The organism is Lysobacter sp. GCM10012299 (assembly GCF_042649405.1).
GTDB lineage: Bacteria > Pseudomonadota > Gammaproteobacteria > Xanthomonadales > Xanthomonadaceae > Lysobacter_J.
The window spans coordinates 1-54,072 of sequence record NZ_JBHRZC010000010.1 but is presented as its reverse complement, the minus strand read 5'-3'; the positions used below and the strand labels follow the sequence as shown (position 1 = coordinate 54,072).

At 68.1% G+C, this 54,072-nt stretch carries 57 protein-coding genes (1 of these 57 only partly in view); 40 read left to right on the top strand and 17 right to left on the bottom strand.

The genetic code is table 11. The features are described 5' to 3' along the window. The 5 genes in view from ACFOPO_RS18115 to ACFOPO_RS18095 are tightly spaced (at most 37 nt apart) and all read left to right on the top strand, a layout consistent with a single transcriptional unit that may run on beyond the window. A protein-coding gene (locus ACFOPO_RS18115; protein WP_386705074.1) for a PepSY-associated TM helix domain-containing protein crosses the window boundary here: on the top strand, positions 1 to 640 show its 3' portion. Its footprint begins 5 nt before the window's first position; 640 of the gene's 645 nt are visible here — the last part of the coding sequence; its start codon lies off the left edge, out of view; the stop codon is at positions 638 to 640. A 28-nt stretch (positions 641 to 668) separates the two neighbouring features. Further along, a complete protein-coding gene (locus tag ACFOPO_RS18110; RefSeq protein ID WP_386705073.1) occupies positions 669 to 1,178 on the top strand; it encodes a DUF2271 domain-containing protein in 510 nt (169 codons plus the stop codon). A 37-nt stretch (positions 1,179 to 1,215) separates the two neighbouring features. Then, the gene (locus ACFOPO_RS18105; protein WP_386705072.1) at positions 1,216 to 2,025 is read left to right on the top strand and encodes a DUF4198 domain-containing protein; all 810 of its coding nucleotides are present in this window, start codon (positions 1,216 to 1,218) and stop codon (positions 2,023 to 2,025) included. Positions 2,026 to 2,031: 6 nt separating this feature from the next. Continuing rightward, positions 2,032 to 3,000 carry an FAD:protein FMN transferase gene (locus ACFOPO_RS18100; RefSeq protein ID WP_386705071.1) on the top strand — a complete coding sequence of 323 codons (969 nt, stop codon included), beginning with the start codon at positions 2,032 to 2,034 and terminating at the stop codon, positions 2,998 to 3,000. Continuing rightward, entirely contained in the window at positions 2,997 to 4,634 is a 1,638-nt protein-coding gene (locus ACFOPO_RS18095; protein WP_386705070.1) for a sulfite reductase subunit alpha, read from the top strand. The genes ACFOPO_RS18100 and ACFOPO_RS18095 overlap by 4 nt, the downstream gene beginning before the upstream one ends. A gap of 1 nt (position 4,635) precedes the next feature. Here ACFOPO_RS18095 and ACFOPO_RS18090 read toward each other — a convergent pair whose 3' ends face one another. Both ACFOPO_RS18090 and ACFOPO_RS18085 read right to left on the bottom strand, forming a co-directional pair. Next, entirely contained in the window at positions 4,636 to 5,247 is a 612-nt protein-coding gene (locus ACFOPO_RS18090; protein WP_386705089.1) for a HutD family protein, read from the bottom strand. 211 nt (positions 5,248 to 5,458) lie between these two features. Further along, complete coding sequence (locus tag ACFOPO_RS18085) at positions 5,459 to 5,842, bottom strand: ComEA family DNA-binding protein (RefSeq protein WP_386705069.1); 384 nt, start codon at positions 5,840 to 5,842, stop codon at positions 5,459 to 5,461. A gap of 261 nt (positions 5,843 to 6,103) precedes the next feature. Between ACFOPO_RS18085 and ACFOPO_RS18080 the strand changes: the two genes are divergently transcribed. Next, the gene (locus ACFOPO_RS18080) at positions 6,104 to 7,594 is read left to right on the top strand and encodes a M20 family metallopeptidase (RefSeq protein ID WP_386705068.1); all 1,491 of its coding nucleotides are present in this window, start codon (positions 6,104 to 6,106) and stop codon (positions 7,592 to 7,594) included. A 133-nt stretch (positions 7,595 to 7,727) separates the two neighbouring features. Beyond that, entirely contained in the window at positions 7,728 to 7,976 is a 249-nt protein-coding gene (locus ACFOPO_RS18075) for a GlsB/YeaQ/YmgE family stress response membrane protein (protein ID WP_386705067.1), read from the top strand. Positions 7,977 to 8,062: 86 nt separating this feature from the next. Here the strand turns inward: ACFOPO_RS18075 and cysN are convergent, their stop codons facing one another. Both cysN and cysD read right to left on the bottom strand, forming a co-directional pair. Then, positions 8,063 to 9,955: a sulfate adenylyltransferase subunit CysN gene (gene cysN, locus ACFOPO_RS18070; RefSeq protein ID WP_386705066.1), complete on the bottom strand. Its 1,893-nt coding sequence runs from the start codon at positions 9,953 to 9,955 to the stop codon at positions 8,063 to 8,065. Next, entirely contained in the window at positions 9,955 to 10,869 is a 915-nt protein-coding gene (cysD, locus tag ACFOPO_RS18065; protein ID WP_386705065.1) for a sulfate adenylyltransferase subunit CysD, read from the bottom strand. The genes cysN and cysD overlap by 1 nt, the downstream gene beginning before the upstream one ends. Before the next feature lie 192 nt (positions 10,870 to 11,061). Between cysD and ACFOPO_RS18060 the strand changes: the two genes are divergently transcribed. Genes ACFOPO_RS18060 through ACFOPO_RS18050 form a run of 3 tightly spaced genes read left to right on the top strand, consistent with a single transcriptional unit; the run spans position 11,062 to position 15,379 of the window. After that, complete coding sequence (locus ACFOPO_RS18060; RefSeq protein WP_386705064.1) at positions 11,062 to 12,909, top strand: assimilatory sulfite reductase (NADPH) flavoprotein subunit; 1,848 nt, start codon at positions 11,062 to 11,064, stop codon at positions 12,907 to 12,909. A gap of 14 nt (positions 12,910 to 12,923) precedes the next feature. Next, on the top strand, positions 12,924 to 14,642 hold the full coding sequence (gene cysI / locus ACFOPO_RS18055; protein WP_386705063.1) for an assimilatory sulfite reductase (NADPH) hemoprotein subunit: 1,719 nt from the start codon (positions 12,924 to 12,926) through the stop codon (positions 14,640 to 14,642). Further along, complete coding sequence (locus ACFOPO_RS18050) at positions 14,639 to 15,379, top strand: phosphoadenylyl-sulfate reductase (protein WP_386705062.1); 741 nt, start codon at positions 14,639 to 14,641, stop codon at positions 15,377 to 15,379. Before cysI ends, ACFOPO_RS18050 begins: the two co-directional genes overlap by 4 nt. 94 nt (positions 15,380 to 15,473) lie before the next feature. Here the strand turns inward: ACFOPO_RS18050 and ACFOPO_RS18045 are convergent, their stop codons facing one another. Beyond that, a complete protein-coding gene (locus tag ACFOPO_RS18045; protein WP_386705061.1) occupies positions 15,474 to 16,457 on the bottom strand; it encodes a LysR family transcriptional regulator in 984 nt (327 codons plus the stop codon). Between the two features lie 188 nt (positions 16,458 to 16,645). Between ACFOPO_RS18045 and cysG the strand changes: the two genes are divergently transcribed. The 4 genes from cysG (at position 16,646) to murU (ending at position 20,897) form a co-directional block, all read left to right on the top strand. Continuing rightward, positions 16,646 to 18,079 (top strand): siroheme synthase CysG, encoded by a 1,434-nt coding sequence (gene cysG, locus ACFOPO_RS18040; protein ID WP_386705060.1) that lies wholly within the window; start codon positions 16,646 to 16,648, stop codon positions 18,077 to 18,079. Between the two features lie 38 nt (positions 18,080 to 18,117). Further along, complete coding sequence (gene cysK / locus ACFOPO_RS18035) at positions 18,118 to 19,101, top strand: cysteine synthase A (protein ID WP_386705059.1); 984 nt, start codon at positions 18,118 to 18,120, stop codon at positions 19,099 to 19,101. 75 nt (positions 19,102 to 19,176) lie between these two features. After that, a complete protein-coding gene (locus tag ACFOPO_RS18030; RefSeq protein ID WP_386705058.1) occupies positions 19,177 to 20,199 on the top strand; it encodes an aminoglycoside phosphotransferase family protein in 1,023 nt (340 codons plus the stop codon). Beyond that, positions 20,196 to 20,897, top strand: coding sequence for an N-acetylmuramate alpha-1-phosphate uridylyltransferase MurU (gene murU, locus ACFOPO_RS18025; RefSeq protein WP_386705057.1), 702 nt, complete (start codon positions 20,196 to 20,198; stop codon positions 20,895 to 20,897). The genes ACFOPO_RS18030 and murU overlap by 4 nt, the downstream gene beginning before the upstream one ends. A gap of 3 nt (positions 20,898 to 20,900) precedes the next feature. Here murU and hda read toward each other — a convergent pair whose 3' ends face one another. From hda to ACFOPO_RS18010, 3 genes are read right to left on the bottom strand one after another with little or no spacing between them, the layout of a single operon-like run. After that, a complete protein-coding gene (hda, locus tag ACFOPO_RS18020) occupies positions 20,901 to 21,602 on the bottom strand; it encodes a DnaA regulatory inactivator Hda (RefSeq protein ID WP_386705056.1) in 702 nt (233 codons plus the stop codon). 31 nt (positions 21,603 to 21,633) lie between these two features. Then, complete coding sequence (locus ACFOPO_RS18015) at positions 21,634 to 22,785, bottom strand: AI-2E family transporter (RefSeq protein WP_386705055.1); 1,152 nt, start codon at positions 22,783 to 22,785, stop codon at positions 21,634 to 21,636. A 26-nt stretch (positions 22,786 to 22,811) separates the two neighbouring features. Continuing rightward, positions 22,812 to 23,912: a DUF2066 domain-containing protein gene (locus ACFOPO_RS18010; RefSeq protein ID WP_386705054.1), complete on the bottom strand. Its 1,101-nt coding sequence runs from the start codon at positions 23,910 to 23,912 to the stop codon at positions 22,812 to 22,814. A gap of 184 nt (positions 23,913 to 24,096) precedes the next feature. Here ACFOPO_RS18010 and purM point away from each other — a divergent pair, with 184 nt between their 5' ends. Genes purM through ACFOPO_RS17985 form a run of 5 tightly spaced genes read left to right on the top strand, consistent with a single transcriptional unit; the run spans position 24,097 to position 27,929 of the window. After that, the gene (gene purM / locus ACFOPO_RS18005; RefSeq protein ID WP_386705053.1) at positions 24,097 to 25,143 is read left to right on the top strand and encodes a phosphoribosylformylglycinamidine cyclo-ligase; all 1,047 of its coding nucleotides are present in this window, start codon (positions 24,097 to 24,099) and stop codon (positions 25,141 to 25,143) included. 25 nt (positions 25,144 to 25,168) lie between these two features. Then, positions 25,169 to 25,798 (top strand): DUF2238 domain-containing protein, encoded by a 630-nt coding sequence (locus ACFOPO_RS18000; protein WP_386705052.1) that lies wholly within the window; start codon positions 25,169 to 25,171, stop codon positions 25,796 to 25,798. Then, positions 25,798 to 26,478, top strand: a complete 681-nt coding sequence (purN, locus tag ACFOPO_RS17995) for a phosphoribosylglycinamide formyltransferase (RefSeq protein ID WP_386705051.1) — start codon at positions 25,798 to 25,800, stop codon at positions 26,476 to 26,478. The genes ACFOPO_RS18000 and purN overlap by 1 nt, the downstream gene beginning before the upstream one ends. 30 nt (positions 26,479 to 26,508) lie before the next feature. After that, positions 26,509 to 27,225 carry a DUF3108 domain-containing protein gene (locus tag ACFOPO_RS17990; protein ID WP_386705050.1) on the top strand — a complete coding sequence of 239 codons (717 nt, stop codon included), beginning with the start codon at positions 26,509 to 26,511 and terminating at the stop codon, positions 27,223 to 27,225. Continuing rightward, positions 27,225 to 27,929 carry a DUF3108 domain-containing protein gene (locus ACFOPO_RS17985; protein ID WP_386705049.1) on the top strand — a complete coding sequence of 235 codons (705 nt, stop codon included), beginning with the start codon at positions 27,225 to 27,227 and terminating at the stop codon, positions 27,927 to 27,929. The genes ACFOPO_RS17990 and ACFOPO_RS17985 overlap by 1 nt, the downstream gene beginning before the upstream one ends. Before the next feature lie 99 nt (positions 27,930 to 28,028). On the opposite strand, the gene ACFOPO_RS17980 is transcribed toward ACFOPO_RS17985, so the two are convergent. The 4 genes from ACFOPO_RS17980 to ACFOPO_RS17965 all read right to left on the bottom strand — a co-directional run bounded on the left by ACFOPO_RS17980 (position 28,029) and on the right by ACFOPO_RS17965 (position 31,207). Further along, on the bottom strand, positions 28,029 to 29,168 hold the full coding sequence (locus ACFOPO_RS17980) for an SDR family oxidoreductase (RefSeq protein ID WP_386705048.1): 1,140 nt from the start codon (positions 29,166 to 29,168) through the stop codon (positions 28,029 to 28,031). A gap of 115 nt (positions 29,169 to 29,283) precedes the next feature. Continuing rightward, positions 29,284 to 29,592, bottom strand: a complete 309-nt coding sequence (locus ACFOPO_RS17975) for an EF-hand domain-containing protein (protein ID WP_386705088.1) — start codon at positions 29,590 to 29,592, stop codon at positions 29,284 to 29,286. A gap of 21 nt (positions 29,593 to 29,613) precedes the next feature. Continuing rightward, on the bottom strand, positions 29,614 to 30,909 hold the full coding sequence (gene murA, locus ACFOPO_RS17970; protein WP_386705047.1) for a UDP-N-acetylglucosamine 1-carboxyvinyltransferase: 1,296 nt from the start codon (positions 30,907 to 30,909) through the stop codon (positions 29,614 to 29,616). A 67-nt stretch (positions 30,910 to 30,976) separates the two neighbouring features. Beyond that, positions 30,977 to 31,207, bottom strand: coding sequence for a BolA family protein (locus tag ACFOPO_RS17965; protein WP_386705046.1), 231 nt, complete (start codon positions 31,205 to 31,207; stop codon positions 30,977 to 30,979). Positions 31,208 to 31,356: 149 nt separating this feature from the next. On the opposite strand from ACFOPO_RS17965, the gene ACFOPO_RS17960 reads away from it, so the two are divergent. From ACFOPO_RS17960 to ACFOPO_RS17885, 16 genes are all read left to right on the top strand, one after another. Then, a complete protein-coding gene (locus ACFOPO_RS17960) occupies positions 31,357 to 32,382 on the top strand; it encodes a KpsF/GutQ family sugar-phosphate isomerase (protein ID WP_386705045.1) in 1,026 nt (341 codons plus the stop codon). Positions 32,383 to 32,388: 6 nt separating this feature from the next. After that, on the top strand, positions 32,389 to 32,970 hold the full coding sequence (locus ACFOPO_RS17955) for a KdsC family phosphatase (RefSeq protein WP_386705044.1): 582 nt from the start codon (positions 32,389 to 32,391) through the stop codon (positions 32,968 to 32,970). After that, positions 32,967 to 33,539, top strand: coding sequence for an LPS export ABC transporter periplasmic protein LptC (gene lptC, locus ACFOPO_RS17950; RefSeq protein ID WP_386705043.1), 573 nt, complete (start codon positions 32,967 to 32,969; stop codon positions 33,537 to 33,539). Before ACFOPO_RS17955 ends, lptC begins: the two co-directional genes overlap by 4 nt. Beyond that, entirely contained in the window at positions 33,520 to 34,062 is a 543-nt protein-coding gene (gene lptA / locus ACFOPO_RS17945) for a lipopolysaccharide transport periplasmic protein LptA (protein ID WP_386705042.1), read from the top strand. Before lptC ends, lptA begins: the two co-directional genes overlap by 20 nt. Next, positions 34,062 to 34,781, top strand: a complete 720-nt coding sequence (gene lptB / locus ACFOPO_RS17940; RefSeq protein ID WP_386705041.1) for an LPS export ABC transporter ATP-binding protein — start codon at positions 34,062 to 34,064, stop codon at positions 34,779 to 34,781. Before lptA ends, lptB begins: the two co-directional genes overlap by 1 nt. Positions 34,782 to 34,888: 107 nt before the next feature. Beyond that, positions 34,889 to 36,310 carry an RNA polymerase factor sigma-54 gene (locus ACFOPO_RS17935; protein WP_386705040.1) on the top strand — a complete coding sequence of 474 codons (1,422 nt, stop codon included), beginning with the start codon at positions 34,889 to 34,891 and terminating at the stop codon, positions 36,308 to 36,310. 203 nt (positions 36,311 to 36,513) lie between these two features. Beyond that, positions 36,514 to 36,840, top strand: a complete 327-nt coding sequence (hpf, locus tag ACFOPO_RS17930) for a ribosome hibernation-promoting factor, HPF/YfiA family (RefSeq protein WP_158734200.1) — start codon at positions 36,514 to 36,516, stop codon at positions 36,838 to 36,840. A 148-nt stretch (positions 36,841 to 36,988) separates the two neighbouring features. Further along, complete coding sequence (gene hprK, locus ACFOPO_RS17925) at positions 36,989 to 37,939, top strand: HPr(Ser) kinase/phosphatase (protein ID WP_386705039.1); 951 nt, start codon at positions 36,989 to 36,991, stop codon at positions 37,937 to 37,939. Between the two features lie 34 nt (positions 37,940 to 37,973). Continuing rightward, entirely contained in the window at positions 37,974 to 38,855 is an 882-nt protein-coding gene (gene rapZ, locus ACFOPO_RS17920; RefSeq protein WP_386705038.1) for an RNase adapter RapZ, read from the top strand. 185 nt (positions 38,856 to 39,040) lie between these two features. Further along, the gene (locus ACFOPO_RS17915) at positions 39,041 to 39,343 is read left to right on the top strand and encodes a hypothetical protein (protein ID WP_386705037.1); all 303 of its coding nucleotides are present in this window, start codon (positions 39,041 to 39,043) and stop codon (positions 39,341 to 39,343) included. A 15-nt stretch (positions 39,344 to 39,358) separates the two neighbouring features. Further along, positions 39,359 to 39,643, top strand: a complete 285-nt coding sequence (locus tag ACFOPO_RS17910) for a hypothetical protein (RefSeq protein ID WP_386705036.1) — start codon at positions 39,359 to 39,361, stop codon at positions 39,641 to 39,643. A 128-nt stretch (positions 39,644 to 39,771) separates the two neighbouring features. Beyond that, positions 39,772 to 40,164, top strand: a complete 393-nt coding sequence (locus tag ACFOPO_RS17905; RefSeq protein WP_200604284.1) for a PTS sugar transporter subunit IIA — start codon at positions 39,772 to 39,774, stop codon at positions 40,162 to 40,164. A 116-nt stretch (positions 40,165 to 40,280) separates the two neighbouring features. Beyond that, on the top strand, positions 40,281 to 40,550 hold the full coding sequence (locus tag ACFOPO_RS17900) for an HPr family phosphocarrier protein (protein ID WP_386705035.1): 270 nt from the start codon (positions 40,281 to 40,283) through the stop codon (positions 40,548 to 40,550). A gap of 28 nt (positions 40,551 to 40,578) precedes the next feature. Beyond that, complete coding sequence (gene ptsP / locus ACFOPO_RS17895) at positions 40,579 to 42,309, top strand: phosphoenolpyruvate--protein phosphotransferase (protein ID WP_386705034.1); 1,731 nt, start codon at positions 40,579 to 40,581, stop codon at positions 42,307 to 42,309. A 148-nt stretch (positions 42,310 to 42,457) separates the two neighbouring features. Beyond that, positions 42,458 to 43,819: a magnesium transporter gene (gene mgtE, locus ACFOPO_RS17890; RefSeq protein ID WP_200604281.1), complete on the top strand. Its 1,362-nt coding sequence runs from the start codon at positions 42,458 to 42,460 to the stop codon at positions 43,817 to 43,819. A 46-nt stretch (positions 43,820 to 43,865) separates the two neighbouring features. Continuing rightward, positions 43,866 to 44,657 (top strand): phospholipase, encoded by a 792-nt coding sequence (locus ACFOPO_RS17885; protein WP_386705033.1) that lies wholly within the window; start codon positions 43,866 to 43,868, stop codon positions 44,655 to 44,657. Between the two features lie 106 nt (positions 44,658 to 44,763). Here the strand turns inward: ACFOPO_RS17885 and ACFOPO_RS17880 are convergent, their stop codons facing one another. The 3 genes from ACFOPO_RS17880 to ACFOPO_RS17870 are packed head-to-tail and all read right to left on the bottom strand — an operon-like array spanning position 44,764 to position 46,756. After that, positions 44,764 to 45,693, bottom strand: coding sequence for an aspartate carbamoyltransferase catalytic subunit (locus ACFOPO_RS17880; RefSeq protein ID WP_386705032.1), 930 nt, complete (start codon positions 45,691 to 45,693; stop codon positions 44,764 to 44,766). Next, entirely contained in the window at positions 45,690 to 46,190 is a 501-nt protein-coding gene (gene ruvX / locus ACFOPO_RS17875) for a Holliday junction resolvase RuvX (protein WP_386705031.1), read from the bottom strand. Before ruvX ends, ACFOPO_RS17880 begins: the two co-directional genes overlap by 4 nt. Beyond that, entirely contained in the window at positions 46,190 to 46,756 is a 567-nt protein-coding gene (locus tag ACFOPO_RS17870; RefSeq protein WP_386705029.1) for a YqgE/AlgH family protein, read from the bottom strand. The genes ruvX and ACFOPO_RS17870 overlap by 1 nt, the downstream gene beginning before the upstream one ends. Positions 46,757 to 46,846: 90 nt before the next feature. Between ACFOPO_RS17870 and ACFOPO_RS17865 the strand changes: the two genes are divergently transcribed. Both ACFOPO_RS17865 and ACFOPO_RS17860 read left to right on the top strand, forming a co-directional pair. Next, entirely contained in the window at positions 46,847 to 48,574 is a 1,728-nt protein-coding gene (locus tag ACFOPO_RS17865; RefSeq protein WP_386705027.1) for a Zn-dependent hydrolase, read from the top strand. 3 nt (positions 48,575 to 48,577) lie between these two features. Then, positions 48,578 to 49,138, top strand: a complete 561-nt coding sequence (locus tag ACFOPO_RS17860; RefSeq protein WP_386705026.1) for a DNA-3-methyladenine glycosylase I — start codon at positions 48,578 to 48,580, stop codon at positions 49,136 to 49,138. 179 nt (positions 49,139 to 49,317) lie between these two features. Here ACFOPO_RS17860 and ACFOPO_RS17855 read toward each other — a convergent pair whose 3' ends face one another. Together ACFOPO_RS17855 and ACFOPO_RS17850 are read right to left on the bottom strand one after the other, a co-directional pair. Further along, positions 49,318 to 50,463, bottom strand: coding sequence for a PilT/PilU family type 4a pilus ATPase (locus tag ACFOPO_RS17855; RefSeq protein ID WP_386705024.1), 1,146 nt, complete (start codon positions 50,461 to 50,463; stop codon positions 49,318 to 49,320). 120 nt (positions 50,464 to 50,583) lie between these two features. Continuing rightward, the gene (locus tag ACFOPO_RS17850; protein WP_386705023.1) at positions 50,584 to 51,621 is read right to left on the bottom strand and encodes a type IV pilus twitching motility protein PilT; all 1,038 of its coding nucleotides are present in this window, start codon (positions 51,619 to 51,621) and stop codon (positions 50,584 to 50,586) included. A 183-nt stretch (positions 51,622 to 51,804) separates the two neighbouring features. Here ACFOPO_RS17850 and ACFOPO_RS17845 point away from each other — a divergent pair, with 183 nt between their 5' ends. Genes ACFOPO_RS17845 through ACFOPO_RS17835 form a run of 3 tightly spaced genes read left to right on the top strand, consistent with a single transcriptional unit; the run spans position 51,805 to position 53,860 of the window. Beyond that, a complete protein-coding gene (locus tag ACFOPO_RS17845) occupies positions 51,805 to 52,461 on the top strand; it encodes a YggS family pyridoxal phosphate-dependent enzyme (RefSeq protein WP_386705087.1) in 657 nt (218 codons plus the stop codon). 54 nt (positions 52,462 to 52,515) lie between these two features. Next, positions 52,516 to 53,367, top strand: a complete 852-nt coding sequence (gene proC / locus ACFOPO_RS17840; protein ID WP_386705022.1) for a pyrroline-5-carboxylate reductase — start codon at positions 52,516 to 52,518, stop codon at positions 53,365 to 53,367. A gap of 19 nt (positions 53,368 to 53,386) precedes the next feature. Further along, positions 53,387 to 53,860 carry a DUF4426 domain-containing protein gene (locus ACFOPO_RS17835; RefSeq protein ID WP_386705020.1) on the top strand — a complete coding sequence of 158 codons (474 nt, stop codon included), beginning with the start codon at positions 53,387 to 53,389 and terminating at the stop codon, positions 53,858 to 53,860. Positions 53,861 to 54,072: the final 212 nt, after the last annotated feature.

Below are 54,072 nucleotides of genomic sequence, written 5' to 3'. Positions count from 1 at the left end.
CGCCTCCTCCGCCACGCCCGACATCGCCGCCCGCCAGCAGCGCCGCGGCTTCTGGCTGCGCACGCTGCACCAGTGGCACTGGATCAGCTCGGCGATCTGCCTGGTGGCGATGCTGCTGTTCTCCATCACCGGCGTCACCCTCAACCACTCCAGCGTCATCGAGGCCAAGCCGCAGACCCTCAACCGCACGGTCGACATGCCGCCTTCGCTGTTGAAGGCGTTGGGCAAGCGCAATGAAGGCAGCGCACCGTTGCCGGGCAGCGTCAGCGACTGGCTCAACGATGTGCTGCCGGTCGCCATCGGCGCGCAGCCGGCGGAGTGGTCGGAACAGGAGGTCTACCTGTCGCTGCCGCGTCCCGGCGGCGATGCCTGGCTGAGCATCGACCGCGCCACCGGCGCAGTCGAATACGAGCGCACGTCGCGCGGCTGGATCGCCTACCTCAACGACCTGCACAAGGGCCGCAACACCGGCGCTGCCTGGCGCTGGTTCATCGACATCTTCGCCATCGCCTGCCTGGTGTTCTGCATCACCGGCCTGTTCCTGCTGCAGATGCACGCGCGCCAGCGCCCGACGACCTGGCCCTGGGTGGTGCTGGGGCTGGTGTTGCCGCTGCTGCTGGCGCTGCTTTTCATCCACTGATCGTCACACCGCCTCCCCCGGAGATCCCATGCGTGTCCAACTGACCATTGCGCTGAGCGGCCTGCTCGCCCTGCCGGCCCATTCGGCCGAGATCAACCTCAACCTGCAGATCCCGCAGCTCAACGTCGCCGAGTACCACCGTCCGTACGTGGCGATCTGGGTGGAAGGCCTGGACCAGAAGGCGGCTGCCAACCTTGCGGTGTGGTACTCGCAGAAGGCGACCAACGAAGGCGCCGGCACCAAATGGTTGCCTGACCTGCGCCAGTGGTGGCGCCGCAGCGGCCGCACGCTGAAGGTGCCGGTCGATGGCGTCACCGGGCCGACTCGACCGGTCGGCAAGCACGAATTGCAGTTCACCGACAGCAACCCCGAGCTGGCCGCGCTGCCGGCCGGCGACTACACGCTGGTGGTGGAGGCCGCACGCGAAGTCGGCGGGCGCGAGCTGCTCAAGATTCCGTTCAAGTGGCGCGGTGCCAGCAATGGCAGCGCACAGGGCAGCAGCGAGCTCGGACTGGTCACGCTGGCCAGCAAGCCGTAACCCGCATCCCCCAATATTGTTCGTCGGAGTGTTCCCCATGAAGCAGACCCTGAAGTTCGCCGCACTCGCATTCGCACTCTCGCTGCCGCTGGCCGCGCAGGCACACAAGGCATGGTTGCAGCCGTCGCAGACCGTGCTCGCCGGCAACAATCCGTGGGTCACCGTCGATGCCGCGGTGTCCAACGACCTGTTCTACTTCAACCATGTGCCGCTGAAGACCGACAACCTCGTCATCACCGCGCCCGACGGCAGCCAGGTCGCCGCGCAGAACAGCGCCACCGGCAAGTACCGCACGGTGTTCGACGTCGAGCTCAAGCAGACCGGCACCTACCGGATCGGCGTGGTCAACGACTACGTGGTCGGCCAGTGGGACGAAGACGGCAAGCCCAAGCGCTGGCGCGGCACCGCCGCCGAGTTCGCAACCGGCGTGCCCAAGGGCGCGAAGAACCTGCAGGTGTCGCAGTCGATCAGCCGCGTAGAGACCTTCGTCACCAACGGCTCGCCCAACGACACCGCGCTCAAGCCCAGCGGCAAGGGCCTGGAGCTGGTGCCGGTCACGCATCCCAACGATCTGTTCGCCGGTGACGAAGCGAAGTTCCGCATGCAGATCGACGGCAAGCCGGCGCCCGGCATCGATGTCGAGATCGTGCGCGGCAACACCCGTTACCGCAACGCGCAGGACGAGATCAAGGTCAAGACCGACGCCAAGGGCGAGTTCACCGTGACCTGGCCGGAAGCGGGCATGTACTGGCTGGAAGCGACCAGCGAGGACAAGAAGACGAGCGTGCCGCAGGCCAGGCAGCGTCGTGTCGGCTACGTCGCCACGCTCGAAGTGCTGCCGCAGTAACCAGACGTGCAAGCTGCAGGCAGCAACCTTGGCGCCGTCGACATCCTCGGCGGCGCGACCATGGGAACGACCTGGTCGGTGAAGCTGGTGACCCAGCGGCATACCGATCTGCACGCGGTGCATTCACGCGTCCAGGCACGCCTGGATGGCGTGGTCGCGCAGATGAGCAACTGGACCGCCCACTCCGACCTGAGCCGGTTCAATAACGCCGCGGCGGGCAGCTGGCACGCGCTGCAGGACGATTTCTGGACGGTGCTGACGTGTGCGCTCGATATCGCACGCAGCAGCGATGGCGCCTACGACCCGACCATCGGCGCCATCGCCGATGCCTGGGGCTTCGGCCCCTCCGGTCGCCATGACATGCCGCGGGCCTTGCCGCCTGAAGTGCTCGCGTCCGTCGGCTGGCGGCGCCTGGTCCTCGACGCGCAGACACGGCGTGCATTGCAGCCGGGTGGCACGCAGCTGGATCTGTGCGCGATCGCCAAGGGCTTCGCCGTCGATGCGGTGGCGATGCAATTGCAGGCCGACGGCATCGACAGCGCGCTGGTCGAAGTCGGCGGTGAGCTGTACGGACGCGGCCGCAAGCCTGACGGCGCGCCGTGGCGAGTGATCGTCGAGGCCTGTGCCGGCGATGAGGACGACAACAGCCCTGCGCGCGTGCTCGATCTCGACGGTCTGGCAGTGGCGACGTCGGGTGATCGCTGGCACCGCGTCGAACGCGACGGCCAGCGCTACAGCCACACCATCGACCCTCGCAGTGGTCGCCCGGCACTGGACGCTCCGGCCGCGGTCACCGTGGCCGCTGCCACCGCCATGCTCGCCGACGGCTGGGCCACGGCGTTGACCGTGATGGGCGCGGCGGACGGTTACGCATTCGCCTGCGAGCACGGGATGGCGGCGCGATTCGTCGTGGCCGGCACCGATGGTGCCGGGGAACGCATGACGCCGGCATTCGCGGAGCTGTTGCAGGCATGACTGCTGCCGTCTCCACGCGCCGGGCATGGCTCGGCAACGCGCTGGCGCTGTCTGGCCTGCTGGTGCTGGCGCTTGCGTTCGGCCACTGGCAGACGGATGCATGGTGGCTGGCATCGCCGCGCCTGGGTAGCTGGTTGCTGGCCGCGCTGGTCGTGCTGGCTTACGTGGGACTCTGTGCGGCGATCGTTTCCGGTGCGAGAACACAGGCTCGATCGGCGTCCCTGGGCGATGAGACCGACGGCGCCGATGCGGTGCTGCTGTCGTGGGCCAGCCAGACAGGATTCGCGCAGCAGCTGGCCGAGCACACCGCCGACGCGCTGCGCACGGCGGGCATGGCGGTGCGTGCGCTGCCGCTGCATCGCGTCGATGCCGACGTGCTGCGCAGCCATCGGCGTGCGCTGTTCATCGCCAGCACCACGGGGGAAGGCGATCCGCCGGACCACGTGCTCGGCTTCACGCGCCACGTGCTCGACCAGTCGCTCACCCTGGAAGGACTGGAATACGCGGTGCTGGCATTGGGCGACCGTGCCTACGACCAGTTCTGCGGCTTCGGCCGTCGCCTCGACCAGTGGTTGCACCATCACGGCGCCACGCCGCTGTTCGATCGCATCGATGTCGACGCCGGCGACGCCGGGGCATTGCGTCATTGGCAGCACCGGCTCGGGCAGCTCAGCGGCCGCGCCGACTTCGCCGACTGGAGTGCACCGGCGTATCAGTCGTGGCGCCTGGCCGAACGTCGCTGGATGAACGTGGGCAGTGTCGGCGGCCCGGCGTATCACGTCGCGCTGGTGCCGCAGGACCCGACCCACCTCGACTGGACCGCCGGCGACATCGCCGAGATCGGCCCGCGCAATCCCGACGATGCCGTCGCGCAATGGCTCGCGGAGTGCGGTCTCGATGGCGATATCGCCGTCAAGATTGGCGATGCGGTCGAGCCGCTGTCGGCGGTGCTGGCACGGTCGCGACTTCCCTTCAGGCGCGATGTATCGGGCCAGGGTGCGCAGACCGTGGCGGATAACCTGCAGCCCTTGCCGCATCGCGAATACTCGATCGCTTCTTTGCCTGGCGATGGCAGCCTGCAGTTGCTGGTCCGGCAGATGCGCCTTCCGGACGGTCACCTCGGCAGTGGCAGCGGCTGGCTGACGGCCCATGCCGCGGCGGGCGAACGCATCGACCTGCGCATCCGCCGCAATACCGCCTTCCATCCGCCGGCCGATGATCGCCCGGTGGTGCTGATTGGCAACGGCACCGGCCTGGCCGGCCTGCGTGCACTGCTGAAGGCACGCGTCGCCGCCGGCCACCATCGCAACTGGCTGCTGTTCGGAGAGCGCCAGGCCGCGCACGATTTCCACTATCGCGACGAGATTGAACGCTGGCATCGGGTAGGACGCCTGCAGCAGCTCGACCTCGCGTTTTCGCGCGATGACCCGACCCGCCGGACCTACGTGCAGCACCTGCTGCGCGAGCGGATCGACCAGCTCCGCACGTGGATTGCGCAGGGCGCTTCGGTCTACGTCTGCGGCAGCCTCGAAGGTATGGCGCCCGACGTCGATGCGGTGCTGCGCGAAGCGGTCGGTCTCGACGTGCTGGAAACCATGGCCGCTTCCGGCAGTTACTGCCGCGACGTGTACTGAGTCAGGCTTCAGGCACCGGTTCGATCCGGATCAGCAGGGCTTCACCGCCACCGTCGAGGACATGCCGCACGCGCTGCGAACCGGCGGCGATGATCGCGGTGTCCTGCGCCGCCAAGGGCGGCAGGCCGGAGTCGTCGGCGAAGCGCGCCTGCCCGGCGATCAGGTGCACGACCCAGGTGCTGTCCGGGTCGGCAAACAACACCATCGGACCGACCAGCGGGCGGTGCCACAGCTCTGCGCGAACGCGGTCGCGGCGCCACATCAGGTTGAAGTCGTGGGTCAGTCCGTCGATGAGCTCGCCGGTTACGACGCGCTCGCCTGCAAAACGCATTCGATCGTGAGGCGGCAGCAGTTCCTTCACTTCGCCATCGCGGAAGCGCAGGCGCAGACCGTTGCCGGCCAGCAGCACCAGTTCGCGGTCGATGCCGGGAAACGCGGAGAACGGGGCATCACGCTCGATCTCGGCGATCGAAAGGCGCCAGTCCCAAGGCTCGCCGGCGACAGGCGCGTGGGCGAGGATCTCGCGCGTCCAGCCCATCTGGTTTCGCCAGCGCTCGCGGCGGTACTCGTTGGCCGGGATTACCCAGGATCGGCTGCTGCGTTCGCGTGCCATCACCAGTGAGGTCGCCTGTGCGGAGTCTCGTTGGCGACAGTCTAGCGGTGGCCGCTCCGACCCGACACGCGCCAGGCGAGGTGCCACCCCGTCGCAGTCCCTTGCAGCGGAGTGGCGTACTTCCTTGTCCAGGGATCTTCCCCTGACTCCCTTCGGGCATCCGTGCCAGTTCGCCTGCCGCCAACAGCCGGTCGTCGGCGGCTGGAGACCTTCAGCGGCTGGCCGTCCTGGCGGGTGCGACAGGTTTGGCGGCCGGCTTTGCGGCGGGCTTGGCGGCGGGCTTCGCCGCGGCCGGCCTGGCTGCTGCCGCCTTCGCGGGAGCGGCGGCGCCGGTGAAGACGATGCGGTCGAGGTTCTTCTCGACGGTCTTGAGGCCGACGCCCTTGACCAGCGCCAGCTGCTCGGCGCTGCGGAAGGGTCCGTTCGCCTTGCGATAGGCCACGATCGCCTCGGCCTTGCCCGGGCCGATGTTGACCATGACGCGATCGATGGTGGCGGCATCGGCGGTGTTGATGTTGACCTTCTCGGCGGCCATGGCAGTGGTTGCGAACAACAAGGACAGCAGCAGCACGAACTTCCTGGCGATTGATTTCATGGTGTGGCTCCTTGGGTTGGGAGCCCAGTCTCGGCGCGGGCTGCAACCCGTCACATCGCCGCGACCGTCACGCCCGGCCCGGCGCAGCCCGCTGCAGGCGGTGGGGAAAGGCCTACCGGCTGCGGCAAACCGGCGCCCCGCCCCGGCTGGCCGCGGCCAAGCGGCCCCATTGCGCATCGGCCCGGCCCCGCAGGAGGCGTAAACTGGCGGTCTTTCCCGCGGCCTTTCCCGCGATCCTTCCCCTGCTTCGAGGCTCCCTCCATGGATACCAGCAAGGTCGACCGTTTCGTCGCCGACAAATGGGATGACGAGATCGTTCCCCAGCTCGTCGAGTACATCCGCATCCCGAACAAGTCGCCGATGTTCGACGCCGACTGGGTCAAGCATGGCTACATGGACGACGCGGTCAAGCTGATGGAGCGCTGGGCCAAGGCGCAGCCGATCCCCGGCATGCAGGTCGAGGTGGTGCGCCTGGAAGGCCGCACGCCGCTGATCTTCATCGACATCCCCGCCAGCAACGGCGGCAGCAACGATGACTGCGTGCTGCTCTACGGCCACCTCGACAAGCAGCCGGAGATGACCGGCTGGGATCCCGAGTTCGGCCCGTGGACGCCGGTCATCAAGGGCGACCGGCTCTATGGCCGCGGTGGCGCCGACGACGGCTATGCGATCTTCGGTTCGCTGACCGCCGTGCTGGCGCTGCAGGAACAGCAGCTGCCGCATTCGCGCTGCGTGATCCTGATCGAAGCCTGCGAAGAATCCGGCAGCTACGACCTGCCCGCCTACGTCGACCATCTCGCCGGCCGCATCGGCAAGCCGTCGCTGGTGGTGTGCCTGGACTCCGGCTGCGGCAACTACGACCAGCTGTGGTGCACGACCTCGCTGCGCGGCCTGGCCGGCGGCAACTTCACCGTCAAGGTGCTCAGCGAAGGCGTCCATTCCGGCGACGCGTCGGGCATCGTGCCGTCCAGCTTCCGCCTGTTGCGCCAGCTTCTCTCGCGGCTGGAGGACGAGAACACCGGCAAGATCCGCATCGAGGACCTGTTCGCCGAAGTGCCTGCCGAGCGCATGGCGCAGGCGCGCGAAGCGGCGAAGGTGCTCGATACGGCGATCTTCGACAAGTTCCCGCTGCTGCCGGGCATGACGCCGATGGCCAGCGACCTGACCGAGCTGGTGCTCAACCGCACCTGGCGGCCGGCGCTGTCGGTGACGGGTGTCGACGGCATGCCGCCGCTGGCGTCGGCCGGCAACGTGCTGCGTCCGCACACCTCGGTGAAGCTGTCGCTGCGCCTGCCGCCGACCCTGGACGGCAAGCGCGCCGGCGAACTGCTCAAGGAAGTCCTGCTGAGCAATCCGCCCAACGGCGCCCAGGTCACCCTCGACCTGGAGAAGTCGTCGAGCGGCTGGAACGCACCGGCACAGTCGCCGTGGCTGACCAAGGCCATCGACGCCTCCAGCCGCGAGTTCTTCGGCCAGCCGGCGATGTACATGGGCGAAGGCGGTTCGATCCCCTTCATGGGCATGCTCGGCGAGAAGTTCCCGGGCGCGCAGTTCATGATCACCGGCGTGCTCGGCCCGCACAGCAACGCGCACGGCCCCAATGAGTTCCTGCACATCCCGATGGGCAAGCGCGTCACCGCCTGCGTCTCGCGCGTGATTGCCGAGCACCACCTGGCCAGCCAGCGCGGCGAGACCACGGGCGTGGCGGCGGTGGCCGGCGGGCAGGAGCGCGGCGACCACGGTTGCTGCTGAGGGCTCGCCCTCCCTCCCCCTCTCCCTGGCCGCTTCGCGGCCTGTCCCTCCCCCGCAAGGGGGGAGGGATTGCGCAGCGGGGTCCGGTGCTAGGATTCGCTCGCGTCACCCAACCACTTCAGGAGGGAGCGATATGGGCAGCATCGTCTATACGATCATCATTGGTGCGGTTATTGGCATCCTGGCGCGCTTCTTCAAGCCCGGTGCCGACCCGATGGGTTGGATCCTCACCATCCTGCTCGGCATCGCCGGCGCCTACATCGGCAGCCTGCTCTATGCCGGCGGCGGCTTCATCGGTTTCCTGATCTCGATCATCTGCGCCGTGGTGCTGCTCTTCATCTACGAGTTCATCCGCAGCAAGACCGCCAAACCGGCGGCCTGATCCGCAAGCCAGACAAAAAACCCCGGCCACCGCCGGGGTTTTTCTTTGCACGTAGCCCGGGTAAGCGCAGCGCACCCGGGGCCAAGTCAGCCCATCAGATAGTCGATGACCGTCTGCGCCAGCCGCTCGGCATCATCGCTGACCGTATCCAGCGTCAGCTCAGCCGCCTCCGGCACCTCATAAGGCGAGTCGATACCGGTGAAGTTGCGCAATTGCCCAGCGCGCGCCTTGGCATAAAGCCCCTTCACGTCGCGCTGCTCCGCCACCGCCAGCGGCGTGTCGATGAAGACTTCGACGAACTCGCCGGGTGCGAACAGTTCGCGCGCCATGCGCCGCTCGGCGCGGAACGGCGAGATGAAACTGACCAGCACGATCAGGCCGGCGTCGGCCATCAGCTTCGCCACTTCGGCGACGCGGCGGATGTTCTCGACCCGGTCCTCGTCGGTGAAGCCCAGATCCTTGTTGAGGCCGTGGCGGACGTTGTCGCCGTCGAGGATGAAGGTGTGGTAGCCCAGCGCGTGCAGGCGCTTGTCGACCAGGTTGGCGATGGTCGACTTGCCCGAGCCGGACAGGCCGGTGAACCACAGCACGCGCGGCTGCTGTCCCTTGATGCGGGCACGCGCGGTCTTGTCGACGTCCAGGTGCTGCCAGTGGATGTTGCCGGCACGGCGCAGGGCGAAGTCGAGCGCGCCGGCGGCGACCGTCGCGTTGCTCTGGCGGTCGATCAGGATGAAACCACCGAGCGTGCGACTGTCGGCATACGACTCGAACGGCACCGGCTGGTCGAGGTAGAGGTTGCAGTAGCCGACCTCGTTGAGCTCCAGGTGCTTGGCCGCCAGCGCTTCCTGCGTGTTGACGTCGATCTTGTGCTTGATCTCGGTGATGCTGGCGCTGACCGTGCGCGTGCCGATCTTCAGCCAGTACGGCCGGCCCGGCAGCAGTGCCTGCTCGCCCATCCACAGCATGTGCGCGGCGAACTGGTCGGAGACCTGCGGCGGTTTGTGCGCATCGGCGATGACGTCGCCGCGGCTGATGTCGAGTTCGTCGCGCAGGGTCAGTGTCACGGCCTGGCCTTCGCCGGCCAGCGCGAGGTCGCCGCCAGCGGTGACGATGCGCTCGACCTTCGAGCGCCGGCCCGAGGGCAGCACCACGATGTCGTCGCCGGGCCGCACCACGCCTGCGGCGACGGTGCCGGCAAAGCCGCGGAAATCCTGGTCCGGACGATTCACGTACTGCACCGGCAGGCGGAATCCGATGTCGGTGCCGTCGCGGCTGACGTCCACGTTTTCCAGGTACTCGAGGACGCTGGGGCCGTCGTACCACGGCGTATTCGGCGAACGCTGGATCAGGTTGTCGCCCTGCAGCGCCGACAGCGGCACCGCCTGCACGTTGCCAATGCCGAGCTGGTCGGCAAGCTCCAGATAACCGGCGACGATCTCGTCGAACACGGCGGCGTCGAAACCGACCAGGTCCATCTTGTTCACCGCCAGCAACACATGGCGGATGCCCAGCAGCGAGGCGATGTAGGTATGCCGGCGCGTCTGCGTCAGCAGGCCCTTGCGCGCGTCGACCAGGACCACGGCGACATCCGCGGTGGACGCGCCCGTGGCCATGTTGCGGGTGTACTGCTCGTGCCCCGGGCAATCGGCGACGATGAACTTGCGCTTGTCGGTGCTGAAGAAGCGGTAGGCCACATCGATCGTGATGCCCTGCTCGCGCTCGGCCGAGAGGCCATCGAGCAGGAGGGCGTAATCGATCTCGCCGTTGCGGGTGCCATGGCGACGGCTGTCGGATTCCAGCGTCGACAGCTGGTCGTCGAACAGCGCGCGGCTTTCATGCAGCAGTCGCCCGATCAGCGTGCTCTTGCCGTCGTCGACGCTGCCGCAGGTGATGAAACGCAGCAGGCCCTTGTTTTCGTGGCGTTGCAGGTAGGCAGCGACTTCGACGGCGGCGGAGTCGGGGTGGGTCGGAGTACCCATCAGAAATACCCCTCCTGCTTCTTCTTCTCCATCGACGCCGACGGGTCATGGTCGATCACCCGGCCCTGGCGCTCGGACGTCGTGGCCACCAGCATCTCGGCGATGATCTTCTCCAGCGTGTCGGCCTGCGAGTCGATCGCGCCGGTAAGCGGATAGCAGCCCAGGGTGCGGAAGCGCACTTGGCGCAGCTGCGCCGATTCGCCTTCGCGCAACGGCAGGCGCTCGTCATCGACGAGGATCCAGGCGCCGTCGCGTTCGACCACCGGACGCTCCGCGGCGAAGTACAGCGAAGGCACCGGGATCTGCTCGCGGTAGATGTACAGCCAGATATCGAGCTCGGTCCAGTTGGACAGCGGGAACACGCGCACCGACTCGCCCTTGTGGATGCGGGTGTTGTACAGGCTCCACAGTTCCGGTCGCTGGCTTTTCGGATCCCAGCGATGCTGTGCGCTGCGGAACGAGAAGATGCGTTCCTTGGCGCGTGATTTCTCTTCATCCCGACGGGCGCCGCCGATGGCGGCATCGAAGCCATGCTGGTCCAGCGCCTGCTTGAGCGCCTGCGTCTTCATCACGTCGGTGTGGACGGTGGCACCGTGGCTGATCGGGCCAATGCCCTGCGCAACGCCTTCGGGATTGGTGTGCACGCGCAGCTCGACGCCGGTCTCGGCGGCGCGACGGTCGCGGAAGGCGATCATCTCGCGGAACTTCCAGCCGGTGTCGACGTGCAGCAGCGGGATCGGTGGCCTGCGCGCCGGTGCGAACGCCTTGAGCAGCAGGTGCAGCAGCACCGAACTGTCCTTGCCGATCGAGTACAGCATCACCGGGTTGCGGAACTCGGCCGCCACCTCGCGCAGGATGTGGATGCTCTCGGCTTCGAGGCGATCGAGGTGGCTCAGGTCGACAGGCAGGGTCATCGTCAGCAAGTCAGTGGCGGGCGTCAGGGCCGGCAGCTACCGGCTCAGGACGGTCGCGGCTATCTGACCACATTGTAGGAGCGGCATGCGCCCGCCCCGGAAATAAGCCCCCGGCATGAGCGCATTACCCAACGTCCTTTCATATGGACGACGGCGGGGCCTAGCCTGCAATGGTCCCCGCCGCCCAGTCCCATGCCGATGTCGGCTTCTGCCAGCCCGTTTGCCAATACCTCCCTCGGTTCTCCCCTTCCCGAGGATCGGCTGGCGGCGCTTGCCCACGTCACCGAAGGACTCGATGCAAACGGCCTGTGGTGGCTGTCGGGCTACGCCGCCGGACTGGCCAGTCGCTCCGCCGGGACGGCGGCGACGATTGCCCTGCCGATCGCGGAAGCCCAGGCGGCGGGGCGCCTGACCGTCGTCTACGGCAGCCAGACCGGCAACGCCAAGCGACTCGCCGAACAGCTGGCCCGGCAGTCCGAGGCCGCCGGCCTCGCCGTCCGCCTGCTGCGCGCGGATGCCTACCCGACCCGCGAACTGAAGGACGAGCGCACTCTCTACCTGGTGGTCAGCACACAGGGCGACGGCGACCCGCCGGACGATGCCCGCGCCCTGGTCGAGTTCATCGCCGGCAAGCGTGCTCCGCAGCTCAAGCAGCTGCGTTATGCCGTGCTGGCCCTGGGCGATTCGAGCTACCCGCAGTTCTGCGCGATCGGCCAGAAGCTCGACGAGCGCCTGGCCGAACTGGGCGCAACCCGGCTGCTGCCGCGCGGCGATGCCGATCTCGACATCGAGACCGTCGCCACGCCGTGGCTGTCGCAGGCGCTGGCCAAGGCCAGGGACGCGCTGAAGCCCGCCGCTCCGCTGGCGACAGTGACGCCGCTGCGGCCGCTGCCCGCCACGCCCGCGCATGGCCGCGATGCCCCGTTCGCTGCCGAACTGCTGCTCAACCAGCGCCTGGTGAGCCGTGCCAGCAGCGTCGGCCGTCCCGGTCCGGACAAGGACGTGCGCCACATCGAGCTGTCCCTCGAGGGCTCCGGTCTGCACTACGAGCCGGGTGATGCGCTGGGCCTGTGGCCGTCGAACCCGCCCGCGCTGGTCGAACAGGTGCTTTCGACGCTGCAGCTCGATGGTGACGAAGACGTCAGCCACGGCGGCCAGACCCTGCCCTTGCGGCAATGGCTCGGCAGCAAGCGCGAACTGACCCGGCTGACCCGCCCGTTCGTCGCCAGCCTCGCCGCACAGGCGCGCAGCGACGAGCTCAACGGCCTGCTCGCACCGGGCCAGCAGGCCCACCTGTCGCAGTTGCTCAACGAGCAGCAGGTGATCGACCTGCTGTCGCAGCACCGCGCTGACTGGAGCGGCGAGGAACTGGTCGCTGCCCTGCGTGCGCTGACGCCGCGCCTGTACTCGATCGCCTCCAGCCAGAAGCATGTCGGCGACGAAGTCCATCTCACCGTCGCCCACGTCGAGTACGACAACGGCCGAGGCACGCGCTGGGGCGCCGCATCGCACCAGCTCGCCGACAGTGCCGAAGGCGACCGCCTGCCGGTCTTCATCGAACACAACGAGCGCTTCCGCCTGCCCGCCGATGCCTCGCGCGACGTGATCATGATCGGCCCCGGCACCGGGGTCGCGCCGTTCCGCGGCTTCCTGCAGGAACGTGCTGCCATCGCCGCCACCGGCCGCCACTGGCTGCTGTTCGGCAACCCGCATTTCCGCACCGACTTCCTCTACCAGGTCGAGTGGCAGCAGGCCCTCAAGGATGGCCGCCTGCAGCGCCTCGACCTGGCCTTCTCGCGCGACCAGTCGCACAAGGTCTACGTCCAGCACCGCCTGCGCGAGCAGGGCCGCGAACTGTTCGCCTGGCTCGAAGGCGGCGCGCACGTCTACGTGTGTGGCGACGCCACGCGCATGGCCCGTGACGTCCACGCCGCGCTGCTCGATGCCATCGCCGAACACGGCGGAAAGTCTGCCGAAGACGCCAACGACTACCTCAACGACCTGCAGCAGCAGGGCCGCTACGCAAGAGACGTGTACTGAGAAGGCATGCCCTGATGAGCAACCATTCCGTCGAGGACATCAAGCACGAAAGCGCGCGCCTGCGCGGCTCGCTGCTGGCGTCGCTCGCCAACCCGGTCACCGGCGCGCTTGCCGAGGACGACCAGACGCTGATCAAGTACCACGGCAGCTACCAGCAGGACGATCGCGACATCCGCGAGGAGCGGCGTGTCGCCAGGCTCGAGCCGGCCTACAGCTTCATGATCCGCACGCGCACGCCCGGTGGCGTGGTGACCCCGGCGCAATGGCTCGGCCTGGACGCGATCGCCACGCGTTTCGCCGAGCGCGGCCTGCGCATCACCACGCGCCAGGCGTTCCAGTTCCACGGCGTGATCAAGACCGAGCTGAAGCCGACCATGCAGGCGATCAACGCCGCGCTGATCGACACCCTCGCCGCCTGCGGCGACGTCAACCGCAATGTTGCCGTCGCCGCGAATCCGTTGCTGTCGCAGGCGCATGCCAGCGTGCATGCGCAGGCGGCCGCGCTGTCGGAACACCTGCTGCCCAACACCCGCGCCTACTACGAGATCTGGCTCGACGAGGAGCGCGTCGCCGGTAGCGGCAGCGAGGAGGAACCCGTCTACGGGCCGACCTACCTGCCGCGCAAGTTCAAGATCGGTTTCGCGATTCCGCCCTATAACGATGTCGACGTGTTCGCCCAGGACCTGGGCTTCATCGCCATCCTCGACGACGACGGCGCCCTGACCGGATACAACGTCAGCGTCGGCGGCGGCATGGGCGCGACCCACGGCGATCCGGAAACCTACCCGCGCCTGGGCGACGTCATCGGCTTCGTCACGCCCGACCAGGTCATCGCGGTCGGCGAAGCCGTCGTCACCGCGCAGCGCGACCATGGCAACCGCCAGCTGCGCAAGCGCGCACGCCTGAAGTACACCATCGACGACCACGGCCTGGACTGGTTCAAGGCCGAGGTCGAACGGCGCGCCGGGTTCACGCTGCAACCTGCCCGTGCGTTTTCTTTCATCCACAACGGCGACCGGTTCGGCTGGATCGACGGCGAAGACGGCCGCGCGCACCTGACCCTGCGGATCGTCGCCGGCCGAATCTGGGACCAGGACGGCGTCGCCCACCTCAGCGGCCTGCGCGAGATCGCGCGCGTGCTGGACGAAGCCGACGTGCAGGCGCAGTTCCGCCTCACCCCCAACCAGAACCTGGTGATCGCCGGCGTGCCCGCGGCGCTGCGCGCTCGCATCGACGCACTTGCCACGCAGTACGGCCTGGACGGCTACCGCACCGCCAGTCCGCTGCAGCGCAATGCCCTCGCCTGCGTCGCGTTGCCGACCTGCGGGCTGGCGATGGCCGAGGCCGAGCGCTACCTGCCCGAGCTGACCGGCAAGGTGCAGTCCCTGCTCGACGGACACGGCCTGCACGACGCGCCGATCCACCTGCGCATCAGCGGCTGCCCCAACGGCTGCTCGCGCCCGTACCTGGGCGAGATCGCCCTGGTCGGCAAGGCGCCGGGCCGCTACAACCTGATGCTTGGCGCCGACCATCGCGGCCAGCGACTGAACACCCTGTACCGGGAAAACATCGCCGAGGCGCAGATCCTCGCCGAACTCGATCCACTTTTTGCGCGCTATGCCGGACAGCGCGAAGCCGACGAAGGCTTCGGCGACTTCCTCGTCCGCACGGCCGTGATTGCACCACCCAGGCCCCCGATCGATTTGCAACTGCGTAGCGAGAATGCTGCATGAGCACGCCTCCTGATCCCATCACCGCCGCCGAGTCGCCGCAGGCACTGGCGGAACTCAACCACTGGCTGGGCCAGCACAGCGCGCAGGAGCGTGTTGCCTGGGCGCTGGAGAACACGGCCGGAACGCATGCGCTGTCGTCGAGTTTCGGCGCGCAGGCAGCGGTGTCGCTGCACCTGGCGACGCAGCAGCAGCCGGATATGCCGGTGATCCTGATCGACACCGGGTATCTGTTCCCCGAGACCTACCGTTTCGTCGACCTGCTCAGTGAGCGGCTCGGCCTGAACCTGAAGGTGTATAGGCCGCAGATCGGCATCGCCTGGATGGAGGCGCGACTGGGCAAGCTCTGGGAGAACGGCCTCGACGGCATCGAGCGTTACAACCGCATGCGCAAGGTCGAGCCGATGCAGCGCGCGTTGAACGAGCTGGGCGTGCGCACCTGGATCGCCGGCCTGCGTCGCAGCCAGGCGCGCACGCGCGCGAACATCGAGTTCCTCGAACTGCGCGACGGTCGCTGGAAGCTGCATCCGATCGCCGACTGGGGCGATCGCGAGGTCTGGCAGTACCTGCAACAGCACGACCTGCCCTATCACCCGTTGTGGCACCAGGGTTACGTGTCGATCGGCGACATCCACACCACGAGACCGCTGGAGGCCGGGATGAACGAGGAAGACACGCGTTTTTTCGGCCTGAAGCGTGAGTGCGGGCTGCATTTCGACAGCGAGCCGAATGCGGCTTGAGCCCCCTCACGTCATTCCCGCGAAGGCGGGAATCCAGGGACGACTGCAGGATCAAGATGGGTCCCGGCGTTCGCCGGGACCACGGTGACGACGCTCAGGTCGTGATCGGCTGACTAAGTTCTCGCCACGCGGGGGCCTGCGGCCAGCGCGGTTCGAGGTTGCCTTCCAGCACGCGCCGCAGGTCGCGACGATCCAGTTGCGGCGCGATGCCATGCATCAGCGCCAGCGCGTATTCGCGCAGCACGCGTGCGCGCGGGATCACGGCCCAGGTGATGCACTCGGGCAATGCGTCCGGCGCAGGCAACGCCTTGAGGTCGGTGTCGCGTACGCCCACCGCCATCTCCGCCAGCACGCCGACGCCCAGGCCGGCGCGCACATAGGTCTTGATCAGGTCGGCATCGCGCGCGGTCATGGCCAGCTGCGGCTCCAGGCCGGCAGCGGCAAACGTGCGGTGCAGCGACGATTCGGGCTTGGTGGAGGACTCGTAACTGATCAACGGATGCGCGGCCAGCTCCGCCAGCGTCGGCGCGCGATCGAGCTTGGCCAGCGGATGCGTGAGCGGCACCAGCACCACGCGGCGCCAGCGGAACAGCGGTACCGCAACGCCGCCCTCCGGCTCGCCGCCGGCCGTGCTGATCACGGCCAGGTCGGCTTCGCCGCGGGCCAGCTGCTCGAGCACTTCGCCATCGGCCGCCGCCTGCAGGTGCACGCTGACCTGCGGGAACTCGCGCTTCACCGCGGCGATGACTTCGGGAAGCACGAAACGCGCCTGGGTGTGCGTGGTCGCCAGCACCAGGCGGCCGCTGTGCTGGCCACGCTCGTTGGCGGCATAGGCGCGGATGTTGCTGGCTTCCTCGAGGATGCGGCGCGCGTGCATCAGCACGCGCTCGCCGGCCGGCGCGATCGCCTCAAGGCTCCGGCCCTTGCGCGTGAACAGCTGGAAGCCGAGCTCGTCCTCCAGTTGCTTGAGCTGCTTGGACAGGCCCGGCTGGGTCGCATGCACGCGCTCGGCCGCCAGGGTGATGTTGAGCCCGGAGTCGGCAATGGCAACGAGGTAGCGCAGCTGGGTCAGGGTCATGGCGGAGCGACTATATATCGCTCGATGCGAATGGAGGGATGGAAAGAAATTACCCCGGCGCGGACCCGCTGTCCAGCACCGCGGCCATCATTCCGAAACGGCATACCGCCAGACGGCGGCGTCATTTCCGCCGGTGCGGGGGCGTGGGTAGGTTCACGGTATCGCCGCTCCATCCCTCGATCGACACCATGGCCAGCCCACTGTTTCCCGTTTTCGCCGACCTGCGCGGCCGTGACGTGCTGGTCGTCGGCGGCGGTACGGTGGCCCAGCGCAAGGCCGAGGCCCTGCTCGAGGCGGGGGCACGGGTCCGTCTCGGCGCCCCGTCGCTGAACCGGCCCCTCGCCCGGCACGTCGCCGAGGGCCGGATCGAGCATCTGGACGGTGCCTTCGATGCGCACTGGCTCGACGGCGCCTGGCTGGCCATCGCCGCGACCGATGACGATGCGGTCAACCAGGCGGTCGCTGCGGCGGGCGAAGCGCGGCGCATCTGGGTCAACGTGGTCGACGACGCGCAGGCATCGAGCGTGCAGATTCCCGCGCGGATCGAACGTGGCCTGCTGCAGGTGGCGATCTCCAGCGGCGGCGGCGCGCCGATGCTCGCCCGCCACCTGCGCGAGAAACTGGAATCGGAACTCGACGAATCCCTGGGCGCGCTGGCGGAGCTGCTGGAGCGCGAGCGCCCTCGCATCCGCGCGCGATTCCCGGACATCGGCCAGCGTCGTCGCTTCTTCGAGCGCCTGCTTGCCGGTCCACTGCCGGCCTTGCTGCGCCAGCGACGCAAGCTGGCCGCCGAACGCGAGTTCAGCGCCGCACTGGCAGGCAGCAACGAAGCAGTGAGCGACACCATCCGCGGCTCGGTCGCGCTGGTCGGCGCCGGCCCGGGCGATCCTGGCCTGCTGACCCTGCGCGCGTTGCGCGTGCTCAACGAGGCCGACGTGATCCTCCACGACCGCCTCGTCAGCAAGGACGTGCTGCAACTGGTGCGCCGCGATGCACTGCGGATCGAGGTCGGCAAGCAGGCCGGTAACCACCACACCACGCAGCAGCAGATCCACGCGCTGATGCTCGAGCACGCGCGCGCCGGCAAACGCGTAGTGCGGCTCAAGGGCGGTGATCCGTTCGTGTTCGGACGCGGCGGCGAAGAGCTCGAGGTGCTGCGCGCCGACGGCATCGCCTTCGAAGTCGTGCCGGGCATCACCGCCGCACTGGCGTGCGCGGCCTACGCCGGCGTGCCGCTCACCCATCGCGACCATGCGCAATCGGTGCGCCTGGTCACCGCGCACTGCAAGGACTCGCTCGACACGCTCGACTGGCAATCGCTGGCGCTCGAACGGCAGACGCTGGCGGTGTACATGGGCGTGGCCGGACTGGATGGTCTGCGCGATCGGCTGATCGCACACGGTCGCGCAGCGTCGACGCCGTTCGCGCTGATCGAGAACGGCTCGCGGCCGGAGCAGCGCGTGGTTGTCGGCACGCTGGCCGACCTGGCCGAGCGGGCGCGGGAGCACGACGTGCAATCGCCGGCACTGCTGATCATCGGCGAGGTCGCCGCGCTCGCCGGCACGCTGCACTGGTTCGGCGAGCCACCGCTCGGTGGCACGGCGCTGGCACTGGCGGCATAGCGCAACGCGCCCCACCCCCCTTTCCCTGGAGCAAACCCATGGCCCTGTACGACAGCATCCTCGACACCATCGGCAGCACGCCGATCGTCCGCCTCCACCGCATCGCTCCGGCGCACGTCACCCTGTACGCCAAGGTCGAATCGTTCAATCCCGGCGGCTCGGTGAAGGATCGCCTGGCGCTGGCGATCGTCCTCGACGCGGAGCGCAAGGGCCTGCTCAAACCGGGGCAGACCATAGTCGAGGCTACGTCCGGCAACACCGGCATCGCGCTGGCGATGGTCGCGGCCGCGCGCGGTTATCCGTTCGTGGCAGTGATGACCGAGACGTTCTCGGTCGAACGCCGCAAGCTGATGCGCGCCTACGGCGCCAAGGTAATCCTTACGCCGGCCGCGGAGCGCGGCAGCGGCATGGTGCGCAAGGCTGCCGAACTGGCCGAGAAGCACGGCTGGTTCCTCGCCCGCCAGTTCGAGAATGAAGCCAACCCGGCCTACCACCGCAGCACCACCGGTCCGGAGATCCTGCGCGACTTCGCCGGCAAGCGGCTGGACTACTTCGTCAGTGGCTGGGGCACCGGCGGCACGATTACGGGGGCCGGCGAAGTGCTCAAGCTGGCGCGACCGGAGCTGAAGATCATCGCCAGCGAACCAGCGGGCGCGGCCCTGCTGTCCGGCAACACATGGCAGCCGCACAAGATCCAGGGCTGGACGCCGGACTTCCTGCCGGCCGTGCTCAGCCGCACCATCGCAGACGAAGTGCTGCCGGTCGACGACGTGCTGGCGCGTGACACCTCCAGGCGCCTGGCCGCGGAGGAAGGCGTGTTCGTCGGCATCTCCGCCGGCGCGACCGTGGCCGCGGCGCTGAAGGTGGCCGAGCGCGCGCCGGAGGGCTCGGTGCTGCTGGCGGTGCTGCCCGACACGGGCGAGCGCTATCTGTCGACGTTCCTGTTCGAGGGTGTGGCAGAGGGTTCGGACGACGAGTGGCTGGAGACGCTGGAAGGCAAGAAGGAGGCCGTGGCGGCCTGAAGCACCGCCCGCATTCCCCCGCGCGCACAGGCCCGTTAGGCTGTGCGCATGCGGCGCCTGCCGCCCGGAGAATGCATGTCCGTAGTACCTGGTTCATCCGATAGCGGTTCATCCGACCGCGAATCCTCGCGCCTGGCTTGGGCGCGCGCCGCGAGCGGCGACCCCGACCTGCTGCTGCAACGCGCCTCGGTCGACGCCGGTTTCCGCAGCTATTGGCGCGCCACCACGGCCACCGGCACGCGCATCGTCATGGATTCGCCGCCGGATCTCGAAGACGTGCGCCCGTGGCTGCGCATGCGCAACCTGCTCGAAGGCGGCGGCGTGCGCGTGCCGCAGGTGCTGGTCGAAGACGTCGACGCGGGCTTCCTGCTGATGGAAGACCTCGGCGGCCCCACCCTCGCCAAGGTCATCGACGACGACAACGCCGACGCGCATTTCGCGGCCGCGATCACGCAACTGCTCAAGCTGCAGGCGATCGCGCCGCCAGCGGGCATGGGCGAGTTCGGCGAGGCCCTGCTGCAGCGCGACGCCGGTTTGTTCGAGGAGTGGTTCCTGCGTCGCCACCTCGGCATCGAGCTCGACTGCGGCGACGCCGAACGCCTGCAGCTGGTGCAGCGCCGGCTGATGGACAACGCGCTGTCGCAGGCACGCGTGCTTACCCACCGCGACTTCATGCCGCGCAACCTGATGCCCGTGACCGATGGCCCGGCCGTGCTCGACTTCCAGGATTGCGTCAGCGGCCCGGTCGCGTACGACGCGGTCAGCCTGTTCAAGGATGCCTTCCTGAGCTGGCCGCTCGAACGCGTCGACGGATGGCTCGCCCAGTACCACGCGCGTGCACTCGCCGCCGGCGTGCCGGTGCCGTTGCTGGAACAGTTCCGCCGCGACGCCGACTGGCTCGGCATCCAGCGCCACCTCAAGATCCTCGGCATCTTCGCCCGCCTGCACCATCGCGATGGCAAGTCGCACTACATCGAGGACGCACCGCGCTTCATCACCTATCTCGACGAGGTGTTGCCGCGCTATCCGGAGCTGTCCGCGCTCGGCGACCTGCTCGATTCGCACATCCGTAGTGCGATGGCGAGGGTGCGCGCATGAAGGCACTGATCTTCGCTGCCGGCCTGGGCGAGCGCATGCGCCCGCTGACCAACCACACGCCCAAGCCGTTGCTGGTCGCCGGCGGCAAGCCGTTGATCGCCTGGCATCTGGAGAAGCTCGCCGCGATGGGCGTGCGCGATGTCGTCATCAACACCAGCTGGCTCGCCGACCAGTTTCCGAAGGTGCTGGGCGACGGTGCCGACTGGGGACTGCGCCTGCAGTACTCCTACGAAGGCTCCACGCCGCTGGAAACCGGCGGCGGCATGCTGCATGCGCTGCCGTTGCTGGGCGACCAGCCCTTCCTGCTGGTCAACGGCGACATCTGGACCGATTTCGATTTCGCCCGCCTGCCGCGCGAACCGGCGGGACTGGCGCACCTGGTGATGGTCGACCGACCGGGCCATGCCACCAACGGCGACTTCGCGCTCGACGACGGCGGCCACGTCCGCGCCGGGGGCGACAACCTGCTGACGTATGCGGGCCTGGGCCTCTATCGGCCGCAGATGCTGGCGAACTGGCGCGAGGCCGTGGCAACCGAGCCTGGCGTCAACGAACAACCGCCGCGCTTCCGCCTGGCGCCGATCCTCAAGAAGCGGATGCCCGACGGCCTGATCACGGGTGAACATCACCGCGGGCGCTGGACCGACGTGGGCACGCCGGAGCGGTTGGCTACTCTGGATGCGCAGTTGCGCGGCTAGGCCTCAGCTTCCCAGCGTCTGCCGCAGGAACGGCACCGTGATCCGCCGCTGCGCTGCCAGCGAGGCGCGGTCGAGGCGATCGAGCAGGGCGGTCAGTCCGCCCAGGTCGCGACCGACGCGCTTGAGCAGCCAGTCCAGCGCCGCTTCTTCCAGCACCAGTCCGCGCCGCTGCGCACGCTGGCGCAACACTTCGCGACGGCCCTCGTCGTCCAACGGCGACAGCGTGATCCGCGTGCACTGGCCCAGGCGCGAACGCAGGTCCGGAAGGCCCAGCCCGATCGCATCGGGAATGTCACGGGCGGCGTAAACCAGCGCCACGCCGGCAGCGCGCGCGCGGTTGTGCGCATCGAACAGCGCGACCTCGTCCTCGCGGTTGCCGGCGATGACATCCAGGCCGTCGATCGCGATCAGGTCGTTGCCCTCGAGCGCTTCGAGTGCGTCGCGCAAGCGCCCGGCAGCGGCCAGCAGCGGCAGGTAGGCGGCACGGCGTCCCGCCGCTTCCGTGGCCGCGCAGGTCGCCAGCAACAAGTGGGTCTTGCCGACGCCCGAGGCACCGGCGAGGTAGACATTGTCCGTGCGCACGGCAGCGGCGCCCGTCGCCAGCGCGAGCAACTGCTCCACGGTTCCGGCGGGAGCATGGACAAACGTATCAAGGCGCTGGTCGGGCGGATAACGCAACGCCAGCGGCAACTGCGGGACGCTCACTGCTGTGCACTCACTGCTGTGCTCTCACAACTCACTCTTGCCTGTCGTCCAACGGTGGTGCCAGGTGCGGATCCGTCAGCGCGTCCGCCGGCGAATCCGGCGCGCCCACATACAACCGGCTGTGCCTGTACCGCTCCTGCGCATAGCGCAGCAGCACGTTGACCACCGCCGCCACCGGCAGCGCCAGCAGCATGCCGAGGAATCCGAACAGCTGGCCGCCGGCCAGCACGGCGAAGATCACCGCCACCGGATGCAGGCCGATGCGGTCGCCGACGAACTTCGGCGTCAGCACATAGCTTTCGATGACCTGGCCCACGCCGAACACCGCCAGCACGCCGGCGACATGCTGCCAGTCGCCGTACTGCACCAGCGCCGCGATGACGCCCAGGATGATGCCGCTCGCCGGGCCCAGGTAAGGCACGAAGGTCAGCAGGCCGGCGATCAGGCCGATCAGGATGCCCAGGTCCAGACCCACCGCCCACAGGCCCAGGCCGTACATCACGCCCAGCACCAGCATCACCAGCAACTGGCCGCGCAGGAACGCGCCGAGCACGTCGCTCGATTCGCGCGCCAGGCGCTCGACCGTGGGCAGGTGCTTGCGCGGGATCAGCGATGCGACGCGCTCGACCAGCAAGTCCCAGTCGCGCAGGAAGAAGAAGGCGATCACCGGCAGCAGCGCGATGTTGGCGACCATCGCCAGCACCGCCGAACCCGAACGCGACAGGTAACCCAGCATCGTCGTTGCGATGCCGCCGGCCTGGTCCCAGTTTTCACGGACCAGCTGCGCGAAGTGGCTGAAGTCGAGCGAATCGGTGATCTCGAAGCCGGTGCGGCGCTCGACCCAGGGCAGCGCCGTCATCATCAGCCACTCGCGGTACTTGGGCAGCGACGAGATCAGCGTGGTGATCTGGCGCTCGAGCAAGGGCACCAGCACCAGCATTCCGGCCAGCACGACCAGCGCCATCATCGTGAACACCAGCGCGACAGCGGTGTTGCGCGAGCGACCGGCACGCTCGATCCGGTCAACCAGTGGATCACCCAGCCAGGCCAGGATCAGCGCGAAAGCGAACGGCGACAGGATCGGCGCCAGCAGCCACACGACCCAGCACACGCCCAGGCCGAGCGCAGTCCATTGCAGCCTGCGCAGGAACAGCGCGATCTCGTCCAGTGATTGCGTCTGCATGGGGTTCCCAGTGGTTACCGCAGTGGTTACCGCAGCCGGTAGACCGGCGGCTGTCCTTCGAGGCCTTCCAACACCTCGATCACGTCATCGCGCGCCAGCATCCGGTTGAAGCCCGGCAGGCCGCTGACCAGTTCCAGGTCGTATTCCAGTCCCAGCGGCGTCGCCCGCGTCGGCGTCAGGCGGCGCACCACCGACAGCTTCTGCAGGTAACCGGCGAGGCGGATGAAGTCGTCGCTGCTGTCGATGCCGGTGAACGTCACGCGGTAGCTGCCGGGCTGGCCGCTGGTCGCGCGCTTGGCGTAGCGCTTCATCAGCGCATCGGCGGCGCCGTCGGCGCCGTTGGCCATCAGCTGGCGCGGGTCGGTGCCGGTCTGCGACCAGTTCGACAGCACCTTGCCACCGTCGACGAAGGTCCAGTCGGCTTTCCAGCCGGCGGTGGTGTCGCGGTAAAGCTTGCCGATCAGCTGCATCGGCGGGCTGTAGCGGGCCGAAGCGCGCGCGACCGCGGCGCTGTCACCGCGCCAGATCGCGCCCACGGCCGCCTGCTCGGCGGCATTGCCGGTGGGCAGGCCGAGCTTGTAGCCACGCTCGGTGGCGCGGTTCAGGGCCGGCCGGGCCGCATTCACCTGCGGCAGGCCGACCAGGCGCGGGCCGCTGCCGTCGTCGATCGCCAGCCACAGCACCGGCTTGGGCCGCGGCTGCGGCCAGACCGGGATGCCCAGGGTGGCGGCGAGCTCGTTGACCGCCTCTTCGTCGTACTTGATCACCAGGGTGGTGCGGAAGCTCGGCGCGCCGGTCGGGCCCAGGCCCTCGTCCTGGCGGTAGTCGTAGCTGTCGACGTAGGTCTTGGCCTGGCGCAGCTCCTGGCCGACGCCCGGCCGCGAGGCCGCGCCGCGATCGCCGGAGAGCTTGCCCAGCACGGAGGCGAGCCCGCGGGCAAAGGCCGAATTGCGCTCACCCTCGCCCTGGCCGTTGACCTGCACTTCGGTGGCATAGATGCCCTCGGCACGGGCGACGTCGCCTTCCACGCGCTGCGCGGCGGCGCTGAAGCTGGCAAGCAGCAGGGCCAGCAACAGCGTGACTGCGAGGCCAGGGCCCCTCGAGGGAACATTCGTATGGATCGTCATGCCGCCCAGCATGCCTGTTGCGCCGCTCGCAGAGCGTGTTTCCGTGCCAATTACCCGAACCATCGCTATCCCTGGTGGTGCGTATTGAGCCGAAATGGTGCCGCAGTGGCGTCTTGGCGTCCATTCGAAGGCGTCACGGCTGGTAAAATCGCCGCTTCATATCCCGCGACCGCCGAGGCCGCCCGTGTCCAGCACTCCCCCCAGCCCCACCACGCTCACCTACCGCGATGCCGGCGTCGACATCGACGCGGGCAACGAGGTCGTCGAACGCATCAAGCCGCTGGTCAAGCGCAGCTTCCGTCCCGAGGTGATGGGTGGCCTGGGTGGCTTCGGCGCCCTGTTCGACCTGTCGGGCAAGTACAAGGAGCCGGTGCTGGTCTCGGGCACCGACGGCGTCGGCACCAAGCTCAAGCTGGCCCAGCAGCTGAACCGCCACGACACCATCGGCATCGACCTGGTCGGCATGTGCGTCAACGACGTGCTGGTGCAGGGTGCGGAACCGCTGTTCTTCCTCGACTACTTCGCCACCGGCAAGCTCGATGTCGACACCACCGTGGCCGTGGTCGGCGGCATCGCCAAGGGCTGCGAGATGTCCGGCTGCGCGCTGATCGGCGGCGAAACGGCGGAGATGCCCGACATGTACCCGCCGGGCGAATACGACCTGGCCGGCTTTTGCGTCGCCGCGGTCGAGAAGTCGAAGCTGCTCGATGGCGCCAAGGTGCGCCAGGGCGACGTGCTGCTCGGCATTGCGTCGAGTGGTCCGCATTCCAACGGCTACTCGCTGGTGCGGAAGATCTATGACCGCGCCGGCCGTCCGGCCGACCTCGATGTCGGCGGCGTCAAGCTGATCGACGCGCTGATGGCGCCGACCGCGCTTTATGTGAAGCCGATCCTGGAACTGCTCGGCAAGCACGACCTGCATGCCATGGCGCACATCACCGGCGGCGGCCTGACCGAGAACATCATCCGCGTGATCCCCGACGGCCTGGGCCTACAGATCGAGGCCTCCAGCATCGTCCTGCCGCCGGTGTTCGACTGGCTGCAGCGCGAAGGCGCCGTGCCCAACGACGACATGTGGCGCACGTTCAACTGCGGCGTCGGTTTCGTACTGGTGGTCGCCCCGGGCGACGTCGCCGCGGTCAGCGCCGACCTCGACCGCCTCGGCCTGGGCCACCGCGCCATCGGCGAAGTGGTCAAGGCCGGAGACGGCGAACGCGTGCACATCGGCTGATCGCCTGACCAGGCCTCCGGACACCATGCAGCCTGAGAAGCGGATCGCACTCGGCCTGACCGTGGCCGTGTTCCTGGCCACGTGGATCGCACCGATCTGGCCGGTGGAGCAGGCACTGCACAGCAGCCTGACCGTGGTCGGGCTGTGCTGGCTTTGGCGCCATGACCAGCGCTGGCCGATGCGCACGATCGATTTCGCGCTGATCTGCGGCTTCATCGCGGTGCACTGCGTGGCCGCGCGCTGGCTCTACTCCAACCTGCCGTACGACGAATGGGTGCGGGCACTGACCGGCTGGTCGCCGCAGCAGGCGTTCGGCTGGCAACGCAACCATGCCGACCGCCTCATCCACTTGATGTTCGGCGTGTGCTTCACACCGGGCCTGCGCGAGCACATGCAGCAGCGCTGGCCGCGTTTGTCGCCGCGACAGGCCTTCGCGCTCGCGCTGATGCTGATCATGTGCGCCAGCCTGGTCTACGAATGGCTGGAATGGGGCATCGCCCTGACCATGTCGCCCGAAGCCGCCGAGGCCTACAACGGCCAGCAGGGCGACCTGTGGGATGCGCACGCCGACATGCTGCTGGCGACACTGGGCGCACTGCTTGCATGGCCGCGTCGCGTCGAAGCGTCTTGCGCCGCTGCGGCGGAGGCCGCCTGATGGCCGCCCGCATCGCGGTGCTGGCCTCGGGCCGGGGCAGCAACCTGCAGGCCATCATCGATGCGATCTCGAGCGGCGAGCTGCCGGCCGAGGTGGTCGGCGTGTTCTCCGACAAACCGGCGGCGACGGCCTTGGCGCGCGTCGCGCCCGGGCTTCGCTGGAGCGCCGATGCCCGCGCGTATCCGTCGCGCGAGGCTTTCGATGCCGACCTCGCTGACGCAGTCGCGGCTTGCCAGCCGGACTGGGTGGTCTGCGCCGGCTACATGCGCATCCTCGGCGACGCCTTCGTCAATCGCTTCCGCGGCCGCCTGCTCAACATCCACCCGTCGTTGTTGCCGCACTACCCGGGCCTGCGCACGCATGCGCGCGCCATCGCCGACGGCCGGCGCGAACACGGCGCCAGCGTCCATTTCGTGATCCCGGAGCTCGATGCCGGCAGCGTGGTCGCACAGGCCGTGGTGCCGGTCCTGGCGGGCGATGACGCCGAGACCCTGTCGGCGCGCGTGCTGGCGGTGGAGCACCCGCTGCTGGTGGCGGTGCTGCGCCTGGCCGCTTCCGGCCGCCTGGCTGAACACGGGACAACCATCCAGCTCGACGGTCATCCGCTGTTTACGGCACTGCGCTTAGATTCCGCCGGTGTTTTGCATGCCCCCGATGGCCCGCCATCTGTGCCAGTCTGACGCCACTGCGCGTCCCCCTGCCAAGGTTCGATGAAGCCGATCTTTAGTGTCCTGACCCTCTTCGCGTGCACTGCGGTTTCCGCCCCGGCGCTGGCGCTGGAGTCGTTCGTCGCCAACTACCAGGTGTTCAATGCCGGCAAGGCGCTGGGCGAAGCGACGATGCAGGTGGTGCCGGGCGACACCAGCGGGCGCTGGCGCATCGACCTGGACATGCGCGGCACGCGTGGCCTGATGGGCCTTGCCGGCGTCAACGCGCAGCAGAGCACGGTGTTCGACACCGTCGGCGACAACTACCGCCCGCTCAGCCAGAGCACCGTGCGCAAGGCCCTGTTCCTCGGCAAGAAGATCAGCGGCACCTACGACTGGGCCAACCATTCGGCGCGCTGGACCGGCGACGTCAAGAAGACCCGCCAGGCGCCCGTGCCGTTGCGCGATGGCGACATGAGCGGACTGCTGATCAACCTGGCCATCATCCGCGATGCACAACCGGGACGCGAACTCGCCTACCGGTTCGTCGACAACGGCCGCGCCCGCGACCAGCGCTACGCCGTCGCCAACGACCTGGAAAGCGTCGCCGTCGATGGCATGAGCTTCAACGCGATGCGCGTGCAGCGCGTGCAGGCCGGCAACGAGGAAACCGTGGTGTGGGTGGTCGATGGCGTGCCCACGCCGGTGCGCATCCTGCAACGCGAAAATGGCGAAGACACTTTCGACCTGCGCCTGGTCGACTACAAAGGAGCCCAGTGATGGCTGCCAGACTGACCACCACCCTGCCCCGCCCGCGCTTGCACGGCATGTTCGCTGCCGCGCTGCTGATGGTTGCGAGCGCTCCGGCGCTGGCGATCAAACCCTTCACCGCCGACTACCAGGCCAGCTACATGGGCGTGGTGGGTGCCGGCCGCATGACGCTGGCCGCCGACGGCGCCAACCGCTGGAAGTACACGCTGTCCGTCACCGCGCCGCTGGCCGACCTGCGCCAGACCACGGTGTTCGAGGACAAGGGCGGGCAGTGGCGTCCGCTGTCGGGCATCGACAGCAGCAAGGTGCTGGCCAAGAGCAAGACCAAGAACGCCGTCTATGACTGGAACAGCGGCGTCGCCAGCTGGAGCGGCGACGTCAAGCCCGAGCGCGCTGGTCCGGTCAAGCTGCAGAGCGGCGACCTGGATGCACTGCTGATCAACCTCGCGGTCGTTCGCGACCTTGCCGCCGGCAAGCCGATGAACTACCGGATGGTCGAGGACGGTCGCGTCAAGCAGCTCAACTACACCGTCGCCGGCAAGGAAGAAATCACGGTCGGCGGCAAGCCGATGCAGGCGACCAAGGTCAGCGCCACCAATGGCGAGAAGCAGACCATCGCCTGGATCGTCGACGGCATGCCGGTGCCGGCACGCATCCTGCAGCGCGACAAGGGCCAGGACGCGATCGACCTGCGCGTGCAATCGGTGAAGTAACCGCGTAGCCCAGAGTAGCCCGGGTAAGCGCAGCGCACCCGGGTCACACACGCGTCAAACCCCGGGTGCGCTTCGCTTACCCGGGCTACGTTTTGGTGGTCAGGCCTTGGCGTGCCATGCCTTCAGCAGCGCGGCTTCCTGCTCGCGCGTGATGCCCGCGCGCAGCGTTGCCTGGCGCTCTGCCGGCTGGCTGCGGAACCACGCCAGCAAGTCGGTCACCGTGGTATCGAGCGGGCGATAGGTGAGCCCGGCGGCAATGGCGCGCGCGTTGCTGACCGCACCATAGCCGGCATATGGACCGCTCTTCGACGACACCCAGATCGGCAGCTCGACTTTCTGTTCGTCGAGGAATTCCGGCGACACGTGCGTGTAGGTCGGCTTTTTGCCGGTGACGCGCTCGCAACCCTTGAGCATCGCGCTCATGCTCAACGGCTTGGCCGGGCCCACCGCATTGAACGTGCCCAGCGTGCCCGCCTCCGCCAGGCGGATCATCCACTCGCCCAGATCGCGGCCATCGATGATCTGCACCGGGTCGGAACCATCGCCAGGCACCAGCATTTCGCCTCCCTGGGCGACGCGATGCGGCCAATAGGTAAAACGATCAGTCTCGTCGCGCGGGCCGACGATGTAGCCGGGACGCACGATGGTGACGCGCTCGCCAAACTGCTTGTGCGCCTCGGCCTCGCTCAATGCCTTGAGCGGCCCGTACAGGTGCTCGATGTCCGCGCGCAGCGACTCCTGCGTCTCTGCCATCGCGTCCTTGCCCTCGTACACGGCCAGCGGCGCATCCTCGCTGATGCCCGGCTTGCTGCCGTCGGCGTAGACCGAGATCGTGGAGATGAAGAGGTACTGCCCGACGTTGCCCTTGAGCACGTTGCCGGCATCGCGCACCCAGAACGGCAGGCTGGTCGGGTTGTCGATGCAGACATCCCACTTGCGCCCCTGCAGTGACTTCAGGTCGCCGGTGTTGCGGTCGCCGAACAGCTGCTCGACATCACCCGGCCATTCCGGCGAAGGTCGCTTGCCGCGATTGAACAAGGTCACCTTGTGCCCGCGCGCCAGCGCGTAGTTGACCTGGAACGGCCCGGTGAAGCCGGTACCGCCGAGGATCAGGATGTTGAGCGGCTTGGCCGCACGCTCGATGGGTTTGGACGACTTGGCCCACGCCCACTGCGGCAGCGCGGCCGAGGCCGCGGCGAGGGCACCGAACTTGAGCAGGTCACGACGGGTGGTGGTCATGCAGGGATTCCTGGCGAGTCGGCCGGAATTCTTAGCACATCCGAATCGGAATGCATGTGCGATGCGGCAGGGGTCCCGGCAGGTGCCGGAACCCGACAACGCCCGGGCGCCCGGCTCAGGGCTTCGGCGCGGCCTGCATCGTCGTGCGGCAGTCCACGCGCAGCGTTTCGGTCGATCCGCGCCACGAATAGGCGCGGCATTCGCGCTGGCCTTCGCGGGTGATCTCCACTTTCACCGCATAGAGCGACTGCAGCATCTCGGTCATCGTGACCTGGCCGTCGTTGTCCCAGTCCATCTGCTTGCGTTCGAGCCCGCGGGTCGCGGCTGCGCCGGTGAAGTGCAGCCAGGCCACGACGGCCAGCAGCACCAGCACCAGGCCCAGCAGCACCTTGCGACGGGTCGAGAACTTTCCGCGGGCGATGATCATCGACGCTTCAGCCCGGCATCAACCGGCGATGCGGCGGATGCCGGCGCCCAGGCCCGAGAGCTTCTCTTCGAGGTTCTCGTAGCCGCGGTCGAGGTGGTAGATGCGGTCGATGGTGGTGCTGCCTTCGGCCACCAGCCCGGCCAGTACCAGCGACGCCGATGCACGCAGGTCGGTCGCCATGACCGGCGCACCGCTGAGGCGCTCTACGCCGCGGATGATCGCGGTATGCCCTTCGACGCGGATGTCGGCGCCCAGGCGCTGCAGCTCCGAGACGTGCATGAAGCGGTTCTCGAAGATGGTCTCGTTGATCACGCCGACGCCATCGGCGATGCAGTTCATCGCCATGAACTGCGCCTGCATGTCGGTCGGGAATGCCGGGTGCGGCGCGGTGGTCAGGTCGACCGCGCGCGGACGCTTGCCCTGCATGTCCAGGGTGATGCGGTCGCCATCGACTTCGATGTGCGCGCCGGCCTGCTTGAGCTTGTCGATGACGGCATCGAGAGTGTCCGGGCGCGCGCGGCGCACGGTGACGCGGCCACCGGTCATTGCCGCGGCGACCAGGAACGTGCCGGTCTCGATGCGATCGGGCAGCACGTCGTGGCTGCCGCCGTGCAGGCGTTCGACGCCATGGACGACGATGCGACCGCTGCCGGCGTGCTCGATGTTCGCGCCCAGCGCGTTGAGGCAATCGGCGAGGTCGACGACCTCCGGCTCCATCGCGGCGTTCTCGAGCACGCTGGTGCCTTCGGCGAGCGCGGCCGCCATCAGCACGTTCTCGGTACCGGTGACGCTGACCACGTCGAAGACGAAGCGCGCACCCTTCAGGCGGCCGTTGCGGTGGGCCTTGATGTAGCCGTTCTCGACGGTGATCTCCGCACCCAGCGCCTGCAGGCCCTTGATGTGCTGGTCGACCGGTCGCGAACCGATCGCGCAGCCACCGGGCAGCGAAACCTCCGCGGCGCCGAACTTCGCCAGCAGCGGGCCCAGCACCAGGATCGAGGCGCGCATGGTCTTGACCAGTTCGTACGGCGCGACGTGGCTGTGCACGGTGGTCGGATCGACCACGATGCCGCGGCCGCGACCGGGCTTGCCGTTGACGCTGATGGTGCCTTCGTCGACGGTGATGCCGGCGCCGAGCTCACCCAGCAGCTTGGCCGTGGTCACCACGTCGTGCAGGTGCGGCACGTTGCTGATCGAAACCGGGCCGTCGGCCAGAAGCGTCGCGCACAGGATCGGCAGCACCGCATTCTTGGCGCCGGAGATCTGCACCTCGCCGTTCAGCGCGGCGCCGCCTTCTACTACGATCTTCTGCATGGGTCGGATTCTGGATTCTGGGATTGGATGGAATATCGGGGTGGCAGCCGGGTGACGGTCGGAGCCGTCAGCCGGCTTCTTCAGGCGTCAGCGTCTTCAGCGCCAGGGCGTGGATCTCGCCGCCCATGCGATCGCCCAAGGTCGAATAGACCAGGCGATGGCGGGCCAGCGGCAACTTGCCGCGGAACGCCTCGGCCACCACGGTGGCTTCGAAATGGACGCCGTCGTCACCGCGCACATCGGCGCGCGCGCCCGGCAGGCCCTGTTCGATCAGCTGGCGGATGGTCTCGGGATTCACGTATGCAGGGCCTCGGAAGTGCATGCGGCCGGCGGCAGCGGGGCTGCGCGCGGTCTCGCGGTGGGCGGGAGCCCGGGCTTGACGGGCTTTTGGCGGATGAACCGCATAGAATTGATGGATTAGCCTAGCGGAAAGGCCCCCGGTCCGAAATGGCAAGCGTCCCCAGCCCTGCCCAGCCCCACCCTGCCCAGCCCTACGCCGACGACCCGGCGCAGCTGGCCGCCAGCGGCCGCCGCGTGTTCGAGATCGAGGCGCAGGCGCTGGCCGCCGTGGCCGAGCGCATCGACGGCGACTTCAGTGCCGCCTGCAAGCTGATCCTCGCCTCCAGCGGCCGCGTGGTCTGCACCGGCATGGGCAAGTCCGGCCACATCGCCCGCAAGATCGCCGCGACCCTGGCCTCGACCGGCACGCCCGCCTTCTACGTCCACCCGGGCGAGGCCGGCCACGGCGACCTGGGCATGATCACCGACGTCGACGTCGTGCTGGCGCTGTCCTACTCGGGTGAGAGCGACGAGGTGCTGATGCTGCTGCCGGTGCTCAAGCGCCAGGGCAACAAGCTGATCACCATGACCGGACGCCCCAACTCCTCGCTGGCGCGCGAGGCCGACGTGCACCTGGACGTCAGCGTGCCGGCCGAGGCCTGCCCGCTGGCGCTGGCGCCGACCTCCAGCACCACCGCCTCGCTCGCGCTGGGCGACGCGCTGGCGGTGGCACTGCTGGACGCGCGCGGCTTCACCGCCGACGACTTCGCCCGCTCGCACCCGGCCGGCGCGCTCGGCCGGCGCCTGCTGCTGCATATCTCCGACATCATGCACGCCGGCGACGACGTGCCGCGGATCAGCGCCGATGCCAGCGTCAGCGAGGCGCTGATCGAGATGACCCGCAAGCGCCTGGGCATGACCGCCGTCGTCGATGACGACGGTCGCCTGATCGGCCTCTACACCGACGGCGACCTGCGTCGCACGCTCGACGATCCCGGTGTCGACCTCCGCCACACCCGCATCGCCGAAGTGATGACGCGCTCGCCCAAGACCATCGGTTCCGATTCGCTCGCGGTCGAGGCGGCGCAGCTGATGGAGGCGCACAAGATCAGCGGCCTGCTCGTGGTCGACGACGACCGCAACGTGGTCGGCGCGCTCAACATTCATGACCTGTTGCGCGCGCGGGTGGTCTAAAGCCACATGACCTACAGCCACCTCAACGACTACCCGGCCGACATCCGCGAACGCGCGGCGCGCATCCGCCTGGCCTGCTTCGACGTGGACGGCACGCTGACCGACGGCCGCCTGTTCTTCGACAGCGAGGGTCGCGAGCTCAAGGCGTTCCATGTCCACGACGGCCAGGGCCTGGTGCTGCTGCGCAAGTCCGGGATCACGGTGGCCTTCGTCACGGCCCGTGCCAGCGAAGTGGCACAACGTCGTGCCGCCGACCTCGGCATCGCCGAGGTGCACACCGCCGTCGCCGACAAACTCGCCTGCGTGCGCGACATCGCCGCGCGCATGGGCATCACCATGGACGAAGTGTCGTTCATGGGCGACGACCTGCCGGACCTGCGGGTCATGCTGCAGACCGGCCTCGCCGTCGCCCCGGCCAATGCCCATCCCTGGGTCGCCGGTCGCGTCCATTGGCGCACCAGCCTGCGCGCCGGCCATGGCGCGGCGCGCGAACTGTGCGACCTGCTGCTGGCCGCGCAAGGCCACGCCGAAACCCTGCTTTCCCAGGTCAGCCAGGTGGAAGGCGTGCGCGTAGAGGGCAATGCATGACCCGGCGTGGCGTGGCGATCTTCGTGTTGCTGCTGATCGGCGCGGTGCTGAGCACCTGGGCCCTGTGGTCGCAGCGCGACCACGACACGGTGGCGGGCGGCGGGTCCGATCGGCCCGATTACACCCTGCACGATTTCGAACTGACGGTACTCGACGTGCAGGGCAAGGAAGCGTTTACGCTGATCGCACCGAAGATGGAGCGCGATCCGAAGGTCAAGACGCTGGACATCGCCACGCCGCTGTTCGTCATTCCGCCCAAGGCCGGCAGCAAGGCGACCCCATGGGAAGTGCGCTCGCAGACCGGCTGGGTCAGCGAGAAGGGCGAAGAAGTGCGACTGCGCGGCGGCGTCAAGGCCCAGAGCACCAATGCCGACGGCAAGCCAGTCAGCATCGTGACTGACCACCTGAACGTCTTCCCCGACGGCAAGCGCGCCACGTCCACGGCAGCGGTAACGGTCACCCAGCCGGGCTTTATACTGAACGGCCAAGGGCTGGAAGCCGATCTAGATGCCAAGCGCATCCTCCTCAAATCCAACGTCAAGGCCCGCTATGACCGCAGTGTTCGCTAGCCTGCAGGCGCTGAATGTCCCGGCCGCCGCGCTGGCGGCTGCGCTCGCGACCCTGCTGGCACTGGCTCCGCCCAGCGCGCAGGCCCGTACCAGCGACCGCAACAAGCCCATGGACATCGACGCTGGCAGCAGCGACTACTCGATGGACGACAGCCGCCCGACCACGCTCAGCGGCGGGGTGATCATCACCCAGGGCACGCTCGATATCCGCTCCAGCCAGGCCGTCATCCACTCCAGCGGCGGCGACCCCGTCCGCGCGGTGCTGACCGGCTCGCCGGTCACGCTCAAGCAGGAGCTGGACGACGGCAAGGCCATGGACGCGAAGGCCAACAAGGTCGATTACGACCTCAAGTCCGAGATCGTGGTGTTCACCGGCGGCGTCAACATCCAGCAGCCCAGCGGCTCCATCGCCGGCGAACGCGTGGTCTACAACATGAAGACCGGCCAGGTGCAGGGCGGCGGCCAGGATGCCGGCCGGGTCAAGATCCGGATCATGCCCAAGAACGCGCAGGGAGGCGGCTGATGCTGGTCGCCCAGGGGTTGCGCAAGGCCTATCGTTCCCGCGAGGTCGTCAAGGATTTCGCTCTTACCCTGGATGCCGGCGAAGTCGTCGGCCTGCTCGGCCCCAACGGCGCCGGCAAGACCACCTGCTTCTACATGATCGTCGGCCTGGTCCCGGCCGATGCCGGGCAGATCGTGCTCGACGGCAAGGACATCACCTCCGAGCCCATGTATGCGCGCGCCAAGTACGGCGTCGGCTACCTGCCGCAGGAGCCGTCGGTGTTCCGCAAGCTCAGCGTGGCCGACAACATCCGCCTCGTCCTGGAACTGCGCGAGGACCTCGACAAGGCCGGGCGCGAGCGCGAGCTGGCCAGCCTGCTGGACGAACTGCAGGTCAACCACGTCGCCGACCAGATCGGCGCCAGCCTCTCCGGCGGCGAGCGCCGACGCGTCGAGATCGCCCGCGCGCTCGCGGCCAAGCCGCGGCTGATGCTGCTTGACGAGCCCTTCGCCGGCGTCGACCCGATCTCGGTCGGCGAGATCCAGCGAATCGTGCGCCACCTCAAGAATCGCGGCATCGGCGTGCTCATCACCGACCACAACGTTCGCGAGACCTTGGGTATTTGCGATCGGGCGTATATTCTCAACGAAGGTGGCGTGCTCGCGCAGGGAGCACCCGACGCGCTGCTTGCAAATCCCGACGTCCGACGCGTTTATCTGGGTGAAACCTTCCGACTGTGATGTCCTGTCTGTGATGTCCGGTCATTGAAGGATGTGGTGCGCGGAACGCGCATCGCGACGAACGCGGCACGGCCGTCGACCTCCCCCGGTCGCGTTAGTCTCAGACAATGAAGCCCCGCCTCCAAGCCGCACTCGGACAACAGCTGGTGATGACACCGCAGCTGCGTCAGGCGATCCGCCTGCTGCAGTTGTCGGCAGTCGAGCTTGAAGCTGAACTGGCGGCGGCAGTGGAAAGCAATCCGCTGCTCGACTGGACCGAAGTCGCGATCAGCGTCACCAATGGCAACGGCGCAAGCGATTCGTCGTCGCATGAAGACTCCCCCACCGAGCACCTGCCGCCCGAAGCCGAATGGGGCAGCAACGATGGCGAGCCGTGGTACGAGCGCATCGGCCCGGCCGACAGCGATGACGACGCGCCGGTCGCCGAGCAGGTCGCCGAATCCGACACGCTGCACGACCACCTGTTGTGGCAGCTGCACCTGAGCCCGCTGTCGCCGCGCGACCGCCTGATCGGCGTGGCCCTGATCGAGGCCATCGACGACGACGGTTACCTGCGCGAACCGCTGGACTCCATCGCCGCCTCGCTGGCGCCGTCGGTCGAGGCCAGCGAAGAAGAAATCACCACCGTGCTGCACCAGGTTCAGCAGTTCGACCCGGTCGGCGTCGGCGCCCGCAGCCTGGGCGAATGCCTGCGGCTGCAGCTGGCGCAGTTCGCCAGCGAGACGCCGGGCAAGGCACTGGCCCATCAGCTGGCCAATGGCCCGCTGGAGCGGCTGCCCAAGGTCGGCGTCGCCGGCCTGGCCAGCGAAATGCGCCTGGACCTGGGTGAAGTCGAAACCGCCGTGCACCTGCTGCGCTCGCTCGACCCGCGCCCCGGCGCGCAGATCGGCGCGATCGCCAGCGACACCTACATCGCCCCGGACCTGGTCATCTGGCGCCAGCACGGCCTGTGGCGGGTTGCGCTGGCCGACGGCATGCGCCCGCGCATCGCGATCCATCGCGGCTACGAAAGCATGGTCCGCCACGCCAGCGGCACCGACGCGAGCTACCTGCGTGGCCACCTGCAGGAAGCGCGCTGGCTGCTCAAGAGCCTGGAAGCGCGCGGCGAGACGCTGATCAAGGTCGCGCGCTGCCTGCTCAAGCAACAGGCGGCGTTCCTCGAATTCGGCGACAGCGCGCTGCGGCCGCTGACGCTGCGCGAGGTCGCGGGCGAAGTCGGCCTGCACGAATCCACCGTTTCGCGCGCGATCGCCCGCAAGTACGCACGCACGCCGCGCGGCACCATTCCGCTGCGCGCGTTCTTCGCCTCGGGCATCGACACCGGCGCCGGCGGCGAGGCCTCCAGCACGGCCATCCAGGCCATGATCCGCCGCCTGATCGAAGCCGAGAACCCGCGCAAGCCGTTGTCGGATGCGCGCCTGGCCGAAACGCTCAAGGCAACAGGCGTGCCAGTGGCGCGGCGCACGGTCGCCAAGTACCGCGAAGCCATGAGCATCCCCTCCTCGCAGGATCGTGTGCGCATGGGCTGAAGCTGGCCCGAGCGGGTCGGCTGAACCGAGGCGCACGCGTTAAAACGCCGTGCACGTTGCAGCACGGTTTACGCTTTCGGCCAAAAACATCGACGGATCAAGGCCTTCCGGGCCACATTGGCCAAACTGTGGACGCCGGCCACTTGCACATCGCACCGGTCGTGCCATCCTGTCTTCCCGTTGCGACGTAAAGGAGGTCTCCGATGCGTATCGAAACCTACGGCCAGCAGATCGAAGTCACACCGGCACTGCGTGACTACGTCGAAAGCAAGCTGGCCCGACTGGAACGGCATTGCGAACAGGCTTTCGACGTCCGCACACAGCTCAGCCTCGACAAACCCAATCATCGCGCCAAGGCCACGGTCAACATCGCCGGCCGCACCCTCCACGCCGACGCCGCTGCCATCGACATGTACGCAGCGATCGACCTGCTATCCGACAAGCTCGACCGGCTGCTGAAGGAACACCGCAGCAAGGTCGTGGACCACCACCGCGGCGAAAGCGCTGCACGCAGCGACAGCTTCGGCTGACACCCTTCCTACTCCATGCCCCTGGACGAATCGTTGAGCGCGGCCGCGGTCGCGCACGCAGTCGAGCACACCTGGTCCAGCACTCCTGTCCGCGCGGGCGCACGGCGCCCGCCGGGCAGCACGCCCGATTTCCGCGCCTGAGGCCCGCATGAGCACCAGCATCAGCGCAGGGGAACTGTTCGACCAGCAACGCGATCGACTCAGCCTGCGCTGGCTTGCCGGCCAGGGGGGCGACCGGCGCGTGCTCGAAGCGGTCAACACCGTGGCACGCCGGCCATCGCTCGCCGGCTATCTCAACGCGATCTATCCGAACAAGGTGCAGATCCTCGGCACCGAGGAACTGGCCTGGCTCGACGCGCTCGACTCGCGCCTGCGCTGGGAGACGATCGAGAAGATCATCCAGTTCCGTCCACTCGCGCTGGTCATCAGCAAGGACCAGGCCTGCCCGGAGGACCTGCGCATCGCAGCGCAGGAAAGCCAGACGCCGCTGTGGGTCTCGCCGCGTCGTGGCCACGAACTGCTCAACCACCTGCAGTACCACCTTGCGCGCACGCTTGCGCCACGGGTGACGCTGCACGGCGTCTTCATGGAGATCTACTCCATCGGCGTGCTGATCACCGGCGAATCGGGCTCGGGCAAGAGCGAGCTGGCGCTGGAACTGGTCACGCGCGGCCATCGCCTGGTCGCCGACGACGCGCCGGAATTCACCCAGATCGCACCGGACGTGCTCGACGGCACCTGCCCGGAAATGCTGCAGGACCTGCTCGAAGTACGCGGCCTGGGCGTGCTCAACATCCGCCAGATGTTCGGCGACACCGCGGTCAAGAACAACAAGTACCTGCGACTGATCGTGCACCTGGCCAAGCCGATGACCGAGCCCAAGCCCATGGGCATCGAGCGCCTCACCGGCGACAGCGGCGTGCGTCGCGTGCTCGACCTCGACGTGCCGATGATCACCCTGCCCGTCATGCCCGGCCGCAACCTGGCCGTGCTGACCGAAGCGGCGACGCGGCTGCACAGCCTGCGCATGAAGGGGCTCGATCCGGCGGCGGCGTTCATCGCACGCCACAGCAATTTCCTCGAACGCGGCGATTCGTGACGCCGCGCCACACCATACAAAGACCACCCAACCCATGAGCGAAACACCCACCCCCTCCCTGGTCATCGTCAGCGGCATGTCCGGATCGGGCAAGTCAGTGGCGCTGCGGACCTTCGAGGACATGGGCTACTTCTGCGTCGACAACCTGCCGGCCGACCTGCTGCCGCAGTTCGTCGCCAGCGTGCAGCGCGCCGACGACGGCGCACCGGCCAAGCTCGCCGTCAGCATCGACGTGCGCAACCGCCACAGCGACCTGAGCAACATCCCCGAATGGTTGTCGGCGGTGGGCGCGCTCGGGCTCGATCCGAAGCTGGTGTTCTTCGACGCCAGCGACTCGACCGTGCTCAAGCGCTATGCCGACACGCGTCGTCGCCATCCGCTGAGCCACCTGGGGCTGTCGCTGGCCGACGCGATTTCGCTGGAACGCCAGGTGCTCAAGCCGTTGCGCTCGATCGCCGATGCGGTGGTCGACACCAGCGAACTCAACGTACACCAGCTGCGCCGGCAGGTGATCACCGAGTTCTGCATCGGTGGCGATACCGGCATGTCGCTGTTGTTCGAATCGTTCGCCTATCGCCGCGGCGTTCCGGCCGATGCCGATTTCGTGTTCGATGCGCGGGCGCTGCCCAATCCGCACTGGGATCCGGTACTGCGTCCTCTGTCCGGGCGCGATGCCTCGATCCGCGCCTATCTGGAAGCGCAGCCGGACGTGAACCTGTTCGCCAACCAGATCAGCCAGTTCCTCGACACCTGGCTGCCGCGGCTGCATGTCGACAGCGCGCGCAGCTACGCGACCATCGCGTTCGGTTGCACCGGCGGCCGCCATCGCTCGGTCTACCTGGCGGAACGCCTCGCCGAACATGCGCGCGCACAGGGTTGGGAAGAAGTTGCGGTGCACCACCGCGAACTGGACTGACGCGGCCTTGCGGCCGATTGCCGTGAATCCTTCCTGACTTCGCGTCGCTGCGGGCTTTCGCATCACGAAATATTTGCAGCTTGCTTGCATCTGGCTTGCGTGCATGCGGTTAGGGTTGGGGTGCGTTGCAAGGCAGCGCTCCTCCACCACGGAGAATGCCCATGCGAACCCAGTCCGTTCGAACCATGTCCGTGCGAAGCCGCGCGCTTCCACTGGTCCTTCTCGCCGTGCTCGCCGCGCCGGCGGCGCTTGCCCAGCGCACCGAACCGCCGACGACGACGCCACCGCCCGACAAGCCCATGGACACGACGCCGAAGATGATGAGCTTCCGCGACATGGACGTGAATGCCGACGGCAAGGTCAGCAAGGACGAAGCAGCCGTCGATGCCAGGCTGACCAGCCAGTTCGCCAAGGCCGATCGCGATGGCGACGGTCAGCTTTCCGAAACCGAATACGCCGCCAGCCAGGGTGGCGCAAGCCAGTACTGACCAAGGAGGCAATCCATGAGATCGACCCTCTCCCATCGCTCCTACCCGATCGCTGCCGCCCTCGCCCTGGCGCTCACGTCCGCGCTGGCCCTGGGTGGCTGCCAGAAGACCGAGACCACCACGCCCGTGCCCGTGGAGACACCGCCCCCGGCCGAGCCGCCGCCGCCGGATACGTACACGCCGCCGGCCGACACCACCCCGCCGGCGACGACGACACCGGAGTCAGGCGCGCCCACGCCACCGCCGGTGGAAGGCCAGGAGACGCCTCCGAAGGACGACACCACCCCGCCGTCGAAGTGATGCCCCCTCACCGATGGCGCCCACGCGGTCGCTCAGGCGATCGCCCACCGCGGCCCGCAGCGATGCGGGCCGCTTCTTTTGCTGGCGAGCGCTTCCGGCCCGTCACCCGCCTCTGCTAACTTGGCGACATGGCCGTCGGCATCCTCCTGATCACCCATGAAGGCATAGGCAACGCGCTGATCGCGGTGGCCGGGCGGCTCATGCGTCCGTTGCCGCTGCGGACCGAGGCACTGGAGGTCCCGTTCGACGGCGACCCCGACGCCCTGCTGCCACTGGCGAGCGCCGCATTGCGCCGCGTCGATGGCGGCGAAGGCGTGCTGGTGCTGACCGATCTTTACGGCGCCACGCCGAGCAACCTCGCCGCCAAGGTCGCCCGCCTGGGCACACCGGTCCGGCGCGTGTCGGCACTGAGCCTGCCGATGCTGCTGCGGGTAATGAACTACGCCGACCTGACCCTGGACGAGCTGCCGGCCGTGGCCGCCGCCGGTGCGCGCAACGGCGTGATCGTGGATGAAGCATAGGACGCCATCTTGAGCAGTACCCAGGAGCAGTACGAAATGGAATGGCTTCGGCAGAGCAAGCGTGACCTGGCCCGGCGGGATCGTAACGGGCGCGTGACCGGATCGAGGAATCGGCGATGATCGAACACGAACTGACCGTCACCAATCGCCTCGGCCTGCATGCGCGCGCGACCGCCAAGCTGGTGCAGGCGCTGTCGGGCTTCCGCAGCAGCGCCACGCTTACCGCCAAGGGCCGCGAGGTCAACGCCAAGAGCATCATGGGGGTGATGCTGCTTGCTGCCGGCCAGGGCACCCAGGTCAAGCTGCGGGTCGAAGGCGAAGACGAAGCCAGTGCCGCGCAGGCGGTGGTTTCGTTGTTCGAGCGCCGCTTCGACGAAGACAGCTGACGCCCCGTCGCACCACCGGAGTAAAGGAATGAGGCAGGAGTTCAACGGACACGGTGCATCGCGCGGAAGCGCCCTCGGCCGCGCCCGTGTCCGCCTGCCGCACGTGCTCGAGGTGCTCGAGGAGCACATCCCGGCCAAGGCGGTCGAAGCCGAAGTCGCGCGCCTGCATGCCGCCATCGCCACCGTCCGCGGCGAGATGTTCGCGCTGCGCGAGCGCCTGCATGGCGCACTGGCGCACGAGGTCGGCGAGTTCCTCGACCTGCACAGCCTGCTGCTCGACGACCCGGAACTGCTCAACGGCCTCGACGAGCTGATCCGCACCGGCCGCTACTCCGCCGACTACGCGCTGCGCCTGCAGCGCGACCGCATCGCCTCGGTCTTCCAGGCCATGGATGATGCCTACTTCCGCAGCCGCGTCGACGACATCGACCAGGTCATCGGCCGCGTCCATGCCGCCCTGCATCGCCACGACAACGGCATCTCCGGTGTCGCCGGCGAAATCCTGGTCACCGACAACGTCGCCCCGGCCGAGCTCGTCCAGCTGCAGGCGCAGGGGGTGATGGCCATCATCACCACCAGCGGCAGCGTGCTCTCGCACAGCGCGATCCTGGCGCGCAGCCTGCACCTGCCCTATGTGGTCGGCGCGGCGCAGGCGCTGCAGAAGATCAACGACGGCGACGTGCTCGCCGTCGACGGCGCCACCGGGCGCGTGGTGCTGGAGCCCGACGCCAACGACCTGCGCTCGCATCGCGGCCGCGTGCGCGAACTTGCGCGCGAACGCAAGCAACTGCATCGCCTGCGCCGCGAGCCCACGCGCACCCTCGACGGCGTCGACATCAAGCTGTTCGCCAATGCCGAGTCGCGTGACGACGTGGCCGAGGCGCACGCGCTGGGCGCCGCCGGCGTCGGCCTGTACCGCACCGAGTTCCTGTTCCTGCAGCGTAACGAACTGCCGGACGAGGAAGAGCAGTTCCGCGTCTACCGCGATGTCGTGCTCGGCATGACCGGACGCACGGTGACCATCCGCACCCTCGACCTGGGCGCCGACAAGGCCGACCGCACCGGGCTGGCCCTGCGCGACGAACCCAACCCGGCACTGGGGCTGCGTGGCGTGCGGCTGTCGCTGGCGCGTTCGGGCCTGCTCGAGTCGCAGTTGCGTGCACTGGTGCGCGCGTCCGGTTACGGCCCGCTGCGCATCCTGCTGCCGATGATCAGTTGCCGCGAGGAAGTGCGCGCGGTCCGCAGCCTGCTCAAGCGCGTGACCACGCAGCTGCGCGAGGAAGGCCACGAAGTCGCCGAGCAGGTGCCCCTGGGCGCGATGATCGAAGTGCCCGCTGCGGCCATCGCACTGCCGACCTTCATCGGCTCGGTCGATTTCCTGTCGATCGGCACCAACGACCTCGTCCAGTACCTGCTTGCCGCCGACCGCAACAACGAGGCGCTGACCAACCTCTACACGCCGCTGCATCCGGCGGTGATCCGCCTGATCCGCGACGTCATCCGCCTCGGCGAGAAGCGCGGCAAGCCGGTGGCGGTCTGCGGCGAGATGGCCGGCGATCCGCATTTCGCGCCGATGCTGCTGGCGCTGGGCCTCACCGAGTTCAGCCTGCATCCGGCGACGCTGCTGGAACTGCGCCGCACGATCCGCCACTGCAGCCTGGCCCAGCTGAAGGCCAATGCAGCGTCGCTGCTGCGCGCGCGCGATCGTTCGGCCATCGAAGAGTGGATCCACGGCAACGCCCCTTCGCATCGGCCCTGACGTCCTTCGATCACATCCTTCCACCTGGCCTTGCCGATGACACGGCCCGCTCGGGCTGTGCTTTATCGCCTTCAGGGGCGATAATGCGCGCCATGAACACCTAGCCCTGTCGCGCCATCGTGGTGCGATGCGCCACCGGAAGCCCCGCATGGCCGAAGCCGTCCGCCACGACAAGACCGCGCGCCAGCTGCGCCTGCTTTCCGATGCGCTCGACAGCGGTCGTCTGGGTCCGGTGCGCCGGCTGGTCAACACCCTCTCCCCCGCCGAGATCGGCAACCTGCTCGAATCGCTGCCGCCGGCCAAGCGCACGATCGTGTGGGGCCTGGTCGATGCCGAGGACGACGGCGAGGTGCTGGTCCACGTCGGCGATGAAGTGCGCGAGAGCCTGCTGGCGGAGATGGACCCGGACGAGATCATCGCCGCGGCCTCCGAGCTGGAAATCGACGACCTTGCCGACCTGGTCGAAGACCTGCCCGACACGGTCATCGACGAAGTCCTCAAGTCGATGGACCGCGAAAACCGCGAGCGGCTCGAGCAGGTGCTGTCGTACCCGGAGGACACCGCCGGCCGCCTGATGAACCCCGACGTGGTGACGGTGCGAACCGACACCACCGTCGACGTCGTGCTGCGTTACCTGCGCCTGCGCGGCGAGCTGCCCGAGCACACCGACCACCTGTACGTGGTCAGCCGCCGCCACCAGTACCTGGGCCGCCTCGCGCTGGCCGCGCTGCTGACGCACGACCCGGGCACGCCGATCAACAAGCTGATCGACGACGAGCAGGCCGCCATCGACGTCGAGGAATCGGCGAACGAGGTCGCGCGCAAGTTCTCCGACCATGACTGGCTCAGCGCGCCGGTGGTCGACGAGAACAACATCCTGCTCGGCCGCATCACCATCGACGACGTCGTCGACATCATCCGCAACCAGGCCGAACACCAGGCCCTGAGCGCGGCCGGCCTGGACGAGGACGAAGACCTCTTCAGCCCGGTCTGGCGCGCGATGCGGCGGCGCCTGATCTGGCTGTCGATCAACCTGGGCACGGCATTCCTGGCCGCCAGCGTGGTCGGCGAATTCGCCGACACCATCGACAAGCTGGTGGCGCTGGCGGTGCTGATGCCGATCGTCGCCGGCATGGGCGGCAACGCCGGCACGCAGGTGCTGGCGCTGATGGTGCGCGGCCTGGCCCTGGGCCAGGTCGGCGCGGCCAACGTGCGCACGCTGCTGTGGAAGGAAGCGCGCGTGGCACTGCTCAACGGCTTGGTGCTGGGCACGCTGCTGGCGCTGATCGTGCTGCTGTGGTTCCACAGTGTCGGGCTTTCGATCGTGATCGGCATCGCCCTCACGCTCAACCTGCTGTTCGCGGCGGTGGCGGGCGTGCTGGTGCCGGTGACGCTGCGACGCGCGGGATTCGATCCGGCGCTGGCCAGCGGCATCTTCCTGACCACCGTCACCGACGTCATGGGCTTCTTCACTTTCCTCGGCCTGGCGACACTCATCCTGCTGCGGTAGCGTTCGCGGCGGCATTCCCTGCTCCGCTTTCTCCGGAGGCTTGTCGATGTCGAACGTTTCCCGCGTGCTCGTCCTGCTGCTCCTGGCCATGACGGCCGCGTGCGTGCACCGGCCGGCGCGTGAAGCCAGCGGCCGTTTCGTCGAGCGCGAACTGCAGATCGACGGCGCCACGCATCGCTACCAGGTGTTCGTCCCGTCGGCACAGGCCGGTGGCCGCCATCCGCCGGTGCTCCTGTTCCTGCACGGCTCCGGTGAGCGCGGCAACGACAACCAGAAACAGGTGCAGGTCGGCCTCGGCCCGTACCTGCGCAAGCACCTGGTGGATTTCCCGGCCATCGTGGTGTTCCCGCAATCGCCTGAGGGTCAGTCCTGGGACGGTGCCAACGCGCGCATGGCCCTGGCCGCGCTCGATGCGAGCCTTCGCGAGTTCGACGGCGACCCGCACCGCATCGTCCTGACCGGACTGTCGCGTGGCGGCTACGGCGCTTACGAACTGGCGTTGATGCAGCCGCTGCGATTCGCCGCGCTGGTACCGGTCTGCGGCGGCATCACGCAACCGCCGGGCGTGCCCGAGCATCTTCAGGTCGAGGGCGTGGCGCAGGCGCCGGACCCGTTCGCGGCGGCGGCGCAGCGATTGCAGCATCTGCCGATGTGGCTGTTCCACGGCGCCAACGACGAGGCGGTCACGCCGGACCAGTCACGGCACATGGCCGAAGCGCTGCGCCGCGTTGGCGCGGATGTGCGCTACAGCGAAATGGCCGGCGTGGGGCATGACGTGTGGGATCCGGCGTATGCGATGCCGGAGCTTTGGACTTGGATTTGGGCCCAGAGGCGCTGAGTCCTTCGACTTCGGCGCTTTGCGCCTACGCTCAGGACGAACGGTTCACTTCCTCCGGACACCGTTCGTCCTGAGCGTAGCGCAGCGAAGTCGAAGGAAGGATGCCCTAGCCGCGCAGCAGCGCTTCCAGCACCGCCATCCGCACCGCCACGCCGTTGCCGACCTGGCGCAGGATCAGCGACTGCGGGCCATCCGCTACTTCGTCGGTGATCTCGACGCCGCGATTGATCGGGCCCGGATGCATCACCACCGCGTCGCCCGCAGCGCGCTTGAGGCGGCTGGCAGTCAAGCCGAAATCGCGGTGGTAGTCGTCGAGCGAAGCGATCAGGCCTTCTTCCATGCGCTCGCGTTGCAGGCGCAGCATCATCACCGCGTCGACACCTTCGAGCGCGGCATCGAGGTCGTGCGAGACATTGCAGCCCTGCAGCGTGCCGTCGTCCGGCAGCAGCGGGGCCGGTCCGCATACGCGGATGTCACCGGTGCCGAGCGTGCGCAGTGCCTGCAGGTCCGAACGGGCGACGCGCGAATGCTTGACGTCGCCGACGACCAGCACCTTCAGCTTCGAGAAGTCGGCGCCCTTGGCCTGGCGCAGCGTCAGCATGTCGAGCAGGCCCTGGGTCGGGTGCGCGCTGCGGCCGTCGCCGGCGTTGACCAGCACGGTGCCGTCGTTGACGTGCGCGGACAGCCCGGCCACCGCGCCATCGTCCTGGTGGCGCACGACGAAGCCGCGCACGCCCATGGCCTCGAGGTTCTTGAGGGTGTCGAGCGCGGTTTCGCCCTTGCGCGTCGACGACGTCGAGGCGTCGAAGTTGAGCACGTCCGCACCCAGGCGCTGCGCGGCGAGCGTGAAGCTCATGCGCGTGCGCGTGGAGGGTTCGAAGAACAGCGTGCACACGGCGATGCCATCGAGCGCGCGGCGGTCGTAGTGGCCTTCGGCAAAGGCCTGCGATCGAACCAGCAGCGCATCGAGCACGCCGCGTTCGAGGTCTTGCAGGGTCAGCAGGTGGCGCGGCAGGTGCGTGTGCGGTGCGTTCATGGATTGGAATGGGGAAGTTCGGAAAGATCGAGGGCGTCGTCCGGTGCGGCCAGCCAGCGCTCGATGATGACCGCCGCCGCCACCGCATCCAGCGCCTCGGCATCGCGGCGGCGCTTGCGGCCCTCGGCACGGTCGGAGGCGAAGCGTTGCGCGGCCTCGATCGAACTCATGCGCTCGTCGACCAGCACCACCGGCAGCCCGTAGCGTGCGTGCAGTTCGCGGGCGAAAGCATGGGCGCGAATGCGGATCGGCTGGTCGCCACCGTCCAGGCTCATCGGGTCGCCGACGATCAGGCCATCGGGGCGCCATTCGGTGCGCAGCCTGTCTATGGCGGTCCAGTCGGGGCCATGGCCGTGCACGTCGATCACTGCCAGGGCGCGTGCGCCGTGGCCGAAGGCGCTGGCGACGGCCACGCCAATCCGGCGTGCACCGACGTCAAAGCCGAGCACGGTGCCGTCGCGCCGGATCGGTGACGCCTTGTCCGCGGTGCCCGCCATCAGGCGTGCCCGGAGTAATCGGCCAGGTAGGCGAAATCGACGCCGATGCGCCCGGCTGCGGCCTGCCAGCGCGCGTCCAGCGGCAGTTCGAACAGCAGCTCGGGATCGGCCGGTGCGGTCAGCCAGTCGTTCTCGGTCAGTTCCTGCTCGAGCTGCCCGGAGCCCCAGCCGGCGCAGCCCAGCGCCACGATGGCGTTGTCGGGGCCGTCGCCCCGCGCCATGGCTTCGAGGATGTCGCGCGAGGTGGTCAGGAACAGCCGCTCGGTGATCGCCAGCGTGGAGTCCCACTGCGAGCCGCCGTCGTGCAGGACGAAGCCGCGCTCGGGATGGACCGGGCCGCCGGCAAGGACGATCTGCGACAGCAGGGAGGGATCGCCGCCTTCCAGGCCCATCTGGCCGAAGACTTCGCCCAGCGTGTACTCGGACGGGCGATTGACGACCAGCCCCATCGCACCGTCGGAATCGTGCTGGCAGATCAGGGCGACGCTGCGGGCGAAGTTGGAGTCGGCCAAGGCCGGCAACGCGATCAGCAGCTGGTTGGCAAGTGGCGTGGGAGTCACTGACATGGCCAACATTCTAGCCCGCGTTGCGCGATGCGTGCCGCACCGTCGCGGGCGTAGGATGGCGACTTTCCCTGTCCACGCCGTGCCGCCGCCATGACAGCTTCGAATCCGACCGCTCCGCACTCCACCCGCCTGCGCGTCCTCGCCGTGGCCTGCCTGGCCGGGCTCGCCCTGGCCGCCTGCAAGCCCCAGGCCCCGCAGGAGCCGGCCAAACCGGCCGCGCAGGCTGCACCGGCGGCCGCCGCCTCCGGTTACGCCGCTGCCCACGCCGGCGATTACGCGGTGGTGCCGCTCAAGGCCGACCTGTCCGGCTTCGACGATTCCGGCAAACGCATGATCGCCAAGCTCGTCCAGGCCAGCAAAGTCATGAACGACATCTACTGGAAGCAGTCCTGGGACGGCGACCGCGCCGCCCTGCTCGCGCGCGCCCCGGATGCGGGCACGCGCGAACTGGTCGAGGTCAACTTCGGCCCCTGGGACCGCCTCAACGAAGACACGCCGATCATCGATGGCGTCGGCCCGCGCCCGCCCGGCGGCCCGTTCTATCCGGCGGACATGACCAAGGCGGAGTTCGAAGCGGCCACGCTGCCCGACAAGACCTCCAACTACACGCTGCTGCGCCGCGTTGACGGCAAGCTCGTCACGGTGCCCTACCACGAGGCCTACAAGGCCGACCTCGAGCGTGCCGCCGCACTGCTGCGCGAGGCCGCCACGCTGAGCGCGGACAAGTCCTTCGCCGATTACCTGACCAGCCGCGCCAAGGCCCTGCTCGACGACGACTTCCGTCCCAGCGACATGGCATGGATGGACATGAAGACCAACCCGGTCGACATCGTGATCGGCCCGATCGAGACCTACGAGGACCAGCTGTTCGGCTACAAGGCCGCCTACGAGGGCCTGGTGCTGGTCAAGGACGTGGAGTGGAGCAAGAAGCTCGCCCGCTTCGCCAGCTTCCTGCCGACCCTGCAGAAGGGCCTGCCGGTGGACGACAAGTACAAGGCCGAAGTGCCCGGCTCGGCGGCGGACCTCAACGCCTACCAGGTCGTCTACTACGGCGGCAACGCCAACGTCGGCGCCAAGACCATCGCCATCAACCTGCCCAACGACGAGGAAGTGCAGCTGGCCAAGGGCACCCGTCGCCTGCAGCTGGAGAACGTGATGAAGGCGAAGTTCGACGCCATCCTCACCCCGATCGCGAAGGAACTCATCGCCTCCGACCAGCTCAAGCACGTCACCTTCGATGCGTTCTTCGAGGACGTGATGTTCCATGAGGTCGCGCACGGCCTGGGCATCAAGAAGACGCTCGACGGCAAGGGCACGGTCGACGAGGCGCTGAAGGAATACTCGTCCAGTTTCGAGGAAGGCAAGGCCGACATCCTCGGCCTGTACATGATCGATGCGCTCAGCCGCAAGGGCGAACTGGAAGAGAGCAAGCTCATGGACGGCTACGTGACTTTCCTCGCCGGAATCCTGCGCTCGGTGCGCTTCGGCGCCAGCGACGCGCACGGCAAGGCGAACATGGTTCGCTTCAACTTCTTCGCCGAGCAGGGTGCCTTCAGCCGCGATCCGGACGGCCGTTATCGCGTCGACTTCGAGAAGATGCGCGCGGCGATGAACGCGCTCAGCGCCAAGCTGCTCAAGGTGCAGGGCGATGGTGACTACGCCGAGGCCAAGCGCATGACCGAGACGCTGGGCATGATCAAGCCGGAACTGGCGGGCGACCTTGCGCGACTGAAGGACGCGAAGATCCCGGTGGACATTCGCTTCGAGCAGGGCGTGGGCGTGCTGGGGCTGGAGCAGTTCGCAGCGGGCAAGCCGTAAGCGATGTCCGGCTACTGCGACTACGCGCCGGGCCACCCGCTGCATGGGCCTTACCACGACCACGAATACGGCTTCCCGCAGCGCGACGATGCCGTGCTGTTCGAACGCCTGGTGCTGGAAATCAACCAGGCCGGGCTGAGCTGGGAAACCATGCTGCGCAAGCGCGAGGGTTTCCGCAGCGCCTATGACGGCTTCGACGTGGACAAGGTGGCCGCCTACGGCGAGGCCGATCGTGCGCGCCTGCTCGAGGATGCGGGGATCATCCGCAACCGGCTGAAAGTCGATGCGGCGATCCACAACGCCAAGGTCATCCAGGAGCTGCGCGCTGCACATGGCAGCTTCGCGCAGTGGCTGGACGCAAACATGTCCATGGACGGCAAGCGTCGCGACAAGGCCGACTGGGTGAAGCTGTTCAAGAAGACCTTCCGCTTCACCGGTGGCGAGATCACCGGCGAGTTCCTGATGAGCCTGGGCTACCTGAAGGGTGCACACCGCGACAGTTGCCCGGTGCAGGCGAAGATCATCAAGCTCAAGCCACCGCTGGACCCGCCCTGGCGCCGGTAGCCCGGGTAAGCAACGCGCACCCGGGAGTCCGCCAGCCACCCGGGTGCGCTTCGCTTACCCGGGCTACGCACCACCCTCCCCGTAGCCCGGGTAAGCGAAGCGCACCCGGGATGGATAGCCGGCCTGCAACAAAAAAGCCGGGCAATGCCCGGCTTTTTCGTGCGACACCATCGCGGCGATCAGCGCACTTCCGCGACCTCGATGCCGTCCATGCCTGCCGCCAGCGTCCGGGCGTCGCCGCCCTGGGCCAGCTTGATGCGCAGGCGCACTTCGTTCTGCGAGTCGGCGTAACGCAGGGCGTCCTCGTAGCTGATCTCGCCGGCCTGGTACAGCTCGAACAGGCTCTGGTCGAAGGTCTTCATGCCCAGCTGCACGGACTCCTTCATCACTTCCTTGATCTTGTGGATCTCGCCGTCGCGGATGTAGTCCTGCACCAGCGGCGTGCCGAGCAGGATTTCCATCGCCACGCGCCGACCCTTGCCGTCCGGCGTCGGGATCAGCTGCTGCGCGACCACGCCCTTGAGGTTGAGCGACAGGTCCATCAGCAACTGCTGGCGGCGGTCTTCCGGGAAGAAGTTGATGATGCGGTCCATCGCCTGGTTGGCGTTGTTGGCGTGCAGCGTGCACAGCACCAGGTGGCCGGTTTCGGCGAAGGCGATCGCGTGGTCCATGCCCTCGCGGGTACGCACCTCGCCGATCATGATCACGTCCGGCGCCTGGCGCAGTGTGTTCTTCAGCGCCGCATCCCAGCTGTCGGTGTCGATGCCGACTTCGCGCTGCGTGATGATGCAGCCCTCGTGCTTGTGCACGAACTCGATCGGATCCTCGATGGTGATGATGTGGCCGGTCGAGTTGAGGTTGCGGTAGCCGATCATGGCCGCCAGCGAGGTCGACTTACCGGTACCGGTCGCACCGACGAAGATGATGATGCCGCGCTTGGTCATCGCCAGCGTCTTGATCACCGGCGGCAGGTTGAGCTCCTCCACCGTCGGGATCTTGGTCTCGATCCGGCGCAGCACCATGCCGACCTGGTTGCGCTGGTAGAAGCAGCTGACGCGGAAGCGGCCGACGCCGGCCACGCCGATGGCGAAGTTGCACTCGTGGGACTTTTCGAACTCCTCGCGCTGCTGCGGCGTCATCACGTTGAGGACGAGGTCGCGGCTTTGCTGGGGCGTCAGCGGGTTCTGGGTGATCGGCGAGATCTTGCCGTGGACCTTCATCGACGGCGGCATGCCGGCGGTGATGAACAGGTCCGACGCCTTCTGGTGCGCCATCAGCTTGAGGAACGAGGTGAAATCGATGCTGCCGCCGGTAGTGCTGCTCATGCTTACTCCAGTGCCGACGGCCTCCCCGGCTCGTGCGGCGTGTGACTGACAAGACTGCCCTCACCCTGGCCGCCTGCGGCGGCCTGTCCCCCTCCCGCGAACGGGAGAGGGGTATGGCTTTTATTCGAAAAGACGCTTGTCCTTGGCGTACTCGCGCGCCTGCGGACGCAGGATCAGGCCGCGCTTGACCAGGTCCTGGAGGTGCTGGTCGAGCGTCATCATTCCGTACTGCTGGCCGGTCTGGATCGACGAGTACATCTGCGCGACCTTGTCCTCGCGGATCAGGTTACGGATCGCCGGGATGCCGACCATGATTTCCCAGGCCGCGGTACGACCGCCGCCAACCTTCTTCAGCAGCGCCTGCGAGATCACCGCGCGCAGCGACTCCGACAGCATCGAGCGCACCATCGGCTTTTCGCCGGCGGGGAACACGTCGATGATTCGGTCGACGGTCTTGGCCGCCGAGGAGGTGTGCAGGGTGCCGAACACCAGGTGGCCGGTTTCCGCGGCGGTCAGCGCCAGGCGGATGGTTTCCAGGTCGCGCAACTCGCCGACGAGGATGTAGTCGGGGTCTTCACGAAGGGCCGAGCGCAGCGCCTCGTTGAAGCCGTGCGTGTCGCGGTGCACCTCGCGCTGGTTGATCAGGCACTTCTGCGAGGTGTGGACGAATTCGATCGGGTCCTCGACGGAGAGGATGTGGCCGTATTCGTTCTTGTTGATGTGGTCGATCATCGCCGCCAGCGTGGTCGACTTGCCCGAACCGGTCGGGCCGGTCACCAGGATCAGGCCCTGCGGCTGGTCGATGAGCTCGCGGAAGATCGGCGGGCAACCCAGGTCGTCCAGGGTCAGCACTTCCGAGGGAATGGTACGGAACACCGCACCGGCGCCGCGGTTCTGGTTGAAGGCGTTGACGCGGAAACGCGCCAGGCCGGGAATCTCGAAGGAGAAGTCGACCTCGAGGAACTCTTCGAAGTCGCGGCGCTGCTTGTCCGACATGATGTCGTAGACCAGCGCGTGCACTTGCTTGTGGTCGAGGGCCGGGATGTTGATGCGGCGCACGTCGCCGTCGACCCGGATCATCGGCGGCAAGCCCGCAGACAGGTGCAGGTCGGATGCTTTGTTCTTTACCGAAAACGCCAGAAGTTCGGCGATATCCATGCGTGCTCCCCTGCACTGCCACTGGAAAAACAGACTTGAAGATCAGTACCTTGAACACAGGGCCTTGCAGCGCCCCGTAGTGGAACCAAACTACCCCTGCGCCGCAGTATAGCCCCCTAACCTCGCCATCTTTCCAGCACTTTAGACAGGAATTGAGACGTGCGCGCCAGCGCTCTGCAGGACATGCAACTCAAGCTTGAGAACGCGGCGGAGGCCTCCGGACGGCCAGTGCCGCGGCTGCTCGCCGTCAGCAAGACCCAGGATGCGACGGCCGTCGCGGAATTGGCCGCCGCCGGCCAGCACGCCTTTGGCGAGAACTATGTGCAGGAGACCGCGGCCAAGCAACCGGCATTGGCCGCGCTGGGCCTGGAATGGCACTTGATTGGCCATTTGCAGTCCAACAAGGCCAGGGAGGCCGCCACCCTGTTCGACTGGGTCCAGACCGTCGACCGGGCCAAGCTGGTCACTGCCCTGGCCCAGCATCGCGCCGACGACCGTCCACCCTTGAACGTGCTGATCCAGGTCAACATCGACGACGAAGCCAGCAAGCATGGCTGCCAACCCGGCGACGTGCCGGCCCTGGCAGACGCCATCGCCGCCCAGCCGCGACTGCGCCTGCGCGGGCTGATGGTGATCCCCACGCCCCACCCCGATCCCGAGCAGCGGCGCGGCGCGTTCCGCCGCACCCGGGCGCTGTTCGAGGCCCTGCGTGCCGCGCACCCGGGCGTGGATACGTTGTCGATGGGAATGAGCGACGACCATGCCATCGCGATCGCCGAAGGGGCGACCATGGTGCGCATTGGCACGGCGCTGTTCGGCGCCCGGCCGAGGCCGGCCTGAGGCCTTGCTATCCTCGATGACCGGCACCGACCGTCATTCGCCCTCTTCCCCCGCATGCCCCAGATCGAATCCACCACCACACCCGACGCCCCCGGCGCCATCGCCTTCATCGGCGGCGGCAACATGGCGCGCAGCCTGATCGGAGGCCTGATCGCACGCGGCCAGCCGGCCGATGGCATCCACGTCGCCGAGCCCGCCGATGCCTTGCGCCAGGCACTCGAGCGCGACTTCCATGTCCAGGGGTTCGACAACGCCGCCGAAGCCGCGGCGGGTGCCGATGTCTGGCTGCTCGCGGTCAAGCCGCAGGTGATGGCGGGCGTCTGCGCCGAGCTTGCCGGAATTGCACAGGCGCGGCGGCCGCTGGTGATCTCGATCGCGGCCGGCATCACGGCGGCCCAGCTGGACGGCTGGCTGGGCGGCGGCCTGGCGGTGGTCCGGGCGATGCCCAACACGCCGGCCCTGCTCGGCGTCGGCATCACCGGCCTGTTCGCCAACGACCAGGCCGATGGCCACCAGCGCGACCACGCCGCCGGCCTGCTCGATGCGGTGGGCCCGACGGTCTGGATCGATGACGAAAGCCGCATGGACGCCGTCACTGCCGTGTCGGGCAGCGGCCCGGCGTATGTGTTCCTGCTTGCCGAGGCGATGCAGGCGGCCGGTGTCGCCGAAGGTCTGACGCCGGAAGCCGCACGGGCGCTGGTGCAACAGACCCTGCTCGGTGCGGCCACGATGCTCACTCGCCTTGAAGAACCGGCCGACGTGCTGCGTGCGCGGGTGACCTCCCCCGGCGGCACCACCCAGGCCGCGATCGAAACCTTCGAAGCCGGCGGCTTCCGCGAGCTGGTCGCGCGCGCGATCGCCGCCGCCACCGAGCGCGGCCGGCAGTTGTCGGCAGCCCACCATTGATTGCCTGAGGAGTCTTCGCATGCGCATTGCCCCCCTCATTGCGTTGCTGGTCGCCGGCCTCGCCGGCTGCAGTGGCAGCGCTCCGCCGCCGGCCACGCCAGCCGCCCCTGCTGCGCAGGGTGAAGCCATCAGCCGGGTCGGCGACGTCAGCGTCCGCGCCAACGCGATGCAGACCTCGGCGTTGTCGCCGGCCGTGGCCAGCCAGTACGGCATCAGCCGCGCCGACAACACGGTGATGTTGCTGGTCGCCGTGCGCCAGGGGCCTGAAGCGCAGGAAGTCGCATTGCCGGCGCGCATCACCGCCACCGCGACCGACCTGCGTGGCCGTCGCCAGACCATCGAGATGCGCGAATTGCGCAGTGGCGATCTGCTCGACTACATCGGCACGGCAGAAGCAACGCCGCCGGACACTCTGCGTTTCGACGTGACGGTCGTGCGCGAGAACGGTGCGACGTCGACGATGCAGTTCCCCCGGGATTTCTATCCGCGCTGAGCCAGGTAACCGTCCCCCCTGTCACCGTCATCCCGGCGAACGCCGGGATCCAGGCCGATAACCCGTCATCCCGGCGAAAGCCGGGATCCATCTTGACGCTGCCTTGGTGCCCAGGCTTCGGAGCGGCGTCGTCCGCAGGGGCGGGGAGTGCTCCGTCCCGCGGACGACATCCTGTCTTTACGCGGGACGCGGGACATCCATGTCCCGCTGCT

What these genes read in the sequence shown, in the direction of transcription:
- ruvX (WP_386705031.1), bottom strand. Translation starts at nt 46,190, where the DNA reads ATGGCGGGCACCGCGGACAAGGCGTCACCGATCCGGCGCGACGGCACC.
- ACFOPO_RS17850 (WP_386705023.1), bottom strand. Translation starts at nt 51,621, where the DNA reads ATGGATATCGCCGAACTTCTGGCGTTTTCGGTAAAGAACAAAGCATCC.
- ACFOPO_RS18010 (WP_386705054.1), bottom strand. Translation starts at nt 23,912, where the DNA reads ATGACGATCCATACGAATGTTCCCTCGAGGGGCCCTGGCCTCGCAGTC.
- ACFOPO_RS17860 (WP_386705026.1), top strand. Translation starts at nt 48,578, where the DNA reads ATGTCCGGCTACTGCGACTACGCGCCGGGCCACCCGCTGCATGGGCCT.
- rapZ (WP_386705038.1), top strand. Translation starts at nt 37,974, where the DNA reads ATGAGCGAAACACCCACCCCCTCCCTGGTCATCGTCAGCGGCATGTCC.
- proC (WP_386705022.1), top strand. Translation starts at nt 52,516, where the DNA reads ATGCCCCAGATCGAATCCACCACCACACCCGACGCCCCCGGCGCCATC.
- murU (WP_386705057.1), top strand. Translation starts at nt 20,196, where the DNA reads ATGAAGGCACTGATCTTCGCTGCCGGCCTGGGCGAGCGCATGCGCCCG.
- ACFOPO_RS17880 (WP_386705032.1), bottom strand. Translation starts at nt 45,693, where the DNA reads ATGAACGCACCGCACACGCACCTGCCGCGCCACCTGCTGACCCTGCAA.
- ACFOPO_RS18085 (WP_386705069.1), bottom strand. Translation starts at nt 5,842, where the DNA reads ATGAAATCAATCGCCAGGAAGTTCGTGCTGCTGCTGTCCTTGTTGTTC.
- ACFOPO_RS18030 (WP_386705058.1), top strand. Translation starts at nt 19,177, where the DNA reads ATGTCCGTAGTACCTGGTTCATCCGATAGCGGTTCATCCGACCGCGAA.
- cysK (WP_386705059.1), top strand. Translation starts at nt 18,118, where the DNA reads ATGGCCCTGTACGACAGCATCCTCGACACCATCGGCAGCACGCCGATC.
- ACFOPO_RS18060 (WP_386705064.1), top strand. Translation starts at nt 11,062, where the DNA reads ATGCCGATGTCGGCTTCTGCCAGCCCGTTTGCCAATACCTCCCTCGGT.
- hpf (WP_158734200.1), top strand. Translation starts at nt 36,514, where the DNA reads ATGCGTATCGAAACCTACGGCCAGCAGATCGAAGTCACACCGGCACTG.
- ACFOPO_RS18050 (WP_386705062.1), top strand. Translation starts at nt 14,639, where the DNA reads ATGAGCACGCCTCCTGATCCCATCACCGCCGCCGAGTCGCCGCAGGCA.
- ACFOPO_RS17985 (WP_386705049.1), top strand. Translation starts at nt 27,225, where the DNA reads ATGGCTGCCAGACTGACCACCACCCTGCCCCGCCCGCGCTTGCACGGC.
- ACFOPO_RS17990 (WP_386705050.1), top strand. Translation starts at nt 26,509, where the DNA reads ATGAAGCCGATCTTTAGTGTCCTGACCCTCTTCGCGTGCACTGCGGTT.
- ACFOPO_RS18110 (WP_386705073.1), top strand. Translation starts at nt 669, where the DNA reads ATGCGTGTCCAACTGACCATTGCGCTGAGCGGCCTGCTCGCCCTGCCG.
- ACFOPO_RS17835 (WP_386705020.1), top strand. Translation starts at nt 53,387, where the DNA reads ATGCGCATTGCCCCCCTCATTGCGTTGCTGGTCGCCGGCCTCGCCGGC.
- ACFOPO_RS17865 (WP_386705027.1), top strand. Translation starts at nt 46,847, where the DNA reads ATGACAGCTTCGAATCCGACCGCTCCGCACTCCACCCGCCTGCGCGTC.
- ACFOPO_RS17905 (WP_200604284.1), top strand. Translation starts at nt 39,772, where the DNA reads ATGGCCGTCGGCATCCTCCTGATCACCCATGAAGGCATAGGCAACGCG.
- mgtE (WP_200604281.1), top strand. Translation starts at nt 42,458, where the DNA reads ATGGCCGAAGCCGTCCGCCACGACAAGACCGCGCGCCAGCTGCGCCTG.
- ACFOPO_RS17910 (WP_386705036.1), top strand. Translation starts at nt 39,359, where the DNA reads ATGAGATCGACCCTCTCCCATCGCTCCTACCCGATCGCTGCCGCCCTC.
- ACFOPO_RS17870 (WP_386705029.1), bottom strand. Translation starts at nt 46,756, where the DNA reads ATGTCAGTGACTCCCACGCCACTTGCCAACCAGCTGCTGATCGCGTTG.
- ACFOPO_RS18080 (WP_386705068.1), top strand. Translation starts at nt 6,104, where the DNA reads ATGGATACCAGCAAGGTCGACCGTTTCGTCGCCGACAAATGGGATGAC.
- ACFOPO_RS18090 (WP_386705089.1), bottom strand. Translation starts at nt 5,247, where the DNA reads ATGGCACGCGAACGCAGCAGCCGATCCTGGGTAATCCCGGCCAACGAG.
- ptsP (WP_386705034.1), top strand. Translation starts at nt 40,579, where the DNA reads ATGAGGCAGGAGTTCAACGGACACGGTGCATCGCGCGGAAGCGCCCTC.
- ACFOPO_RS18095 (WP_386705070.1), top strand. Translation starts at nt 2,997, where the DNA reads ATGACTGCTGCCGTCTCCACGCGCCGGGCATGGCTCGGCAACGCGCTG.
- ACFOPO_RS18075 (WP_386705067.1), top strand. Translation starts at nt 7,728, where the DNA reads ATGGGCAGCATCGTCTATACGATCATCATTGGTGCGGTTATTGGCATC.
- lptA (WP_386705042.1), top strand. Translation starts at nt 33,520, where the DNA reads ATGACCGCAGTGTTCGCTAGCCTGCAGGCGCTGAATGTCCCGGCCGCC.
- ACFOPO_RS17960 (WP_386705045.1), top strand. Translation starts at nt 31,357, where the DNA reads ATGGCAAGCGTCCCCAGCCCTGCCCAGCCCCACCCTGCCCAGCCCTAC.
- ACFOPO_RS17855 (WP_386705024.1), bottom strand. Translation starts at nt 50,463, where the DNA reads ATGAGCAGCACTACCGGCGGCAGCATCGATTTCACCTCGTTCCTCAAG.
- lptB (WP_386705041.1), top strand. Translation starts at nt 34,062, where the DNA reads ATGCTGGTCGCCCAGGGGTTGCGCAAGGCCTATCGTTCCCGCGAGGTC.
- ACFOPO_RS17845 (WP_386705087.1), top strand. Translation starts at nt 51,805, where the DNA reads ATGCAACTCAAGCTTGAGAACGCGGCGGAGGCCTCCGGACGGCCAGTG.
- hprK (WP_386705039.1), top strand. Translation starts at nt 36,989, where the DNA reads ATGAGCACCAGCATCAGCGCAGGGGAACTGTTCGACCAGCAACGCGAT.
- cysD (WP_386705065.1), bottom strand. Translation starts at nt 10,869, where the DNA reads ATGACCCTGCCTGTCGACCTGAGCCACCTCGATCGCCTCGAAGCCGAG.
- ACFOPO_RS18105 (WP_386705072.1), top strand. Translation starts at nt 1,216, where the DNA reads ATGAAGCAGACCCTGAAGTTCGCCGCACTCGCATTCGCACTCTCGCTG.
- lptC (WP_386705043.1), top strand. Translation starts at nt 32,967, where the DNA reads ATGACCCGGCGTGGCGTGGCGATCTTCGTGTTGCTGCTGATCGGCGCG.
- ACFOPO_RS17935 (WP_386705040.1), top strand. Translation starts at nt 34,889, where the DNA reads ATGAAGCCCCGCCTCCAAGCCGCACTCGGACAACAGCTGGTGATGACA.
- ACFOPO_RS18000 (WP_386705052.1), top strand. Translation starts at nt 25,169, where the DNA reads ATGCAGCCTGAGAAGCGGATCGCACTCGGCCTGACCGTGGCCGTGTTC.
- cysI (WP_386705063.1), top strand. Translation starts at nt 12,924, where the DNA reads ATGAGCAACCATTCCGTCGAGGACATCAAGCACGAAAGCGCGCGCCTG.
- ACFOPO_RS17980 (WP_386705048.1), bottom strand. Translation starts at nt 29,168, where the DNA reads ATGACCACCACCCGTCGTGACCTGCTCAAGTTCGGTGCCCTCGCCGCG.
- ACFOPO_RS18015 (WP_386705055.1), bottom strand. Translation starts at nt 22,785, where the DNA reads ATGCAGACGCAATCACTGGACGAGATCGCGCTGTTCCTGCGCAGGCTG.
- cysN (WP_386705066.1), bottom strand. Translation starts at nt 9,955, where the DNA reads ATGGGTACTCCGACCCACCCCGACTCCGCCGCCGTCGAAGTCGCTGCC.
- ACFOPO_RS18045 (WP_386705061.1), bottom strand. Translation starts at nt 16,457, where the DNA reads ATGACCCTGACCCAGCTGCGCTACCTCGTTGCCATTGCCGACTCCGGG.
- ACFOPO_RS17885 (WP_386705033.1), top strand. Translation starts at nt 43,866, where the DNA reads ATGTCGAACGTTTCCCGCGTGCTCGTCCTGCTGCTCCTGGCCATGACG.
- ACFOPO_RS17900 (WP_386705035.1), top strand. Translation starts at nt 40,281, where the DNA reads ATGATCGAACACGAACTGACCGTCACCAATCGCCTCGGCCTGCATGCG.
- purN (WP_386705051.1), top strand. Translation starts at nt 25,798, where the DNA reads ATGGCCGCCCGCATCGCGGTGCTGGCCTCGGGCCGGGGCAGCAACCTG.
- ACFOPO_RS17915 (WP_386705037.1), top strand. Translation starts at nt 39,041, where the DNA reads ATGTCCGTGCGAAGCCGCGCGCTTCCACTGGTCCTTCTCGCCGTGCTC.
- cysG (WP_386705060.1), top strand. Translation starts at nt 16,646, where the DNA reads ATGGCCAGCCCACTGTTTCCCGTTTTCGCCGACCTGCGCGGCCGTGAC.
- ACFOPO_RS17955 (WP_386705044.1), top strand. Translation starts at nt 32,389, where the DNA reads ATGACCTACAGCCACCTCAACGACTACCCGGCCGACATCCGCGAACGC.
- murA (WP_386705047.1), bottom strand. Translation starts at nt 30,909, where the DNA reads ATGCAGAAGATCGTAGTAGAAGGCGGCGCCGCGCTGAACGGCGAGGTG.